This is a genomic window from Psychrobium sp. 1_MG-2023, from assembly GCF_030689115.1.
GTDB lineage: Bacteria > Pseudomonadota > Gammaproteobacteria > Enterobacterales > Psychrobiaceae > Psychrobium.
Map to the genome: position 1 here is coordinate 1 of NZ_JAUYVJ010000016.1, position 57671 is coordinate 57671.

The window sequence follows — 57671 nt, forward strand, 5'->3', positions numbered from 1 at the left end:
GTTGGTGGAGGTCCTGAATAAAAGCGCTTCAGGACGACGATTATTTGTCTTCCCGGCAGGCTTTTAGCCGGGATCTCGGTTTGTTGTTGGTTTTGGTGGAAGCTAGAAGCGAGCTCCTGAATAACCTACTTTCAGCATGACGATGGTGGAGGTTCTGAATAAAAGCGCTTCAGGACGACGTTCACTTAGACTTCCCTGTAGGCTGTGTACATTAAGGCGCGAGAAGTTTTGATAATTTCTTTTGTACACTCCGGTCGCTATAGTCACGGCTGACAAGCGCTAATCCTTGTTGCCCGATGTGGCTATTTAGTTTGTGGTCTTTCATTAAAGAGATACAGCCCGCAGCAAACTGCTGTGGTGTATCTGCAATGACAATATCATGATTATGATTTACATCGATGCCTTCTGCGCCAATGGTGGTTGATACCACTGGACAGGCAAAGCTCATGGCTTCGAGGATTTTTATTCGCGTGCCGCCACCGAACTGAATTGGGCAAATGGCTAAGCTTGCTTGGTGGTAATAGTCACTGACACTATCAACACCTCCTTTGACTGATACATTGGCTAACTTATCAAGCTGTTGGACTTCAGGTGGGGGGGAGTAACCGACAATATCAACAGTAAAACTGCCATCGTATTGTTGTTCAATAAATGGCAGTACGTGTTGGCAAAAGTAAATAATTGCTAATTGATTTGGCTGAAAGCTCATGGTGCCAACAAATAAGATGTGTTGCATTGTTTCAGTTGTGGCGTTTGTGTTTTGTGTTGGTTTTTTATTTTTATCGGTAATGGCTACTGCATTTGGGATATAGTCGACTTGAGCGTAAGGCTGTCGTTGTTTTAGTTTTTGCTGATCAAGTTCTGAGCATACTAGTACTAAGTCTGCTTGCTTGAGTAGGGTGTTTTCGAATTCGCGCTGTTGTCTAATCGCTAATTTAGCTATTAAATTGGCTTCAATGCCTAGTTGCTTGCGATTAAGCTTTTGTTGGCGTGCCATGACGATGGACTCAATGTCATCGAAGTCGACCGTATGAAATGGCTGGCTGTTGTTTGTTCGATATTGTTGCCACAATAAACCGGATTGGAACTTAAAACTAAAAACCTGCTGCGGTGCTTGTTCGTTAATGAGCGCGATAAAGGCAAGATGAGAGTGCCCCGTGAGCTGGATAAAGGGCTTGTTGGCATGAAAAAGTTGCTGCCATAGTCTCCCTATGAGTTGCGCTCCCGGTAACGACGACGTGCTAGATAATGACGCTTGGCATTTGAGTATGTGAGTTGTTGCCAATGACGTGGGGATGTTAGCTACTTTGTCTTTTTCTAAACGTTGCCCCCAGTCTAAAATAATTAAATGAATATTAGATGATAATGTTTGTAAGCTTTGTAGGTGCTGCCAAGCGCGCTGCTCAGAGCCACGGCCAGAGGCTAATGGTATATGGGGGGTAATAAAAAAGACGGTTTGTTGAACTGGCTTATTTTTCTTTTTTGTTGTCTTTTCCATTGGCTATCCCTGCTGATTGGCGCTTTTTTTTAATGTGAATGAGAGCTTTTCGATTGCTTTCTCTAATAGTATTAAAATGAAACGTTCGACGGAATTGGGCTTGTTACACAGCTGCCAACAACCGAAATGGCAGATACAGTAAGCACTGGCACCAATAAGTACTTTGAGTAATAACAATAGTATGCTGCTTGGTTGGTTAAATAGCTCGATACCAGTGAGTGGTAGGGCGGTTAATACGACGACCATAACAAATGTAGAGATAATAGAGCGCCAGGCTAGGGTAAAGTGAGAAAACATACTCATAGCAAAGATTTTTGCTGACAGATGGAGGTTGATTGCGACCATCAAGAATGAAATCAATAATCTGCCGCAAAGGAGGCCGAGTAAGCCTCCATAAATGACTCCAGCAATTAATGCGACGGGTTGAATGACTGCAGCAATAAGTTGTCTTAAAAATAACGCCTTGGTTTTTGCGATAGATAATAATGCGCCTTCCAAACCGATGGTAAATATATGGGCAATGGATGATAGGGATACGATAGACAGTACAATACTAGCTAACGCCCACTCAGCCCCTAACACGACGTCAGTAAAATCACGACTCAGAATTGATAACCCGACACCAAGCGGCAAGCCTAAAGCAATTAAGACTTCTCGATTTTGAATATAAAGTGCTTTATGTCGTGCGGCATCGTCTTTAATTTTGGAAAGGGCGGGAAACAGGGTTTTATTTAGTGGCCAGATAATTTGCGTTACGATCATGCTGCCAATATCTTGACCGATATGATAAGCCCCCGTTGTGGCGGTGCCAAGCCAGCGGTTAATAATAAAGATATCAATACGTGAGGTTAGCTGGCTTAGTAAGTTAGAGCACATTAGCCAGATAGAAAAACTAAATAACTCTTGCCAGCGATGAGTGGAAATAAAGGGTCTAAATGGGTGGAGCTTATAACTTAAGATCAGCCCCACTATGGAACTTGTTAACATACCTATAATCAGTGCCCAATAAGATTGTAGATAAAAGGCCGCAGCGACAGTGGCCATGAAACTACAAAATTTCATGCTAATGGTAAAGGTAAATAAACGGTTGTACTCAAAGTCTTTGATAAAGTACATGATCCCGATATTATTAAATCCTTCGATGAGCGGGATCAGAGCTAAGACATAGATTATAGTCTGAACATCGGGGGAATCGAAAAAGAGTTCCGAGTGGTAAGCAAGTATGGCAAGCAGGCAAGCGATAATAACTCCCCTGATTGCATTGAGAGTCCACGCGGTACTTAATAGGGTTTTGTCGGGCTCTTTCTTTTGGATAAGAGCGTTATCGAAATGTAAATCTAACCCTTGGCTTAACACGCCATAGGCAGCTGCTGCTACGGCTACAATACCAAAATCATTCGGTGTTAGTAGTCGAGCAAGGATCGCAATATTAATAATGCCTAACGATCGCTCAATCGCTTTTATTAGCAGCATCCAAATACTGCCTTTTACCATCTTTTTTTTCAGCGTATCCACTAGGTAGGTTGCCTGTCAGCAATGCGCCAGTAAGCTTTTTTAAAGGCAATGATAAAGCGCTTGATCCGATAAGTGAGTTTAGGTGTGCCATTAATTGTTCGAACTACGTCACTATAATTATGATGGCCCCTTTGCTCTAACAGATCGGCTAAGCGTTCATTATAATATTCTACAGATAGGATATCTTTCATATTAACCAAGCGTAACTTATCAATGTCGATAGTGCTGTCAGGGAAACAGGTTGCGTGCTCTAGTTTTCCATAGGCGAGTAAGGCGAGCTTAGTTCTAACGCATTTTTCACAATAGCCACAATTGATATGTTCATTATCAATATGGTCTGTGTTGTAGCAGACCCTGATGGATGCCAAGGCTGTTTCATTTTGTGCAACTAAACCGACTTTTTGAGTTCGGTCTAGATGGTGACACTCGGTAAGAAAATCTTGATAAGAGCTACGGTAAAAACAATTAAGGCTAGGGTGTCCCCCCCATGAAGTGAGATATTCAGCGGCTAGATCTGAGGCTATTGCGCTGCTATTAATGCGATTGCCAAGCGCGTGTGCTAAACCTGATAGCAATGCAGCAAAATGCATTGTCTCGTAAAACTTACCATCAGGTTCTATGTCTCGAATGTTGGTATAGATGGGAATTAAGGTTAAATCGAGCTCTTGTGCTAGTTTGTCTTGCTCTGCGAGCGCGCGTTCAAATAGTCCTGAAGGGATCTCTCGATTGGGATCGCCAATGTCTAAACCAAATGCCAATAATGCATATTTATAGCGCATAGGGTGATCGGTACTAAAGGTTTGTGCATTGGTTAGTAGAGCCGAGATTGAGTCGATACCGCCTGAAAAGAAGCACGCAGGGGCTCGGTCATTATGTGTTAAGTCAGTGGGGAAGTAGCTAACGGCGGTGATAGTTGGCAGTCTATGGTCTTTAGTAAACCACCAGTGCTTTTGTAAACGCATCGCTGCTTCAAGGTTACTTTTCAAGTAAGGGCATAGGTTACCTTCAATATGAATACGATGTTCTGAATGTAATAATGCCGCAGGAAATGCCCCAAGTAGAAATGGCTCAAAACTGCACTGAAGCATATTCTCTCGCGATCGTGGTAGCGAGATATTCAACGTTAATGGGGGTTTATCATTGTTTTCAAAACACACCTCAGCGAGTAAGGTTGCATAGTCAGCGTTCTTTTCAATTCTACAGTCAGAAATGATCATTTATGTGCTCCTTCACGAGTGTGTTATTTAAATGGCTTTATATTTTCTGCTGATAACGCAACCACATGAGATTGGTTTTCTATGACACTCTCTTTGTGGTTGATAATTTGTTTTAGGGTCTGGGTTATATGTTGAGATAAAGCTCCGTGTTTGAGCAGCTTTGCAGGGTCAAATAGTAAGTTTTCAAGATTAAAATAATTAAATAACCCTTCAAACTTGCCTTGATAAGTAATTCCAATAGCTGGAACACCCTGTGCCAATGCGGCGATAGTTAAATGCATTCGACCTGAAATAACCAAATCAGTTTGGCTAGTGAGCGCTTTTAAGTCCCAAGCATGAAATGGTGGCGGTAATAATGTAGTTCGCTGGATGATCTCTTCGGGTAAATGATTAATGAGCTGCTTTAGAAAATCATAATCGCTTTGTTGCGGTCGCAAATCGTGGGGTAAAAAAACACAAGCGATTTCACTATTTTGTTTCATTAATTGCATCAACTCATCAGCATAAAGCTTGGCGATATCTTCAGGAACGTCTTGGGTGATGAGCTTATTAATGTTAAAAGCTATAACTTGTTTTCCACTGGATTTTTGTTTAGTTATCCAGTCTTGGCACGTAGCAGCGTTGGGCGTTTTTATTTGAGGTTGCATATTAAAGGCTAAATCTGCAACGAGCTGAGCGGGATGGTGAGTAAATAGTTTGAATCGTTCTAAAGATTTTTTATCTCGACATTTACAGCACACATCATTCGACAGCCGCTTTAGACTATTAATGGCTACGGGTGATGGGGACTGTGAAAAGCTAAAGCCTAAAATAGTGCATGGGACACTGGTTTCTGCGGCGATATTACAAAACTGAGTAATTTGAGCGACCAAATCGGTGGAGTACTTCCCATCCATGACGTCAGCGCCTAATACATAAAAATGCTCACATTGACGAAGCTTCCAGATAAACGCTAACGTAGACTGAGTATCCGCAGATGAAATCGTGATGGTGTTTAGTGGGGTGTCTGGTGTATCAAGGGGGTCCCAATGGGGCAGTATGGCTTGATACACATGTTGATCTCTTCCTTGTTTCTTTAATAAAGAAAGTAGTCCTGCTAATAACGCCTCATCTCCTAAGCTGCCAGCACTAGCTGGTGGCAGAATGAAAACTTTATTAGCTGTGGGGAAAAAATAACGGTAAGTTTTGATTAAATAAATGAAAAAGGTGATGCAAATTAATTTAATGCTTTCCATGTCACTGCTCTAACTCGAAAGGATATGTTAAGCATAGACGAAAAAGAATAGTTCGCAGGTTGGATTCAAGATAAGAGAGCAATTTGAGCATTGCTCTCTTAATAGTCTTGGGTTTATCGTAGGCGTTTTAGGCCTTGATCTAAGTCAGCAATAAGATCATCGACGTCTTCTAGACCTATATGAACACGAATAACCGCTCCCTGCTTAGGCCATGGCTTAGCTGTACGAAGGTAATCTAATCCATTAACTTTTAGGATTAAACTTTCGTAACCCCCCCAGCTAAAGCCCATCTTGAAATGAGTCATGCTATCTAAAAACTCGGTAATCGATTGGTTATCGCCTTCATTTAATACAAAAGAAAATAAACCATTTGAGCCGTTAAAGTCACGTTTGAAAAATTCATGTCCCGGGCACTCTTCAAATGCTGGGTGCAACACACGTTCAACACTTGGGTGCTCTTTCAGCCAGTGAGCGACTTTTAACGCATTTTGTTCGTGCTGTTTCATCCGTACGCCTAAGGTACGCAAACCGCGCAATGCTAGGTAGCAATCGTCAGCTGAAACACATTGACCTAGCAAATAGCTAGATTCACGAAGTGTCGGCCAATGAGCCTCATTAGCCGTAGCGGTACCAATCATCACATCAGAGTGACCGACGATGTATTTAGTTGCGGCTTGAATTGAAATGTCGACGCCATAATCAAAAGGTTTAAAGTTGATACCGCTACCCCAAGTGTTATCTAACATGACGGTAATGTCATGTTGATGAGCAATAGTCGATAACGTTGGTACATCCTGAACCTCCATGGTGTTAGACCCAGGTGACTCTAAAAACAGTACTTTTGTATTTGGCTTAATTAGCTCATTGATTCCCGCACCAATCATTGGATCGTAATAGGTCGTTTCAATGCCTAGTTTAGTCAGCATTTTATTACAGAAGTCACGCGTAGGCTCATAGGCCGTATCGACCATTAATAAGTGATCGCCTGCTTCTAAGAATGATAACAAAGCACTGGTTATTGCAGCCGTTCCACATGGGTATAGAGCACAGCCAACACCACCTTCGATCTCACACATTGCTTCACTTAGTGCAAAACTCGTCGAAGTACCACGGCGACCGTAAAATAATGTTTTATTTGCCCGGTTAGCGGTGGCGTGTTTCATTTCTTTGACTGTGTCAAAAACGATGGTAGAGGCACGTTGAACAGGAGGGTTCACAGAGCCCTGAGTCCATTCTTTTTTACGCCCTGCACTGACTATTTTGGTATCTTGCTTCATTACATTTTCCTATGAGACGTCTAGACTGCTATTAAACGCCATTATGTTAATTTTTGCACGAACTTCCTGTAATTATTTTTTGTTTTGAGATTAAGGCTTGTAATTCAGTTTAACTAGGACTAAGTTCGAGAAAGGTGCTCTTTTATTGAATAAAGTTATGTTAAAATCACCTGTTTTTTATTAACTCTTGGTAGTCACGTGACAACAGAAACTTTATTAGAACCGATTTTAAACTTTTTACAGTGTGAAACTCCTGATGAATGGATAACTGAAGCTAAAAAAGCTGAAAACCTACCTGTTTTACTGGTGGACCATTTAATGTGTGAGTTAAAAGCTGGTCAAACGGCAATGCTTTTAATTAGAAAGTACGCGGTTGATAAAGAAAGTGGTCAAGCGTTAATGAAGTGGTTTGAACCTTACGAAAAGTATGTTTATAAAAAACAAGGGACAATGGCGCAATTGACAAGTAATAGTCACTTGGCTAAAGAGATAAAACCAAGAGATGATTCACCATACGGACAAGAGTTAGTTGATAAAATGGTGTTGTTAATCAAAGAGGAGTTACACCACTTCTATCAAGTGTTAGAGATCATGGAAAACCGGGATATCCCTTACCAGAACATTCGAGCAGGACGCTATGCTAAAGGATTAATGAAGCATGTTAGAACATATGAACCATGTACATTAGTCGATAAGTTAATTATTGGAGCCTATATTGAAGCCCGATCTTGTGAGCGATTTGCGAAGTTGGCGCCTCATCTGGAACCAGATTTAAATAAGTTTTATATATCATTGTTGCGATCAGAAGCTAGGCATTACCAAGATTATTTAAAGTTAGCCCAGATGATTAGCGATGAAGATATTACCGAGCGTATTAAGCACTTCGGTTTAGTGGAGGCTGAGTTAATTAGCAGTAATGATGATGACTTTAAATTTCACAGTGGAAAACCGATACTAATATCATAATCTTAAATTTGGTTTACACACTATAATTAAGACTATGTATATCAAAGCACGTACTAATAAAGAGGCGGCTGTTTATGAATAGTTTTTTCGGGGATATATCAGTAAAGAGTAAATTAAACCTACTGTCAGGTGTTTTACTGGTTTTAATTGTAGTTATTTCTTTGTTTTCACTGATGCAACTAAAGTCAGTGAAATCCCACTTTATGCAATATAGCAAGTCAGCTGTACCGACCGAAGTTGGTACTTTAAAAATCAGCCGTGATACAAATTATGTCTCAAGGTTAACCCGCAGTATCATGCTGGGTGATGATTTTGATGCCAACATGACTAAGCTGACTCAGCGCAAGAATGCGATTGAAGGGCACTTCACTGCATTATCTAAAGATGCTCAGAGTATTAATGATGCTCAAGGCCGTTCGAGACTACTTAGCCTTACTGAAAAGTCGAAAACTTCAACATTAAAGTTCATTAATGAAAGTATTGTATTAATGCAATGGATAGGTGCTGATGCTGACGCCTCTAAGTTACAGCAAGCTTGGCAAAAGTATAAAAGTGAATTTTCACCATTAGCGGCTGCAGCGCGTAAAGATTTTTCTGCATTAAATGAACTTATCAACAGTGAAAAGAAGAGAATTTATAAAAGTTCGGCTGACACAGTTGAGTCATCTATTTCTGTTAGTATTAGCATATTAGTTGTTTCTGTGATCATTGGTGTTGTACTGAGTCAGTTGTTTTCAAAAAGTATTATTACACCGCTAACTGTTTTAAGAACGAGTATAGAGCGCATTGCTGCCAATTCTGATTTAACGGTGCGTACTGATATTTCAAATAAAGATGAGTTGGGTACAGTAAGCCAAGCATTTGACTCGCTAGTCGCACAGTTTCATCAAACATTAGAGCAAGTGGTTATTGCTGCGAATAACTTGAGTGAATCCTCAAGTGCATTGGCTGAGTCGAGTGCTAATACCAGTGATTATGTTAATAGCCAGCGCGCTGAAACAGAAATGGTGGCAACTGCGATGAATCAAATGGCGGTGACCGCAACTGATGTGGCTAAGAATGCGGCAGATACCGCTCAAGGTGCATTAAGTGCAAATGAACAAGCACAGCAAGGTCAGCAAGTAGTTCAAGCAACTGTGCAAAGTATTAATGAATTAGCAAAACAGATTGATGATGCGAGTGACTCAATCGATAAAGTATCATCAGACACCCAAGAAATTGGTCGCGTGTTAGATGTTATTGGTGGTATCGCTGAACAAACTAACTTATTGGCATTAAATGCCGCTATCGAGGCAGCTCGTGCTGGTGAACAAGGGCGAGGTTTTGCGGTCGTTGCTGATGAAGTTCGTTCGTTAGCGTCGAGAACGGAAAGCTCGATTCAAGAAATTCAACAAATGATCGAACGTTTACAAACTGGGGCAAATGAAGCGGTTAATGTTATGAACCTCAGCAAGAAGCAAGCGGAGCGAAGTGTATCCAATGCGAGTGAAGCGGGAGGAGCGTTGGATGGAATAACGTCTTCTGTCGCATCAATTAATGATATGGCTGCTCAAATTGCATGCGCTGCTGAAGAGCAAACCAGTGTAAATGAGGAGATTAATCGTAATATCACTAATATATCGACAATATCAGACTCAACGGCCGTTGAAGCTGATAATACGCATCAAGCGAGCCATAATCTAGCGTCGCTAGCAGTAGAGTTAGATCAACAAGTCTCTAAATTTAGAGTTTAAAAGCTCGTAATTTGACGTAAAGTCAGTTATAAATGCCGCCTAAATAGAGTAGTGGGTCTACTCTATTTTTATTTCTTCTGTGAACAACAATAAATTGAGTTTAAACGTGCCTAATGGATTCTAGTCATTTAGTAAATGAGATAAAGTCGCTCCCTTCATTGCCTCAAGCTTATCATAAATGTTCTCACCTTCTGGAGCAGGAGAGTACTGATTCAGCAGCCTTGGCTGAAGTGGTGAGTGCCGATCCGGCTATGACTCTGAGTGTATTAAAGCTAGTGAATAGCGCTTACTTTAATTTACCGCGTCGAATCGAACGTTTAGAGCATGCTATTTCCATTATCGGACGCGATAAATTTAAAGAACTGGTTTTAACGGCTGCACTTGTTGAGGCGGTGAGTAAGTTAGCTGGTGGGGAGGTCAAAATGGAAGTGTTTTGGCGTCACAGTATTTATACTGGCCTTATTGCTAAACGATTAGCGTTGCATTGTTACCTACCGAACAGTGAACGGTTATTCATATCGGGTTTGTTACATGATATAGGGCAATTGTTGTACTTTACAATTCAACCTACCAAGGCGCTAAAAGTTTCTGCTCTAGTGTTAAAGTATGGAATTGAAACCAATTTAGCTGAAAGTAAGGTGCTTGGTTATAACCATCAACAATTGGGGGCTAAGTTATGCCAAAGCTGGGAGCTTCCTGACTGGTTAACTCATACTGTTAGTCATCACCATCAACCTCAACAAAAGCAGCGCCATCAGCTAGAGTCGCAAATTATTTATTTAGCGAATATTATTGCAAGCTCTGTTTACCCGAGTTTGGTGACTTTAGGGCATGAAAAAAAAATTAAGCCAGCCTGTGTGATTGAGGATCCTGTCTGGCAGGCTTTAAATATCAAGCCTGAAGTTGCTAAGACGCTTGAACTTGAAGCAGAAGGGCAATTGAATGATATCTTAAAGTCTCTCATTCCCGACTTGCGTACCGTTGCCTGATTACTGTTATAATAGCCGCGTTATCAATTATAGGATGATTTCTTTGAATCAATTTTATCAAAAGTTACTTAAATGCTCGTTGGTCGCTATGACACTTTTTGTTTCTAGCGCATTTGCAAAAACAGAATTTTGTCCTTTACCTCAACCTCTGCCGTCTGAAAAAGAACAAGATGAGTTATTTGTTGAAGCGATGTTTGAGGCTGATTATATTTTTAAAGGTCGTTTGTTTACTTTCTATCATGAGCAGTGTGATGGAGAGATTTGTGCGTTTGATGGTTTGGTATTTAAAGTACTAGAAGAAGTTTATGGCCACTTGAATCTGTATGTTGAAACTGGTTGGAGTGAAGATTGTGAGCGCGTTTGGCTTCACCCACAGCAGTGGCGTCAAGATAAAGACGTGATGTTTTTTGAAATAGATAAAGAGTATTTACTGTTAGCGAATGATACACCGAAAGGAATTATGATTATTGGTTCCCGTGGCGGCGCAAAAGTGAAAGAATTGAAGATGCGCTATGAACTAGAGCGCATCGGTCGCAAATAATAAGGAAGGCTGGGCGGTTGATTCCCCAGCCTTTTTTATACTAGCCAACAACGCCTCGGTCAGCTAGTTCATTATATTCGTCTTGCAAGGCACGTTCTTCAGGACTTTCAGGAAGGGTTTGATTGCCTGAGTGCGCTTTATCTAAGCTTTTGCTTTTGTGCTTACGCATTTGGTTTTCTAATTTACTTAATAGCCCGTCAACCGCATGTTTTATATGGCGGTCTGCTGATGAGGTAGCGACAATGTCATTACCTGGAATATGAATTTGTGCTTCAGCAATAATTTTATGAGTGTCGTGCTTTTCTGTTGTAAAATTTACATTAACGCTTGTGATTTGATCACTGAATCGTTCTAGAGTGCGAATTGAGTCTTCAACGTAGGCTTGAATATCATCAGAAACTGTAACATGTTGACCACTAATATTTACTTTATACATAGAATTGTATTCCTTGTGTGATGAAAAAAATAAAGGTTTAAACTCCTGTTCCTTGATGTGACCATGACTATATATTTGCCAGTTTATTGCGGTGCTGTCAATAACTTTTTTATTTATATTCTGTAACGACTTTGAAATAAATATTCGTTTTATTTTTATATCATAGTATCAGCGTGTTGATGTATTATGGTGGCCATATTATGTGTGGTAATGACCTGGGGGCAAGGAAAAGCTGTGTTAATCATGAAGCAAATTGCTTGCGAGCATTGCGACCTGTTATTACAAGCGCCCAAGCTTAAGCAAGGAGAGTGTGCGATATGCCCTCGTTGCCATCATAAACTATCTCGGCTACGCCCAAGTGCCATTAATTGGCTATTCTCCTATATCATCACGGGTTTAATCCTGTTGGTGCTCTCGAACCTATTTAGTCTGATGACATTTAATTTGGCTGGCAACATCAGTGAAGTGACGTTATGGCAAAGTGCCAGCAAACTCTATTTTGAACAATATAAAGTGTTGTCATTGCTTGTTTATGTTTTTACTGTTGTTTTTCCAGGTGTGATTCTGTTGATGATATTATTATTTATCACGACGATTAAACTAGGAAAACAGCAATGGTATTTAGCGAGCTTACTGCGATTGATCTTTGCGTTAATTCCATGGGCAATGGCGGAAGTATTTTTAGTGGGAGCACTGGTTAGTTTAGTGAAGTTAGTGACTATCGCAAAAATTGAACTAGGTTATTCGTTTTGGGCTTATTGTTTATTTTGTATTTGCTATGTCAAAGTATTAAGTTTGGTCGATAAATATCAGTTTTGGTATTGGGTTGAGCGGTGTCATGATGACTAAATATAGCGAAGGCTCAGCAGCAAGCCAAGGGTTAGCAAACTGTCCAAGTTGTAATCTATTGTCCGATGCTTGCTTGGAACATTGTCCGCGGTGTCAGGCGCCATTGTCCTTACGCAAGCCATACAGCTTACAAGTTACTCTCTCCTTATTGATAACGGCATTGTTACTTTATATTCCTGCTAACTTTTTACCGATAATGGTGACTGAGAAGCTAGGCCAGATTGAGTATAATACCATTCTTGGTGGTATTATTGTGTTATGGAAAGAAGGGTCTCAGCCTATTGCTATTGTAGTATTTATTGCTAGTGTCCTTGTACCTATAATCAAGTTTATTATTCTATTTTCATTATGTTTTTCTATTTATTTTCCTCAGATGTTATCTGAGAATAGGCGAGTTAAATTGTATCGTTTGACTGAGTTTATTGGACGATGGTCAATGGTCGATATATTTGTAGTGGCTATTTTGGTGGCGCTAATTCAACTTGACCATTTATTGAATGTTCAGCCGGGCTTAGGTGCGGTTGCTTTTGCGGCCGTGGTTATTGTAACAATATTTGCTGCAAATGCATTTGACCCAAGAATCCTGTGGGATAATTTTAATCAACAAAAAGCGAAAAGACAGAACAAACCATGACATCAACAGAGTTAGATTCAGATTTACCTCAAGCGGAGATTAAAAGCCATTATCGTATTTCAAAGGTGTGGTTAATCCCTTTTGTTGCTTTTTCGATTGGTATTTGGATGGTCGTAGATAATTACTATAACCGTGGACCTGAAATTGTTATTACATTTGATAATGCCGAGGGTTTAGAGGCGGGAAAAACTCGAGTTAAAACATTGAATGTTGATATTGGGTTTGTTGATAAGGTTTTATTAAATAAAGATCGCCGTGGTGTATTAGTCCATGTCAGATTAGCACAGCAAGCCAAAAGCTTATTACATCAAAACTCTCAGTTTTGGGTCGTTAAACCCCGAATCGGCAAAGGGGGGATCTCTGGATTAAGCACCCTTACTTCGGGCTCTTATATTGAGTTTGTTCCAGGTGATAGTAGTGAAATGGGCGAAGAGTTTGTCGGGCTTGATCAAGCGCCTGTGACTGCGCAAGGTATCCCTGGAACGCGTATCAATTTAGTGAGCCAACAAGGTGACTCATTAAGTATTGGGGAGCCTGTGCTATACCGAGGATTTGAGGTAGGGCGAATTGAGCAATCTCAGTTTAATATTGCCGAGCGTTTGGTGCACTATCAGGTGTTTATTAAAGCGCCATATAATGAATTGTTAACTGAAAATACCTATTTTTGGAATGCTAGCGGTATCAACCTTAATGCCACTGCTGATGGTGTGAAGGTAAATGTCGGCTCTATTGAGACGATTATCAGTGGCGGTGTAGCGTTCGATGTGCCAACCGATTTACCTTTGGGTAATGCAATCGATCAAGCTAAAGATCATATCCTTTACCCGGATCAAAATAGTGTTTATGAGCGTAGACAGTATCAGGCTAAAGAATACGTTATTTTGTTTGAGGATTCGGTGCGTGGTTTAGAGGTGGGCGCACCACTTGAATATCGTGGTATTCGCGTGGGCACTGTCGCTGAAATCGTATCCTATTTAACTCCAGGTAATAGCTTTGGTAGTAATGAACGAAGAATACCTGTGGTAGTCAAGTTTGAACCGGCCCGTATTGGTATGCCAAATAGCAGTGATTCCGTTGATAAAATTAGTCAGTATGTAGAAATGTGGGCTAAACAAGGGCTAAAGGCGAGCCTTAAATCGGGAAGTTTATTAACGGGAAATTTATTCGTTGACCTTGATTATTACGAAGTCGATAAAAATTCTGATCTTGCTGATGAGTTTAATCAGTATCAAGTTATTCCTAGTATCTCGGGTTCACTGGCTCAAATTGAACAGAAAGTCTTTGGCATTTTAGAAAAGTTTGAAGCTATGCCGATTAATGTCACCATTGACAGTATTAACCAGATGCTCAGTAAAGCGACTGTGACGATGCAGGATTTGAATCAAGTGGTAGCCCAAGTGGAACTACTGCTTGCAAATCAGCAAACGCAGCAGATTCCACAACATATTAATCAAACCTTAGATGAGCTCAGCGACACCCTGAAAAGCTATAATGAACAAGCCCCCGTATATAGTGAAGTTGAAAAGAGCCTTCAGCAGTTCCAACAATTAATGCGCGAGATGCAGCCATTGATTAAAGAATTGAATAATAAACCCAATTCGTTAATTTTCGAAAATAGAGCACAAAGTGACCGTGAGCCTAAGGGGCAAAAGAATGATTAAACCATTGATTATATTAAGCCTAGGTATCTTGCTTTTAGGTTGCCAAACCCCACGAATGACGGTCAGTTATTATCAACTTGCACCGATGCTTAAGGAAGGGCAGCAGGTTGCACTTGATAAACCGCAATTATTGGTTGAGCCAGTACGCTTGGTCGATTACTTACAGCGACCAAACTTGTTGCTGAAACTGGAAAGCAATGAGTTGTTTGTAACGAAATATCAGGTCTGGGCTGAGCCATTAGCCGATGGTATTTCACGAACGATTGTTAATACCATCAATACCAACCAACAAAGCATTAGAGCTGATAGCAGTGTGTTTACCCGCTGTCGTAAAAAAGATCAGTGTGTATCTCTGGAACTGTTGGTCGAAAGTTTTTATCCGACTGAGCAAGCGACTGTTGAGTTTTCTGGTAAGTATCGTTTGATTAGAAACCGTCAGGTGATTCATCAGGAAGACTTTATGCTCAGTCGTACACTTGAGTTAGATGGCTATGTGCATTCCGTTGACCTATTAAGGGGCTTAGTGACCGAGCTGAGTACGAAAATTAGTCAACAAGTGTCACACCTCGAATAATGCCATGGTGAGTTAGTGTTGGTTTTGTGCTAGTATCGCGCCAAATTAGTAAAGTGGAAATATAAAGATTATGGCTATTGTCCGTTGGATCCTGGGTAGGATTATTTTATTGCTTGATTTCATCTTCTCCCCACGTGGTGTGAAGCGAGCGAATGAAGCTCAAGCTGTGGTAGATACACAAGCGCAAAAACTAGCATTATATCAATTTGCAGCCTGTCCTTTTTGTGTCAAAGTTCGTCGTCAAATGAAACGTTTATCGGTAAACGTTGAGCTTCGTGATGCTAAAAATGATCAAACTATTGCCGAAGAGTTATTAGCTTCGGGTGGCAAGAAAAAAGTACCTTGCTTACGAATTGAACATGATTCAGGTGAAGTTGAGTGGATGTATGAATCGTCAGACATTAATGCGTACCTGACAAAACGCTTTAGCCCGGAGTCTGTGTAATGCCGAGACTTAGAGGAGTAGTTCAGCTAGGTAAAGTCAATCAACTAGAAGTGGTTAAACAAGTTGATTTTGGTTATTACTTAGATGGCCAAGAGCTTGGTGAGATTTTATTACCGCACAGCTCTAGTGAGACGATTTTACAAGAAGGCGATATTGTGGATGCTTTCTTGTATAAAGATTCTGAAGATCGCTTGATTGCAACAACACGCACGCCATTAGCCCAAGTGGGTGAGGTGACAACATTAAAAGTCAGTGCTGTGACATCGATAGGTGCCTTCTTAGATTGGGGTCTTGAAAAAGAGCTGCTAGTTCCTTTTGCCGAGCAAGGCGAGCGCATGGTTGAAGGTCAGCAATACCTTGTCGTTGTTTATGTTGATGTGAGTAATCGCATCGTTGCATCATCGAAACTTGATAAACGTTTAGACCGTGAACCAGCGTTTTATAAGCCGCACCAAGCAGTAGATATCGTGATTTGTGACCATACAGATATTGGTTATAAAGCCGCGATCAATGGGGCTCATTGGGGCGTTTTATACCGTAACGAAGTATTTAAAGAGTTACGTGTTGGTTATAAAACCAAAGCATATATAAACCGTGTTCGTGATGATGGCAAAATTGATTTACTATTAGAAAAACCAGGTTATTCAAATAATGATGAACTGGCTAATAAAATTATTAAATTCTTGAAACAAAATCAAGGTTTTAGCCACATTAACGATAAGAGTTCGCCAGAAATTATTACCCGTATATTTGGTGTGAGTAAGAAGAAATTTAAGCAATCGTTAGGTAACTTGTTAAAACAAGGGCAAATTTCGATTGAGTCTGATGGTATTCGTTTAAAATAATCCCAGCAGCGTTCATTGCTTATTAGAAAAATAAAAGCGCTTACTTCTAGTGGAGTAAGCGCTTTTTTATTATTGCTGATCTTTGGTGTCAACAACTTCGGTGATGACTTTATCCACCAATTTGACTCGACCGCTTTTTACCAACGCTTGGCGAAGCACATACTCTATTTGTGCATTAGCACTTCGTAATTCATCGTCAGCCCAGCGTTGCATCGCAGCAAGAATATCTTCGTTGATCCTCAGCGGATATGCTTTACGTTTAGCCATTATTGCCTTCTTAGTCTATCATCTGCTTAATTATACAGTGATCCAGTATTTACAACAGGTTGTGTATTCTTATCTGAACATAATACGACTAATAGGTTACTGACCATGGCGGCTTTACGTTCTTCATCTAGCTCAACTAACTCTTTTTCACTTAAGCGATTTAGGGCTAGTTCAACCATGCCAACAGCGCCTTCTACAATACGTTCTCGTGCGGAAATTATTGCAGCTGCTTGCTGTCTTTGTAACATTGCACTCGCAATTTCAGGTGCATATGCTAAGTGGCTGATACGCGCTTCTATCACGTTAACACCGGCTTTTTCTAAGCGAGATTGAACTTCTCGTTGAAGTGCGTCCGCAACAACATTTGCGTGAGAGCGTAAAGAAATCTGATCATCGCCATCGTGTTGATCATAAGGGTAACTGGTGGCTAAGTTACGAAGAGCTGCTTCAGATTGGATGCTAACGAAGCTTTCATAATCATCGACTTCAAACAATGCTTCTGCACTATCAACCACTTCCCAAACGACTACCGATGCGATTTCAATTGGGTTACCTAAGTGATCATTCACTTTTAACTTATCACTTTCAAAGTTACGTACTCGAAGCGAAATTTTGCTCTTAATGTATAACGGGTTAGACCAACGCAAACCCGTTGTTTTATCTGTACCGCTATATTTACCAAACAATGTTTGAATACGTGCTTGTTTTGGCTGCACCATATAAAAACCGACACCAATAAAGATGCTAATTGGGATTAGTGCGATAGCAAATAATTTACTATCGCCATCAACGTTAATCATTATTGCTAAAAAGCTAATGAGATTAAGCAGTAGTAAAGCCACAATTGGGTAACCACTAATGCTCCAGCCTTTCTTTTCTGTTGTGTGTGTTGTCATAGAAACCTCATTGAGTTATTTACATAAAGTGATATCAAAGTGATATCACTTTATGTGTGCAATGAACTTTTTGCAAGTTTTATTCAACTTATTTTGCATTAAAGAAAAATGGCCTTTAGGAAATATTGTCTAGTTAAAGATAATAAGGTGGGTAGAGTTAGCCCGGCGATGAGCTAGTTAAAACTGGGAATAATTATCTAAGCTGATAGGGTAGAGCAATTAAGTTGCTAAAGACCATTGGCGATGCCAAGGCAGCACTTCTTTTGCTAGCATTGGTCTAGCTATAAAGTAGCCTTGACCATAATCACAACCAATTTCAGAAGCAAGTTGTAGTGCGCTGGAAGTTTCTAACCCCTCAGCAATTGTTCGTATTTTTAATTTTTCTGCCATCGATAGGCTAGTATTGAGTAACGATAATTGGCCAACTTGATCTTTATTATCAATAAAGCAACTTTTATCTAGCTTCAAGTAAGATAATGGTAATTTTTGCAGTCTATCAATGGTTGCGTGTAGCTCGCCAAAATCATCAAGGGCGATTTCAACGCCCCTAATGCTTAGGCGGTTAAGGTTCATTAGCTCTTGAGTTTGATCATCTGCTAACACGGTTTCGGTAACTTCTAAACACAACATATTAGCAGGCATATCATATTGTTCGATTAAATTGAGAATGAGGTCGGCAAACTCAGGCTGATCCAGTAGATTAGGTGATATATTCACAGCTAGCTTAATGTCTAGGCCGTACTGATGCCATTTTTTCCAATCAGAGAGAGACTTTTTTAATACACACATCGTGATATGTGAGATTAGTTCACTCTCTTCCGCAAGACCGATAAAGCGATCGGGCGAGATAATCCCAAGACTTGGGTGATTTAATCGGCACAGCGCTTCAAGGCCAATAAAAGTTTTTGAGGAAAGCTCAACTTGTGGTTGATAAAAAACTTCGATGTCATCATTTTTAAGTGCCCTAACAATTTCATAAGTTTTAAGACTTGAACCGGCAGGACGTTTTTTCCGTGATTGACCAATTTTCTTTATTATCTTTTTAAAGTCAGTCTCATGCATCGGCTTAACTAGTGTGCCAATATGATTAAGGTTGTATTTTTTAGTTAGAGCTTCTACTGACGAAATAATACGAGTAGAAATACCACTCATAATAACGATATAGCCGTTGTAGTTTAATTGGCTAATTTTTTCCAACAGCTGGATACCGTCAGTATTTGGCATATTGAGATCGAGAAAGATTAGATTGATTTGTTTAGTTTGACGTAGAATGTGCAGCGCTTCAGACGCACAGCTAGCTTCTTGTGTTTGAGAAATACCGTAGACTTCTTCGAGTACGGTGGATACGTATTTTAAGATCGCGTGACTATCATCTACGATTAATACATTTATCCAACTGACATCCTGTTTTGTCATTAGATCTTCCGTGGCCATCAATATATTTAATGTTGAGAGTAAGTAATGTATTAAGTGTAGTCTATAAAAAATATTGTTTAGTTTGTTATTCCATATTCTTTTTGTTTTACATCAAGGTTTACTTGGGAAGGGAAACGGTAGCTAAGCCCTGATTTAGCCCTAGCTACCGCCTAAAGTTATTTCATTGTGATGGTCGTATTGACCTCGCCAGCCACTTCATCTGGAGCAAACCAACGGCTCGATACCGTTTTAGTTTGAGTCCAGAATGCGATGGCTTGTTTACCGTTTGGACCTAAATCACCAAGCTTAGAGCCGCGTGAGCCAGTGAAACTAAAGTAAGCAACAGGTACAGGAATTGGAATATTAATACCTAATTGGCCTGCATCGGCTTCATTTTGAAAGCGCTGTGCGTAAAAACCTGAGTTGGTAAAAATTGATGCACCGTTACCATTTGGATTGTTATTAATAATTTCAACAGCTTGCTCGAAAGTATCTGCTTCTAAGATTAATAAAGCTGGACCAAAGATTTCCTGGCGATAAATATCCATGTCAGTGGTTACACCACTAAACATGGTTGGACCAACAAAGTTGCCTTGCTCATAACCGTCAACCACGCATTCTCGGCCATCAACCATTAAATTGGCCCCTTGCTTAACACCAGAGTCGATTAATTTTATAATTCGAGCTTTAGCCGCAGGAGTAATGACCGGGCCAAGGTCTGCACTTCGGTCAGTACCTGGTCCTACTTTCATTTCATGACTACGTGCTGCAATTTCATCAAGCCATTGTCTAGTCTTACCGACTAAAATAACTACGGAGTTGGCCATGCATCGTTGACCGGCCGCACCGTAGGCAGCACCAAGAATGTTATTGATAGCCTGCTCTTTGTCACAATCTGGCATGACGATACAGTGATTCTTTGCACCCATCATACATTGCGCTCGCTTATTGTGCTCACTGGCACGTTGATAAACTTGTGTCCCTACATGGGTTGAACCGATGAAAGAAACCGCTTTAATTAAAGGGTGTTCACATAAACGATTGGCGACATCTGGACCACCATGAACAACATTAAGTACTCCCGGGGGTACACCTGCTTCAAGAGCGAGTTCTGCAAGAAATAGTGAAGAGGTAGGATCTTGCTCTGATGGTTTTAAGACAAAGGTATTGCCTGTTGCGAGCGCCAGTGGAAACATAAAACATGGTAGCATCACCGGGAAGTTGAATGCGGTGATCCCTGCGCCGACACCGAGTGGCTTTTGCAGTGTATAAACATCAACATTACCTGCGACGTTATTTGCCATTTCGCCAAGTTGTAATGAGGTGATAGAGCAAGCATGCTCAACAACTTCTAGACCACGACCTACTTCACCTTCAGCGTCTGGTAACGTTTTACCATGCTCTAGAGTGATTAGTTCAGCAAGTGTTGCGGTATTTTCACGAATTAAGTGCTGTAGTTTTAGCATAATGCGCATACGCTGGCCCAAAGGAACTTTTTTCCATGTCTGAAAAGCTTGATGTGCATTCTCAATCGCATGGTCGACTTCATCGAGCGTTGCCATAGGGACTTGTGCAACAACTTCTTGTGTTGCTGGGTTTAATACATCAATCCAGTTTGAGCTGGTTGATTCCACTTTCTCACCATTGATAATCATTGGAACGCGGCGAATGGTCATAAAGAATCCTTTGCATGTTTATTGAGTGTTACTTGAGAATAATAGGAAGTGAATTTATTGACAAGCGACCTATATGCAAGCCATCCTTGCAAATATGCAAGGTTAATGTCAAGTTGAGATAAAATGAATTGGGATGACTTAAAAATTTTTTTAGAGGTGGCACGTACAGAAACGCTACAGAGTGCCTCTGGACGTCTTAAAATAGACTCTTCAACAGTTTCTAGGCGTATACATAAACTAGAGAAAGACTTAAAGACACAGCTATTCTCACGCGGAGCCGCGGGGCATAGTTTAACACCTCACGGTGAGAAATTATTTAACGCAGCCCTTGAAATAGAGCAAAAGACCGAGAGTGCCATGGAAATTTTGCAAGGGAAGAACCTGCAGCAAACTGGCGATGTTCGAGTCGGAACAACAGACGCTTTCGGCAATTTCTTTATTGCGGGTCAGCTAGCGAGTTTTTTTAAACAGTATCCCAATATTAACGTCGATTTATTACCTTTGCAGCGCTTTGTGAAGTTAACGCAGCATGAAGCTGATATTGCGATAACTATTGAAAAGCCAACGAACCCAGCATTAGTTGTTTCTAAACTGTGTGATTACCGGCTAAAGATGTATGCAAGTCGCGAATATTTAATCAAGCACCCTGCGATTAAGACGTTAGATGATTTAGATAATCACCCTCTCATTGGGTATGTCGATGATTTAATATTCAGTGATCAACTTTGTTATTTAGACCGCTTTTTAGCACATAAAAAACAGGGGCACAGACGGGCAACATTACGAAGTACCAGTGTTATTGCTCAAGCTAGTGCAGTGAAAAGTGGTGCAGGCTTGGCTATTTTGCCATGCTTTTTGGCTGATAGTTATGATAACTTAATTCCGATTTTAAATGATGAAATTGATATTGTTAGGCACTTTTGGATTGCGGCTTCCTCAGAACGGATGGCTCTATTAAGAGTTCAAACATTATGGCGTCATTTACAAGACATTACTGATGCCGCTCAGGCGCAATTATTGGGCAAGTCTTAATATTTACGGCATAATGAATATAGCGAGATAAATTAATGACGTTAATATTTTCTTTGGGTGTTAACGATAGGATTCCTCATGGATAAAGAACTCTTCGTAAAGTCAGCGGCGAATTTAAAAAAGGCCGTTCCGTTAATGCTTAAATATCAAGTGCCCACAACGCCGACTAATTATGCTTTGTGGTATACCTATGTTTCAAATGAGATCCCGGAACTTAATAGTGAACTTGACTTGATCATTGAAGGTCACAGCGTATGTCCACCCATTCAAGCTGAAACACTTTATCGTACATTTGTGGCTGATAAAGTAGAGTCTTCAACGTGGCAAATGCGTGAAAACATTGAAAAGATGATGTTGGCACTTAATCAATCTGTCAAAGATACTCATAAAGACACCGATAAGTTTCAAGACTCATTAGACAAAACTTTTTCTAACTTACATCGAGTCGAAGATGAGGGATGGTCAATCGAAGAAGTGATGGTCTTGATTCGTGAGTTAGAGGGAGACTCAAAAGCTATACGCCAGGCTACACAATTTTTTAGTGCAAGCTTGACGAAAGCTAACCAAGAAATTGATAAACTTAAACAAGAGTTGGAACAGAGTCAGAAACAAGCGCTCTATGATTCACTAACAGGTTTATTAAATCGTTTTTCGTTTGATACTGAATTGAGTTATTTATTAAATAAAAACAATGAAGGTTTGTGTTTGATCCTTGCTGATATTGATCATTTCAAGAAGTTTAATGATGATTATGGCCACCTACTGGGCGATCAAGTCTTAAAATCAGTTGGTCGACGTCTCTTAGATGCACAACGTGATGGTGCGTTAGCTTACCGCTTTGGTGGAGAAGAGTTTGCGATTTTAATCCCGAAATCAAGTTTACGAAAAGCACGGCAATATGCGGAAACATTACGTAAGTTGGTCGATAAATTGTCATTGCGTGATAAACGCAGCAATAAGCAAATCGATCATATTAATGCGTCTTTTGGTGTTGCTGAGTTCCAAAAGGGCGACACGTTGACAAGCTTTATTGCTAGAGCAGATGAGCACCTATACAAAGCTAAAGAGCTTGGGCGCAATCGAGTGATGCCAATGTAAAAGGCTGAGAAAACACAGCCTTTTATTCAGTTCAATCTCACGTGCTACGCTTTGATATTGATATTATTACCTAGGTTGGCGGTTGGTGCTGGCAAGTTACTAGCTGCGGGGCTTGCGGCAACGGCTGCATCGATTAACGCCAGCGCCATCTTACCTTCTTGTTCTTGATTGCCTTTCGCTAGCGCTGCTGTCAGTAGTTGTTCACCGCTGTTATTGTGTGCTGCTGTTACACTAGACATATCATTCTCCAAATTTCTTTCTATTATTGGTTAGCGGCCGTCTTTGATAAACCTTTAACCATTTTTATTAAATTGATACCAATTCCACTAATTACCTGATCATTTTTAGGGGGCTAAAAGAGTAATCGCTGCGTTATTTATTGCCGACATGGATGTCGGTACTTAGGTTCTGCTTGGAACGTAGAACCTGTGCTCTAATTCGTTTATCTTCGTTGCAAAGTTGTTCACTTAATTATCCCAGCTGTTATGATTTTTTATCTTTGCGTTGCCAGCGGTGAAACTTTTCGAGCCAAGGGTATAACTTGACTGGGCTGTTATTCTTTTTCCAATTTCCCGCAACATATTTATTAGCTTCGCTCATGGTGGGGTAAATATGGATAGTGCCTAACAGCTTGTTTAAGCCAATATTGTGCTTCATTGCACTGACATACTCAGCAATTATTTCACCTGCGTGTGTTGCAACTATCGTTACCCCTAAAATTTTATCGCTTTTAGGTGGAGTGAGTACTTCAATCCACCCTTTGGCGTTGTTATCGGTGATTGCCCGGTCGAGTTCACTAATCTCATAACGTGTTGCTTCAATAGCAATCCCTTGAGCATTCGCTTCTAGCTTATTGATGCCGACACGCGCGATTTCGGGATCGGTAAAGGTCGCCCATGGGATCACACGGTAATCCACTTTAAACGACTTAATGCTGCCAAATAAGGAATTAACAGCGCTATACCACGCCTGATGAGCTGCAACATGCGTGAACTGATATGGCCCAGTCACATCACCAACAGCGTATATATTGGGATAATTTGTTTGCAGATAATCATTAACGGCAATGGTTCTATTAGAACGTAACTCAACTCCTAATTGTTCTAAACCAAAACCAGTTGTGTTTGCGCTGCGCCCTAAAGCGATAAGTAACGAGTCGAAAGGTACAGTGACGTCTCCTGTTGGCGTCGTACAGTGCATTAGGTAACCCTGAGCTGTTTTAGTTATTTTATAACTTTGGTGCTCATTTAATACTGTAATTCCTTCATTGATAAATTGTTGCTTGATATATTCACTGACTTCTTTATCTTCTTTTGGCATTAAAAACAGGTTGCGCTGGATTAATGTTACTTGGCTTCCTAATCGAGCAAAGGCCTGACTTAGTTCACAGCCAATTGGCCCACCCCCTAAGACTAATAAACGCTTCGGACATTGTGTTAATTGCCATAAATTCTCTGAAGTCAGGTAGTTGACAAGGTCGAGCCCTTCAATCGAAGGAATAGCTGGTCGAGCGCCTGTCGCGATAATTACATTGTTGGCCGTTAAACGTTGGTTGTTAATTTCAACGGTCCACGGGTCGATGAGCTTTGCTTCTCCTTGAAGAACTTCAACACCGAGTTTAGTGTAGCGATCCACTGAATCATGAGGCTCGATAGCTTTAATTGCTTGATGGACCTTTGTCATTACTTTAGCGAAGTTAACCGTTGCTACTGAATCTTCAAAGCCTAAATTGCTAGATTCTTTTACGTCATGGGCAAATTTTGCTGCGCGAATAAGCGCTTTGGATGGCACACAACCAGTATTTAAACAGTCGCCACCCATGGCATGTTTTTCAATTAAGGTCACTTTTGCTTTAACAGCACTCGCTATATAAGCACTCACTAAACCGCCTGCACCTGCACCGATAACGATTAAATTACGGTCGAAAGTCTCAGGCTTTTTAAATTGTCGATAGCGTTTACGCTGCTCAACACGATTTAAAATTGATTTAACAATTAATGGAAAGAGACCTATCAAGGTCAATGTCAATAATATCGATGGTGATATTAGCCCTGATAAGCTTTCAAGTTGCGCTAGTTGGGTTCCTGCAAATACATATAAAACGGTCCCAGGTAACATACCTAACTGGCTAATGATAAAGTAACGCTTAATTGATAGCTGAGTTAGCCCCATAGTTAAGTTAACAATAAAAAATGGAAATAACGGGATAAGCCGCAGGCTTAATAGGTAATAACTTCCTTGCTTTTTCATGCCTTGGTTAATGACAGCAAGTTGTCGCATAAATTTACGTTCTAGGTAGTCTCTAAATATAAATCGTGAACCTAAAAAAGCGATTGTTGCACCGATCGTGCTGGCGAATGAGACGAAAAAAACACCCCAATAAATGCCAAATAATGAACCTGCCAATAATGTAAGCAAAGCGGCGCCGGGAAGGGATAACCCCGTGATGACAATATAGCTGATGAAGAATATCACGCTAAACAATATTGGCTGGTTCTGTAACTGTTGACCAAGCCATTGATAGTTTGATTGGACAAAGTTGAGAGAAATATATTGCGGACCATTAAAAGTAAAAAATAGCACCACAAGGAGGCTAAAAGTGGCAATTAATCCGATTTTCGATTTGTTCATATTTTACTCGGTCTAAGTGTGTTGACTATAAGACAGTGATAATAGGTAATAAATTTCAAAGGATATAATAACAAATTGAATTAAAAAGTAATTCTGTTATTTATCTCTCTTCGCTATAAACACGCCATTCATCTTGAGAATATTTTTCCTAATGACTTTCACAGTAACATCAAGCTGTTGAAAAACTATTCTCAAATAGTCGTGAAAGCACCTTGACGATAGTTGACCTAAACCCTAGAATTACTTTTTGTGGCAGAAAGTGTCACAAAGTGGATCTTAAGGATTAACTAGGGAACTTTATATCGTATGTTACGTGGCACGGCTGCTATCAACCTCGACGCAAAAGGTCGCTTTACGATGCCTACGGGCTATCGTGATTTAGTGACGGTGGAAGGTGAAAGTAAGTTAGTGGTTACAATCGATATAAGTCGCAGTTGTTTAATGCTTTATCCACTCGAACAGTGGCAAGTTATTGAACGCAAGCTGATGGGGCTTTCCGACTTTGATGCCGGAGAAGCTGCAATTAAACGCCTTATTTTAGGTAACGCGAATGATTGTGATATGGATAAAAACGGCCGAGTGTTATTACCGGCACCATTACGTCAACATGCGGGATTAGAAAAAAAATTAATGTTAATTGGTCACGTAAACAAATTTGAATTGTGGGATGAATCGCAGTGGCTCGCGCAACGAGAAGCTGACTTAGCGTTAGCTCGAGCAACGGATTTCAGTTCATCAACTCGCTTAAAGGAATTGGCTCTTTAAATTATGACTCAACAATTTTCTCATATCACAGTGCTATTAGATGAAGCACTTGAAGGGTTATCTTTGCAACCTGATGGCGTGTATATCGATGCTACTTTTGGCCGTGGTGGTCATTCTCGCAAGTTATTATCGCAACTGGGTGAAAATGGTCGTTTGTACGCTATCGACCGTGACCCAACAGCCATTGCTGTAGCAAAAGAATTAGAACAAGAAGATACTCGCTTTAAAATTATCCCTGGGCCATTTTCTGGTTTAGCTAATTATGTCGAGGAACTGGGGCTAACAGGACAAATCGACGGTGTGTTGATGGATCTCGGGGTGTCTTCACCGCAACTGGATGATGCTGAACGTGGTTTTAGCTTCATGCGAGAAGGGCCGTTAGACATGCGAATGGACCCTACGTCGGGTCGTAGTGCTGCCGAGTGGATTGCTCAAGCAGAAGTTGACGAATTAAGTTGGGTATTTAAAAATTTTGGTGAAGAAAACTGGGCGGTTCACATCGCCCGCGCCATTGTTAAAGACCGTGCTGAGACGCCTTTTGAAACAACTAAGCAGTTAGCTGATTTTATTGCACGTGTTGTACCTGTTAAAGATAAAAATAAGCATCCAGCTACTCGTGTATTTCAGGCGATTAGAATTTATATCAACAGTGAGCTTGAAGAAGTTGAGCAGGCATTATTGGCCTCTATTGATGTACTGAAATCAGGTGGTCGATTATCGGTTATTAGTTTCCATTCACTTGAGGATCGCATTGTTAAGCGTTTTATTCGTAAACAATCTAAAGGTGAAGAGGTGCCATTTGGCTTACCGGTTACCGAAGAGGAATTGAATAAGTCACGCACTTATAAAGCTATAGGTAAAGCGATTAAGCCCTCTAAAGCTGAAATAGAACAAAATCCACGTTCCCGAAGTTCGGTGTTAAGAATCGCTCAGCGATTATAGAGGATGCGATGAGCGAACCACGGCAAATAAATTTAAGCAAGGTGATATGGAGTGACTTAATGTCCCACTTCTGGCTAGTACTATTAGTACTAGCCGTCTTGTTTTCAGCCCTAGCCGTTGTTTATAGCGCTCATCAAAACAGAATGTTGATTGGCCACTGGGAAGAGCTTCATCAACAACGAGATCAATTAAAGCTTGAAGCTAGGCATCTATTGCTTGAAGAGATGGCGTTAGCTGAACATAGCAGGATTGAGCAACTAGCCATGGATAAGCTGGGTATGAATCGACCTAAAACTGAAAAAGAAATAGCGGTGCACTCACAATGAGTAAACAAGCGAAAGTAAATAAAAAACCAAAGGTTATAACCTGGCGACTTTACCTTGTCGTTGTGGTGATCATTGCTGTTTTTGTTGCTATTGCCTCTCGCGCTGCTTTCTTACAAGTGATTGAATCTGAAAATCTTAAAAATCAGGGTGACAGGCGCTCCGAGCGTACTATTGTGTCACAGTCGCATCGAGGCAACATTGTTGACCGACACGGTACGGCTTTGGCTGTGAGTGTGCCGGTTCAGATTGTATGGAGTGACCCTAAGATTGTTCATGAGAAAAATGGTTTGGTTGATAAAAGGCGTTGGCAGGCATTAGCTGATGTACTTGATCGTCCGGTGGAAAAGTTGTTATCTGCTGTTAAAAATCCTAACCGTCGTTTTGTTTACCTTAAAAGACAAGTGTCTCCTGCTCAGGCTGATTATATTAAACAATTGAAGATTCCCGGTATTTTTCTCAAGCCGTCATCGCGTCGCTACTATCCGACAGGTGAAATTACAGCTCATGTGGTCGGATACACAAATATCGACGATGAAGGAAAAAACGGCATCGAACGTAGCTTTGATGAGTGGCTCACAGGGGAGCCAACCAAGCGGAAAGTTCGTAAATCACGTGATGGAATGGTCGTTGAACGCCTTAGTACAGTGGAAGAGGGCGAGCATGCTAATGATGTGGTGATCAGTATCGATCAACGTATTCAAGCAATTGCTTATAAAGAGTTAAAAACGGCAACAGAATATCATCGCGCCACTTCGGGTTCAGTGGTGGTGCTGGATGTTAAAACGGGTGAAATACTGGCGATGGTTAACACTCCATCGTATAACCCAAATAATCGCCGCACCATGAACGCGTATAAATTACGTAATCGAGCCATCACTGATACCTTTGAACCGGGTTCGACGATCAAGCCGTTGGCGGCAATGACAGCGCTAGATTTTGGTGAATACAAAGTGGATTCTATGATCAATACTAGCCCTGGCTGGTATCGTCTTGGAGCAAATCGTATTCGTGACCCAAGAAATCTCGGTAAAGTCGATATAGCGACAATTATTGCAAAATCGTCTAACGTGGGTATCAGTAAACTTGCCTTGTCGGTCCCTAAAGAACAATTCTTAACTAGCTTCTATGCAATGGGTTTTGGCTCACATACAAACGTGACTTTGCCAGTGGAAAGTCCGGGAGTATTACGTGAGCGTCGCCGTTGGTCTGATTTTGAGCTAGCAACCTTATCTTTTGGCTATGGTATGGCAGTTACACCATTACAATTAGCGCGAGCTTATTCCGTGATTGCCAATGACGGGAAATTAAACCCTATTTCAATCTTAAAGCTTGATAAAGCGCCGCAAGGCGAGCAAGTGGTTTCGCCTGAAATCGCTCAAGCAATGTTACAAATGATGGAAGGGGTAACCAAAGCAGGTGGGACAGCGCTTAAGGCGCGTATTGGTGGTTATCGCGTCGCAGGTAAAACGGGCACCGCGCGTAAAGCCGTTGCTGGTGGTTATGGTGATGATTATGTTGTGTCTTTTGCCGGTATTGCACCGATAGATAATCCACGCTTAGTAACTATTGTGATTATTAATGAGCCCAAAGGTGATAAATATTATGGTGGTGATGTGGCAGCGCCTGTGTTCGCCAAGGTCACTACGGGTGCATTGCAGTTGCTTAATGTCGCACCAAGTAAAACCGTTACAGTACCAATGAAATTAGCAAGGTTAAGTAGCCCTGAACACAGAAGTATTGAAGGGAGACTTTATGAACAATAAATCATTAATTAATTTATTAGCGCTCGACACCGTAACAAACTATGCCGCAGAGCTTAATGGTATCAGTGTTAATGCGATTACTTTAGATTCGCGCCAAGTATCCGCTGGAAGCTTATTTGTCGCCCTTAATGGTGCACAAACTGACGGCCGCTTATATATTGATAAAGCAATAGATTTAGGAGCTAGTGCTGTCTTAAGTGAAGCTCAAAGTGATGATAACAAAGACGCTGAAATCATTAATATTAGCTACCGCGAGGGGATTGCGATAATTCATGTGACGCACTTAAGTCATCTATTATCAGAGATTGCTAGTCGCTTTTATGATCACCCTCAGCGTCAATTAAAGCTAATTGGGGTTACTGGAACCAATGGTAAAACGACTGTCACGCAATTGATTAGCCAGTGGTTAGAGTTATTGGGTCATAAACCTTATAGCATGGGCACATTAGGGAATGGCTTTAATGGCCACTTAGCTGATAGCCCGAATACGACACTAAACCCTATCGACTTAATCGCTCATTTGGCTAGCGCTCGAGATGGTGGTGCCGATTATGTGGTCATGGAAGTCTCTTCACATGGTTTAGAGCTTGGCCGTGTCAGTGCGCTACATTTTGATGCCACAGCATTTACCAATTTAACACAAGACCACCTAGATTTTCATGGTGACATGGCCAGTTATGCCAAAGCTAAGCAACAATTATTCTCGGCGAACTATACCGATAAAGCAGCGCTTAATGCCAATGAAACCATTGTAACTGAGTGGCTGGCACAGTGGGATAATGCGGTTGAACTGAGCTTGTTTAATCAAGGACAAACAGATCAAAGTAGTTACTTAGAAGCGACAAACGTGGTTTATTCTAATCACGGTATTAAAGCTGACATTCAATCGAGTTTTGGTCAAGGGCAATTAAATAGTCAATTATTAGGGGCGTTTAACCTTGATAATTTATTAACTGCGTTGAATGTTTTATGTTTGTTAGAGTTTTCGTTAGATAAGCTTTTAGTGATTGCTCCTAAGCTGTCGGCAGTTGCTGGGAGAATGGAGGTATTCCATCAAGCGAAATCACCAAGTGTCGTGGTTGATTATGCACACACACCAGACGCCTTAGAAAAAGCATTACTAGCTTTGCGCGTTCATTGCCAAGGTCAACTTGTTGTCGTGTTTGGTTGTGGAGGTGATCGCGATCAAACTAAGCGACCTTTGATGGCCAGGGCGGCAGAGCAGTATGCCGACAAGGTTTATATTACTCAAGATAACTCTCGCTCTGAATCCCCTGAAATTATTTTTTCTCATGTGTTGGCTGGCATTCAGCAACGCGATGCTATTGTCGTTGAATACGACCGAGTTAGGGCGGTATCACAAGCGGTTCATGCTGCTGGTAGTGAAGATATCGTACTACTTGCGGGTAAAGGGCATGAAGATTATCAGTTAATAAATGGCCAGCGCATCAGCTATGATGAGCGAGCGTTAGCTAATGAATTAGTAAAGGCATATATATGATCCCGGTTAAGCTATCGTACATAGCAGAAACATTAGGATGGCAACACTTTGGCGAGGATGTTGAGATCACGCAGGTGACTACCGACTCGCGCCAAGTTAAATCAGGCGATTGTTTTATTGCATTATATGGTGACAACTTTGATGCTCACCAGTTTATCGACCAAGTGGTCACTCAAGGCGCTGGTGCGCTCATTGTCAGTCAGCAACAACAGGTTGATGTGCCGCAATTAGTGGTTGAGGATACCCGTGTTGCACTGGGCCAATTAGCAAAACTTGTTTGTCAGCTAAGCAGTGCTAAGAAAATCGCAATTACTGGCAGTTGCGGTAAAACTACGGTTAAAGAGATGTTGTTTTCCATTTTAAGTTGCCGTGGCAAAGTGTTAGCGACTGCGGGAAACTTTAATAATGACATTGGTGCGCCTTTGACATTATTAAGACTTACAGGTGATGAACAATATGCAGTGATTGAATTAGGCGCTAATCACATCGGGGAAATAGATTACACCAGTAGTTTAGTTGAACCTGATGTCGCAATGATAACAAACATTGGTGCTGCCCACTTAGAAGGCTTTGGGGGTATTGAAGGCGTCGTGATTGCGAAGAGTGAAATTTATAATCATCTAGCGAGCGATGGCACGGCAATTTTTGATTTTTCTAGTGATTACGCCAAGGGCTGGCTATTAGCTAATCAACAGCGTAAAATCTCGCGCTTTTTAGGGGAAGAACCAGATGCGTCTCTTGAAGACGATGTGTTCTACCCAAGTGATGTTTTATTAGATACACAAGGAAAGGCTAGTTTTACTTTACATGCACTGGGGCAACAGCAACGGATTTCTTTAGCGTTACCTGGCATTCATAATGTGTCAAATGCACTGGCCTCGGCCGCTGCTGCGATAGCTGTAGGTGCTAGCTTAGCTGATATTGCTCTTGGGTTGGCTAATATGAGGGAAGTCGGTGGTCGATTAAATGTATTGAAGGTTAATCCATTATTGACCGTTATTGATGATACTTATAATGCTAATGCAACATCAATAACTGCTGCGATACAATTACTTGGTAGTTATCAAGGCTATCGCATCTTAGTGTTAGGTGAAATGGGAGAGTTAGGTGAGTATGCGGTTGCTTCTCATCAGTCATTAGGCCCAGTTATAGAGCAACATAATATCGATCTGTTGCTAACGTTTGGTGAGTTAAGCCAACACTACGGCACAGATTATAGTGGTGAACATCATCATTTTACAGATAAACAAGCGTTAGATAGCGCTGTTGCCGAAAAAATAAAACAACATAATAACGATAATATTACGCTTCTGGCTAAAGGGTCGAGAAGTACAAAAATGGAAAGTGTAGTGCAATTTATTTCAAGTCAATTTTCAGAAGGTGAGTGCTAATGTTAGTGTGGTTAGCTGAGTTTCTCACTCAATACATTTCTGGGTTTAATATATTCTCATATTTAACTTTTCGCAGCATTTTGGCAGCCTTAACCGCGTTAATGTTCTCGCTATGGGCAGGCCCTAAGCTTATTCGATATCTACAAAACATGCAGATTGGTCAAACAGTTCGCGATGATGGCCCTCAATCACACTTGAGTAAATCAGGTACCCCAACTATGGGCGGTATCCTTATTTTAGGTGCCATCGCATTAAGTACGCTACTGTGGGCAGATTTAAGTAACCATTACGTATTAATAGTGCTTTTTGTTTTGCTTGGTTTTGGTGCCGTTGGCTTTGTTGACGATTACCGTAAGGTGATCCGTAAAGATTCTGACGGCCTAATTGCGCGTTGGAAGTATTTCTGGCAATCAGCAATCGCTTTATTTGTGGCTTTCTTTTTGTATTTTAATACCTCACAACCCGAAGAAACCATGCTGGTTGTGCCGTTTTTTAAAGATGTGTTACCGCAATTAGGCTTGATGTATATCGCTTTAGTTTACTTCACCTTAGTGGGGGCGAGTAACGCGGTCAATCTCACCGATGGCTTAGATGGTTTAGCAATTGTACCAACAATTATGGTTGCTGGTGCACTAGGGTTAATTGCTTATATTACGGGTAATGTTAATTTCTCAGCTTACTTAAACCTACCTCATTTACCTCTAGCGAGTGAATTAACCGTATTTTGTTTAGCGATTTTCGGTGCAGGCTTAGGCTTTTTATGGTTTAACACGTACCCAGCACAAGTATTCATGGGCGATGTTGGTTCGTTAGCTTTAGGTGCTTGTTTAGGTATTGTGGCTGTATTAGTACGCCAGGAAATTTTATTAGTGATCATGGGTGGCGTCTTTGTAATGGAGACGTTATCAGTGATCTTGCAAGTGGGTAGTTATAAATTACGTGGTCAACGTATTTTCAGAATGGCCCCAATTCATCACCACTATGAGCTAAAAGGCTGGCCTGAACCACGTGTGATTGTACGCTTTTGGATTATCTCGTTAGTATTAGTGCTTGTCGGCTTAGCAACGCTGAAAATTAGGTAATTAAATGGAACTTAACGGACGTCAAATTAATAAAGTTGCAGTGATAGGTTTAGGCTTAACTGGGCGTTCGTGCGTAAATTTTTTACTTGGACAAGGTGTGTCGCCAACGTTAATTGATACCAGAGAGCAGCTTGATACCATTGAGCTTCAGCAGCAGTTCCCTGATCTTGACATTAAACTTGGGGCGTTGGAGCAGTGCGAGTTAACAAGTTTTGACTTACTATTAGTCAGTCCTGGCATCACCGTGCAGCAGGCTGTGTTTGAACACGCAATGGCGGCAGGTGTCTTAGTGTGGGGGGATGTCGAGCTATTTGCACACTTTGTTAAGGCTCCAGTAATTGGCATTACTGGTTCTAATGGTAAAACGACGGTAACGAGTCTACTGACTGAAATGGCAAATAATGCCGGAGTGAAGGCCGTTGCTATTGGTAATATTGGTGTGCCTGTACTTGATGTTGTTAATGATTCGTCAATTGAATTATTTGTTTTAGAATTATCAAGTTTTCAGTTAGAAACGACATACCAATTAGAACTTGCTGGTGCGACAGTACTTAACATCAGTGACGATCATATGGATAGATATGATGGCCTTGATGATTACGCTCAGGCAAAACAGCGTATTTATCATCATTGCGCTTGCGCTGTGGTTAACCGTGACGATCAACTAACTAAGACATCGCACCTGAACATAGTGTCATTTGGTGTGACTAAGCCTGCTTTGGATAATGAATATGGCATCGATGATAATGCTTTGTATCAAGGTGAAACTCGTCTGATTGGCTGCGATGAGCTGGCGATGATTGGTTTGCATAATCAGTTGAATGCACTGGCTGCGTTGGCACTTGGACAACAAGTTGGCTTAAACCGTTCTGCAATGCTTGATACCTTACGTCAATTTACTGGATTAGCCCATCGCTGTGAATTAGTGTCAAACAAGTTTGATGTACGCTGGCTCAACGACTCAAAAGCAACTAATGTCGGTGCGACACTTGCAGCATTAACGGGGTTAACCCAGTTAGATGGTCAGCTTATTGTTATCGCAGGTGGTGATACTAAAGGTGGTGATTTAACCCCATTAGTTGCCCCTTTTAATACTCAGGTTGATCATTTAATTGTCATTGGTCGTGATCGTCAGTTGTTTGTTGATTTATTCCCTAATGCATTAATTAGTGACAGTTTAGAACACGCTGTCGCTACAGCTAATGAATTAGCTAAGGCTGGAGATGTAGTGTTACTTTCTCCTGCAAGTGCCAGTATCGATATGTTTAAAAATTACATGGAGCGTGGGCAGCACTTTATTGATGCAGTGGAGGGGTTAGATGTCAGCTAAATCAATGAATTTATTCCCTGCCTCTTTTAGCGCAATTTGGACAGAGTTTAGAGCGAATAAAAAGCCTAAGCATACTGTGTTATATGATCGCTTTTTGTTTGTTTTGGCTATCACATTATTATTTATTGGCTTTATTATTGTTGCGTCAGCATCAATGCCTGAAGGCCAGCGCCTCACTGAAAACCCATTTCACTTTGTGCAACGCCATGTTGTCTACTTATTGGGTTGTACACTGATTATGATTTTTGGTCTGCAAATCCCAATCGAAAAGTGGCAACAATACAATGCACACATCTTAATTATCTCAATATTGGCATTAGTAGCGGTGTTAGTTGTGGGTAAAACCGTTAATGGTAGTACGCGCTGGTTATCAGCGGGCCCGATTAATATTCAAGTGTCTGAAATTGCTAAGCTGACATTCTTTTGTTACTTATCAAGTTATATTGTTCGTCGTCATACTGAAGTTACTGAGCGATCTAAGGGGTTTGTAAAACCATTAATCGTGTTTGGTATTCTTGCTGTATTGATCCTGTTACAGCCTGATTTAGGGACCATTGTTGTGATGTTTATAACGACAGTAGGCTTATTGTTTTTAGCAGGTGCGAAAATACGCGACTTTATTGGTTTGTTGATAACGGGCTCCCTTGCTGCTGTGGCTTTAGTTATTTACGAGCCGTATCGGATGGCTCGTGTCACTTCATTTTTAGACCCTTGGCAAGACCCTTTTGGTGATGGTTACCAGTTAACGCAATCTCTGATGGCGTTTGGTCGTGGTGATTGGTTTGGTCAAGGCTTGGGAAATTCAATTCAAAAATTAGAATACTTACCTGAAGCCCATACCGACTTTATTTTTGCGATTTGGGCTGAAGAGTTAGGATTATTTGGTGTAATTGCCCTTTTATTATTACAACTAACACTTGCTCTGAGGGCGTTGCATATTGGCGCACAAGCATTAAAGACGGAACATTTTTTCTCGGGTTATTTAGCTTTAGCTATTGGTATTTGGCTGAGCTTTCAAGCCGCCGTTAATACTGGTGCGGCGAGTGGTGTACTGCCAACCAAAGGACTTACGTTACCATTAGTTAGTTATGGTGGCAGTAGTTTGTGGGTCATGACCTTGGCCGTTGTTATTTTATTAAGAGTTGATCATGAACGGCGTTTAGCTTGTGTCCAAGCGACTCAGCGAGGGGTGAGCTAATGAGTAAACGATTGTTAGTGATGGCTGGTGGAACGGGTGGACATGTATTCCCTGGACTTGCTGTGGTGAACTTATTACGTGAACAAGGCTGGGAAATACACTGGCTTGGCTGTGCAACACGGATGGAAGCGCAACTGGTACCGCAACACAATATCGACATTTCGTTTATCGATGTTGAGGGGGTGCGAGGTAATGGTATTGTCCGCTTAATTAAAGCACCATTTAAGTTATTACGTTCGGTCTGGCAAGCTCGAGCGGTGATAAAGGAATATCAACCTGATGTAGTTTTAGGTATGGGTGGTTTTGCAAGTGGCCCGGGTGGAATAGCGGCTAAATTATGTCAATTACCGTTAGTGTTACATGAACAAAATGCCATTGCTGGTATGACAAACCGCTATTTAGCCAAAATGGCTGATGCGGTCATGGTTGCATTTGATGGCGCACTGGCTGAAGCGAGTCCGCATGTGGTTGGTAATCCTGTCCGCGCAGACATTATCAGTCTTGGTGCTCAGAGCAAGCAAGTTGATGTAGCTAAGTCACAATTTAATGTTTTAGTGGTGGGTGGCAGTCTAGGCGCGAAAGTGCTTAATGAAACAATGCCACAGGCATGCCAACATTTAAGCGAGTTGAACATTCATATTCGCCATCAAGCGGGTAAAGGAAATAGTCAAGTACTTAAAGATGCATATCAAGGTATTGAACATATTCAAGTAAGTGATTTCATCGATGACATGGCAGACGCATATCAATGGGCTGACCTTGTTGTGTGTCGGGCCGGTGCTCTTACCGTATCTGAAATTGCTGTGTTGGGATTGCCTGCGATCTTTGTACCCCTGCCATACGCTGTCGATGATCATCAAACTAAGAACGCCCAAGCATTAACACAAGTTGGGGCCGCTAAACTATTGCCCCAAAGCGAAATGACTGCTGAGTCATTGGCCCAGCAAATACAACAGATTTTATCACCTGAGCAGTTAATTTTGATGTCTCGGGCGAGCAAGGGCGTTGCTAAGCTCGATGCGACCGAACAGGTGGCTTTAATGTGTGCCAAGTTAGCGGGTGATGATTACCACGCATTGGCACAACGCTTAGAGAAGAATTTTAGATTAACCGAAGTTGAAAGAGTAGAGCAGTAATTAATGACTAAGATAACCAGTGAAAAGCTAACACAATTAAGAATGCGAGTGCCTGAAATGCGTCGTGTTAACCGTATCCACTTTATAGGTATTGGTGGCGCGGGTATGGGTGGCATTGCTGAAGTATTGGCTAATGAAGGCTATGTCATCACTGGTTCAGACCAATCGGTTAATCGAGTGACCGAGCGTTTAACTACGCTTGGCGCAACGGTATATTTAGGGCACAAAGGCGAGCAAGTTGAAGGCGCTAGCGTAGTTGTGGTTTCCACTGCAATTGATGAGTCAAACCCTGAAATCATTGCTGCAAAAGCGTTGCGAATTCCTATTGTGCAGCGTGCGCAAATGCTGGCTGAGTTGATGCGTTTTAGACATGGTGTTGCCGTTGCTGGTACACATGGAAAAACGACAACAACCAGTTTAATTGCGAGTATTTTTGCCCAAGCGGACCTTGACCCAACATATGTGATCGGTGGTTTATTAAATAGCTCTGGGACTAATGCCAAGTTGGGTTCAAGTAATTACTTAATCGCTGAAGCTGACGAAAGTGATGCCTCTTTCTTACACTTACAGCCGATGGTTTCTGTGGTTACTAACATTGAAGCGGATCATATGGACACCTATCAAGGTGATTTTAGTAAGCTTGAAGATACCTTTATCGAGTTTTTACATAATTTACCTTTTTACGGTTTAGCGGTAGTTTGTGTTGATGATCCTGTAGTTAGAGCGTTAATTCCGCGTATTGGGCGTCAAGTGATTACTTACGGCTTTAGTGATGATGCAGACATTCGTGCCTCGAATTTCTCGCAGCATGCCAATAGCTGTCAATTTACTTTACATTGTAAAGATGAAGCTCCGGTTGAAGTTAAGCTCAACCTACCGGGACGTCATAACGTTCTAAATTCATTAGCAGCGATCGCTGTGGCTCATGAAGACGGAATTAGCTTTGATGTTATCATTAATGCCCTAACACAATTTGAAGGCATAGGTCGTCGATTCGAACAGTTAGGCACGTTTGATAGTGGTAATGGTGAGGTGATGCTAGTTGATGATTATGGTCATCACCCAAGTGAAGTGCTAGCGACGATTAAAGCGGCACGTCAAGGGTGGCCAGATAAACGTTTAGTGATGATCTATCAACCACACCGCTACACGCGTACTCGCGATCTTTACGAGGACTTTGTTGAAGTACTATCACAAGTTGATGAGCTGCTTTTACTTGAAGTTTATAGTGCTGGTGAAGAACCGATTGTCGGTGCTGACAGCCGCGCATTATGTCGTAGTATTCGAGCGCAAAGTAATCTTGAGCCAATTTATGTCCCGGGTATTGATGTATTACCAGCTCGTTTAGCCCAATTGATGGCCAATGGAGACCTTGTAATGACTCAAGGGGCAGGCAACGTTGGTGTGTTGGCTAAAGAATTAGCTGGATTTGAATTAAATATTGAAAAAATGAATCAAGCAGGAATGAAGTAATGAGTGATTTTGGCAAAGTTGCAGTAATGTTTGGCGGCACCAGTGCTGAGCGTGATGTGTCGTTAATGTCAGGGCAAGCTGTATTAAAGAGCTTATTAGCTCAGGGCATAGATGCGCATGCTTTTGACCCTAAAGAACAGCAGTTGTCACAATTACAATGCCAAGGTTTTGATCGTGTCTTTAATGTTTTGCACGGCCGAGGTGGTGAAGATGGCACCATTCAAGGGGCGCTAGAACTTTTAAATATGCCTTACACAGGCTCTGGCGTATTAGGCGCTGCACTAGCAATGGATAAAATTAAGACTAAGCAAGTGTGGACAGCGTTAGGAATGCCAACGGCAAAGTTTGTGGTGGTAGATGCTGAACATCCTGTCACAGATTATCAAACCGTTCTAGATTCATTAGGCGGGACAGTGATGGTAAAGCCATCAAACGAAGGCTCAAGCATTGGTATGGCTAAGGTTTCTAGTGCGAAAGATTTAGAGCAAGCGATAACAGATGCTATTGAATTTGATAGTGAAGTATTGTTAGAACAGTGGATTGAAGGTGGTGAATACACGGTCGCTATTTTAGGTGAAAAAGCCTTACCTGCCATTCACATGACGACACCACATGACTTTTATGACTATCAAGCAAAATATCAATCTAATGACACGCAGTATCATTGCCCATGTGGTTTAGCACAGAGCGATGAACAGGAGTTGTTAAATATTGCACTTAAAGCCTTTAAAGCCGTTAATGCTCGAGGATGGGGGCGTGTCGACTTTATGCGTGATGAGCAAGGTCAATGGTATTTATTAGAGGTCAATACTGTGCCGGGAATGACTGAAACAAGTTTAGTACCAAAAGCAGCGAAGCAAGCAGGTTTGAATTTTGAGCAACTCGTTGTTGCGGTTTTGAGTCAAACTTTGGAAAAGTAATCAAGCGATGAAGTTAATGCTCAGTAATCTATATCAACGTGTCAAAAAAGCAGATCATGCTTTTTGGGCGGGTGTTATATTTTTCTGTTTAGTAATAGTACTAATTGGTTATATAAGCAGCCAAATGTACCAAAAGTTGATGAATGCGCAAGACATGCCGCTATCAACACTACAAATTACTGGCACTAGGCCGTATAGTAGCGACCTAGATGTACAGCAGGCATTAATGCCACTGAGTGAAAAGGAAAGCTTTTTCTCTGTAGAAATGACGGATGTTAAAGAAACAGTAGAATTAGTACCTTGGATAAAAGAAGCAACGGTTAGACGCCAGTGGCCTAATGGTTTGATCATTCATGTGACTGATCAGATGCCGGTAGCACATTGGAATGAACAGCATTTATTAAATATCGATGGGGATGTATTTTTAGCCCCTAAAGATAAAATTGAGCAAGTTTTGCCTCAGTTTTATGGCCCAGATAATGTGCCAAAAGATGTGTTGGTTGGTTACCGAGCATTATTGCCACTATTTTTGGCAGAAGGCTTAAAACTAAAAGAAATTCATTTAAGTGAGCGTGAGTCATGGTCGGTGATTTTAGCTGATGGCACCAAGTTAATCCTTGGCCGCGCAAATAAAGTCATAAGAAACGCGAGAGTTGAGCGTTTTTTAAAAGTATATAAACATGTGATTCCGCCAAGTAAAGCAATTAACTATGTTGATTTACGTTATGACACAGGATTTGCAGTAAATTGGAAAGATTTGCCAGGAGATAGGGCACAGAATGAGCAAAGCTAACGAAAGAGATTTAATAGTCGGCCTTGATATTGGCACGTCAAAAGTGGCGGTGATTATCGGCGAAATCTTAGCTGATGGAGAGTTAAGTATTGTTGGTCTTGGCACGCAACAATCAAAAGGCATGGAAAAAGCCGGAGTTAATGATCTCGATTCTGTGGTCAAAGCAGTGAAGCGCGCTTTAGGCGAGGCGGAGTTGATGGCTGATTGTCAGGTTACATCGGTTAATTTGAGTATTTCAGGTAAGCACATCGCTTGCCAGAATGAAAAAGGCATGGTGTCAATTAATGATGAAGAAGTAACTCAGTATGATGTAGATAATGTTATTCATACCGCTCGCTCAGTGAAAATTTCTGACGATCGTCGAATTCTTCATGTTATGCCAACAGAGTATGCAATTGATGTTCAAGAAGGGATTAAATCACCTATCGGGATGTCAGGTATGCGTATGGAAGCACAAGTTCATATGGTGACTTGTGCCAGCGACATGGCAAAGAACATTGAGAAGTGTGTTCAGCGTTGTGGTTTAACGGTCGATGAGTTAGTTTTTTCAGCTATAGCGTCGAGCTATTCAGTGCTGACCGACGATGAAAAAGCCTTAGGTGTCTGTTTGGTTGATATGGGTGGCGGCACCATGGATATTGCTGTTTATACCAATGGTTCACTGCGTCATAGTGCAGTGATTCCAGTCGCTGGATCACAAGTTACTTCCGATATTGCCAAAATATTTAGAACCCCATTGTCTCATGCTGAAGACATTAAAGTGCAACATGCTTGTGCCTTAAGTCAAATGGTTAGTCAAGAAGATAATATTGAAGTGCCGTCTGTAGGTGGACGCCCGACAAGAACAATGTCTCGTCACACCTTAGCGGAAGTTGTAGAGCCAAGGTATCAAGAATTATTTGAGTTAATTTTAGCTGAGTTAAAGAAGGCTGGATTTGATGAGCAAATTGCTGCAGGTATCGTCTTAACTGGCGGTACTGCAAAAATAGAAGGTGCTGTTGAGTTTGCTGAAGCGTGTTTTGGCATGCCAGTAAGACTTGCGACACCACGACCGGTCAAAGGGTTAAATGATTACGTGCAAGACCCAAGTTATGCCGCAGCGGTAGGTTTGCTGCAGTTTGGTAGCTTGATGCGACAGAATGCACGAAATGAACATGTAGAAAAAGGCGGTGTGAGTATTTTCCACCGAGTAAAAAACTGGATTAAAGGCGAACTCTAACTCAAGAAGTAGGGTTAGGTTTGCTCAAAAGCGTAGCGGAGAGAAATTATGTTTGAATTAATGTCAGAACATGCAGAAGAAGCGGTAATCAAGGTTATTGGTGTTGGCGGCGGTGGCGGTAACGCTATCGAACACATGGTGAGTAAAACAATTGAGGGTGTAGAGTTTATTGTGGCTAACACAGATGCTCAAGCACTTAGAAACTCATCAGCAGAAAGTACAATCCAAATTGGTAAAGGCACAACTAAAGGCCTTGGCGCTGGTGCTAACCCACAAGTGGGTCGTGAAGCGGCGATTGAAGATCGTGAAGCTATTATGGGCGCACTTGATGGTGCTGACATGGTATTTATTGCTGCCGGTATGGGTGGTGGTACAGGGACTGGTGCTGCACCAATCGTTGCTGAAGTAGCGAAAGAGATGGGCATCTTAACAGTTGCTGTAGTAACTAAACCATTTAACTTCGAAGGTAAGAAACGCCTAAACTATGCTGAGCAAGGAATTACTATGCTTAGCGAAAGTGTTGACTCTTTAATTACTATTCCAAACGATAAGTTATTAAAAGTGTTAGGTAAAGGTACTGGTTTATTACAAGCATTCGAAGAAGCTAACGATGTCTTATTCGGTGCGGTACAAGGTATTGCTGAACTAATTACTCGTACTGGTTTAATGAACGTGGATTTCGCTGATGTTCGAACGGTGATGGCTGAAATGGGTACCGCGATGATGGGTACTGGTATTGCGAAAGGTGAAGACCGTGCTGATGAAGCGGCTGAGCTGGCAATCTCTAGCCCACTACTTGAAGATATCGATCTTGCGGGCGCTCGCGGCATTCTTGTTAACATTACAGCCGGTATGGATATCAGTATCGATGAGTTTGAGACAGTAGGTAATGCTGTTAAAGGTTTCGCTTCTGAAAATGCTACTGTTGTTGTTGGTGCGGTAATCGACCCTGAAATGACCGATGAGTTACGTGTTACTGTTGTTGCCACGGGTATAGGATCTGAAGCTCAACCAGATATTAAATTAGTTAAGCCAGATGAAGTTGTGGTTAAGGCACAGCCTGTTCAACCTGAGATACCAGCTGAAGATGATTCAATGGCTGCCGCTGTAAACAGTCAGCCACAAGGTGCAAATAATGGATTAGAATATCTCGATATTCCAGCATTTTTGCGTAAACAGGCGGACTAGTTCTGGCAAATTAAGGTAGGATTCAGTTTACTCCTGCCATTTTTAAGATTGTTGTCGGCAAGATCACAATTGAGAGTTTAATACTTTTGCTCAATTGTGAGGTTAGACCATTTGTGCTAACATTCTTGCCGTTAGTGATATAAATGTTGAATGAGGTTGCTGATTTATGATTAAGCAAAGAACATTATGTAAAGAAATCAATGCTGTTGGCGTTGGTCTTCATTCGGGTAATAAAGTTAATCTAGTGATTAAGCCTGCGCCAGTAAATAGTGGAATAATTTACCGTCGTACCGACTTAACCCCTGCGGTTGATATCCCCGGTGATGGCATGCTAGTGCGTGAAACAACATTATGTACTTGTTTGATTGATGATGAAGGCAATAAAATCTCAACGGTAGAGCATATTTCAGCAGCGTTAGCGGCCTTTGGTATTGATAATGCTGTTATTGAAGTGGATGCTCCTGAAATTCCAATTATGGATGGCAGTGCTAGCCCGTTTGTATTTTTATTGCAATCTGCTGGTGTGCAAGAGCAAAACTCTCCTAAACGCTTTATTCGAATCAAGAAAAAGATTCGCATAGAAGATGGCGATAAATGGGCTGAGTTTATTCCGCATAACGGATTTAAAGTTGACTACGCTATCGACTTTGCCCACCCTGAAATTAGTAATACTAAGCAGCATTTGACCATGGATTTCTCTCAAGCATCATTTGTCCATGAAATATCACGTGCCAGAACATTTGGTTTCATGAGTGATATTGAGTTACTTCGTGCAAACAACCTAGCATTAGGTGGTAGCATGGAAAACGCTGTTGTTCTTGATGAATACCGTATTTTAAACCCTGATGGTTTACGAATTGATGACGAATTTGTGAAACATAAAGTACTCGATGCATTAGGTGATTTATACCTCGCAGGTAACAGCATTATCGGTGAATTCAGAGCGTTTAAAGCAGGGCATGCTATTAACAACATGCTAGTGCGTGAGATGTTAGCGCAACAGGATGCTTTTGAAATCGTCACTTATGAAGACGAAGCAGAGTCTCCAATCTGTTACGGTGAGACAGCCTTTGCATAGAGGTTGTTTATTGTTCTAACAATCAACTATTTATGACGCCTGGCCAACTTCGCCAGGCGTTGTAGTTTTTCGGCCAGCTCAGCGGGGGCATGTTCAGCGAGTGTGTTTAAGTGTTCGGCTGTTTGCGCTGAAATCTCACGGCTATTCGGTTTAGGGGCTGGTTTAGTAACAAACAGCTGCGGATTAACCTTGATTTCGATATTAGCTAAATTTGGAATCAACTGTTGGCGGATCTGTAATAAGAAGTGTTCTTTAAGTTGTAATAGCCGCGTAGACCATACGCCGGATGCGACTTCAATCACGAGAACACCTTGACGCAAATTGGCTACTCGACAGTAATTTTCACTGTCCGGTAATAAATGAGTTGTTAAAAACAAGTTAATTACTTGTAATTGGGATGCTTTCTGTTGTATTTTTGCTAACTTTCCTGACTTCGAAGTCATTAAATGGTGAATGGAATCTGGAGTATGGCGTTGATTCATAATGCACCAATATAGTGTGAACGAAAGAGAATAGATATGAGTGTAACAGGCAACAAACAAACAGAACAAGTAAAAGAGGCTAAAGCGTTAGCTCACGTTAATATTACGCGCTCGGGCCTTGCAGGCTTTGTATTATTACAATCGCTGCTATTAGCTGCATGCGGTTATTTTACGTATCATTTCTATGTGGGTCCATCGCTCCTTGCCAACAAAATTACAGAAAAATCTGTAGGTATTGCTGCTCAGCAGCAACAAGTGACCCAGTTAAAGCAAGATACTCAAGCACAACTAGCCGTATTAGCTCAGCGAATGGGTACATTAACCGCTCGAATGAATCGAATGGATGCACTTGGTGAACGGCTTGCCAAAACGGCAGACTACAGTGAGTTTGATTTTTCGCAACTGCCAGCCGTTGGTGGCCCTGAGCAATTTCATAAAATCAGTGAAGACTCTGAGCTTGCGGCGTTATTTAGCCAAATGGACGCCTTTTTAGATCACCTTGATACACAACAAGAGCAATTAGACTTGCTTGAGGTTGTGATGCTTAACCATGAAATCGATGATGACAGCCGTATTCAGGGTAAGCCAATTAAACGTGGTTGGATGTCGTCAATGTATGGGATGCGTAATGACCCTTTCAATGGCCGCCTAACAATGCACAAAGGCGTGGATTATGCGGGTAAAGATGGCGATGCTATTTTTGCGACGGGTGCTGGTGTTGTAAGTTGGGCTGGTGAACGTTCAGGCTACGGTTTACTCGTTGAAATCGACCATGGTGCTGGTTTGAAGACTCGCTATGGGCACGCTAAGTCAGTGGCAGTTAATATTGGGGATGTGGTTGCCAAAGGAGAGATTGTGGCTGAAATGGGGAACACAGGTCGTTCGACGGGTGCTCACGTTCATTATGAAGTGTTAAATCGCGATAAACAGGTCAATCCGCGTAAGTATATCTACCGATAAGCAAAAAAATTCACTTAATATTCTTAATAAGATAGCTTTAGGGCTATCTTATCTTTATCAAATCTATAATAATAAGCTCCGATTTTAGTCAATAATTTATATTTGCACACTGGTGCAATCACAAGAAATGGCCAATTAGATGTTAACAAAGATTTTTACTTCGATATTTGGCAGCAAAAATGATCGTACGTTAAAGAAACTACGTAAAGTTGTTGCCTTAGTTAATGAGTTAGAGAAAGAAATAGAAGCCCTTTCTGATGACGAACTTAAACAGAAAACTGCCTACTTTAGAGAGCAGCTTGAAGCGGGTCGTTCAATCGACGATATTCTTCCAGAAGCTTTTGCCGTTGTTCGCGAAGCGAGTAAGCGTGTATTTGAAATGCGTCACTTTGACGCTCAGCTTATCGGTGGCATGGTATTACAATCAGGCCGTATTGCTGAGATGCGTACTGGTGAAGGTAAAACCTTAACGGCGACATTGCCTGCCTACCTAAACGCTCTATCAGGTAAAGGTGTTCACGTGATTACCGTGAATGATTACCTAGCAACACGTGATGCCGATTGGAACCGTCCATTATTTGAATTCTTAGGAATGACTGTAGGTAATGCTATCTCCGGTCTATCTCATGAGCAGAAACAACACGCTTATGGTTGTGATATCACGTACGGTACTAACAATGAGTTTGGTTTCGATTACCTACGTGACAACATGGCGTTCTCGCCAAGTGAACGTGTGCAACGTCCATTACACTTTGCGATTATTGATGAGGTTGACTCGATTCTAATCGATGAAGCGCGTACACCATTAATTATTTCTGGTGCGGCAGAAGATAGTTCTGAGCTTTACCGTCAAATCGATGCGATTATCCCACAATTGCAAAAACAAGACGAAGAAGACACTGAAGAATACACTGGCGATGGCCACTACACGGTCGATGAAAAAGCCAAGCAAGTCCATTTAACTGAGACAGGTCAGATTTTTGTTGAGGAGTTATTACAACAAAATAATTTAATGGATGAGCATGACTCATTATTCTCAGCGGGTAATATTAGCTTATTACACCATGTGAATGCAGCGCTACGTGCTCATGTGTTGTTTGAGCGCGATGTTGATTACATTGTTAAAGATGGTGAGATCATTATCGTTGATGAGCATACAGGTCGTACGATGCCAGGTCGTCGTTGGTCTGAAGGTTTACATCAAGCAATTGAAGCACGCGAAAAAGTTGACATTCAAAACGAAAACCAGACACTTGCATCTATTACATTCCAAAATTACTTCCGTATTTATGAGAAGTTATCGGGAATGACGGGAACCGCGGACACTGAAGCATTTGAGTTCCAGCACATTTACGGTCTTGATACGGTGGTAATCCCAACAAACCGTCCAATGGTCCGTAATGACATGGCTGACTTGATTTACATGTCTACGCAAGAAAAGTATGAAGCGATTATTGCCGATATTAAAGAGTGTCAAGAACGAGGCCAACCGGCCCTTGTTGGTACTATTTCAATTGAGTCGTCTGAATATTTAGCACAGCTGCTAAAGAAAGAAAAAATTAAGCACAATGTACTTAATGCTAAGTTCCACCAAAAAGAAGCTGAGATTATTGCTTCTGCAGGTGAGATTGGCAGTGTCACTATCGCCACTAATATGGCCGGTCGTGGTACCGATATCATGTTAGGTGGTAACTGGCAAACTAAGGTTGATAAGCTAACCAACCCAACCCAAGAGCAAATCGATAATATTAAAGCCGATTGGCAGGTTCAACACGACAAAGTGTTAGCCGCAGGTGGTTTATATATTCTTGGTACTGAGCGTCATGAGTCACGTCGTATCGACAACCAGCTACGTGGTCGTGCGGGTCGTCAGGGTGACGCGGGTGCATCTCGCTTCTATCTATCGATGGAAGACAGCCTCATGCGTATCTTTGCTTCTGAGCGTATGACCGTGATGATGAAAAAGCTAGGTATGGAACATGGCGAAGCCATTGAACATCCATGGGTAAACCGCGCAATTGAAAATGCACAACGTAAAGTTGAAGGTCGTAACTTTGATATGCGTAAGCAATTGCTTGAGTATGATGATGTTGCCAATGATCAACGTAAAGTGATTTACGAGCAGCGTAATGAGCTAATGGATGAAGCTGATATTTCTGAAACAATCAACAACATCCGTAAAGATGTTGTTGATAATACAGTGACTCAATATATTCCGTTCCAATCATTGGAAGAGCAGTGGGATGTTGAAGGCCTGGAAGAGCGTTTACGCAACGACTTCCTAATCGATATGCCAATCGCAACGATGTTAAAAGAAGACGAAAGTCTGCATGAAGAAAACCTTCGTGAAAAGATCATCGAAACTGTTGAGCAATCGTACAAAGAAAAAGAAGAGGTTGTTGGTGCTGACGCATTACGTCAATTCGAAAAAGCAGTTATGCTGCAAACACTTGATGGTTTATGGAAAGAACACTTAGCAGCGATGGATCACCTTCGTCAAGGTATTCACTTACGTGGCTATGCGCAAAAGAATCCTAAGCAGGAATTTAAGCGTGAGTCGTTTGAGTTATTCCAAGACCTATTAGAGTCGCTAAAAACTGACGTGGTTGTATTGTTAAGTAAGATCCAAATTCAAGCACCTGAAGATGTGCAAGAAATGGAAGAGCAACGCCGACAAAGTGAAAATGTTGAGATGAATTATCAACATGATGATGCAAGTGCTCAGTCTGAACAAGAAGCTAAACCACAAGGCGCTGTAATGCGCGAGCATGACAAAGTGGGTCGTAACGAACCTTGTCCATGTGGCTCAGGTAAGAAATACAAACAGTGTCATGGCAAGCTAGTCTAAACTAACTTAGCTAATGACCGTAAAAGCCGTTAAAGTAATTTAACGGCTTTTTTATTACCCAATGGTTATGATGATGGAAAAAATATTAATAAGTGCGTGTTTATTAGGGCGCAAAGTACGTTATGACGGGCAAGTCATTACTGAGCCGGAACAGCTCATTATGCAATGGAAAACACAAGGGCGCGTTATTGCTGTATGTCCTGAGGTTGATGCTGGAATGGCTATTCCACGGCTCCCTGCTGAAATTATTGCAGGTGATAGTCAAGGCGTTATTGAGCAACGTAATCGTGTCATGGATAAACAAGGTGACGATGTTACCGATTATTTTATTAAAGGCGCGCATATCGCCTTATCATTGTGTCAACAATACGATATAAAAGTGGCAATTTTAACCGAGCGAAGCCCTTCTTGTGGCAGTAGTGAGGTTTATGATGGAGAATTTACCAATAAACTCATTGTTGGTCAGGGGGTTACAACAACATTATTACGCGCACATGGCGTTAAAGTGTTTAATCAACATCAGCTAAGACAAGCACACCAATATTTACTCTCTTTATAATCATTTAAGCAGAATACTTTGCTCCTTTTCTCATGAGCTCTTTTGGCGCAATTATTAATTTACTTGCGCACAATTGGTGCACGTTTACATTCCTATCGCTGAAACAAAAACAACTTTCACCATACAAACAGCGACTTATATTTTTGGTACGTCATTTGTAACTCTCTTCTTATCAACGGCATTCATCGGGTGCTGAATATTACTGAGAGGAACGTTTCAATGAAAATGATCAATGCCATTATCAAACCATTCAAACTAGATGATGTACGTATGGCGATTTCTGATATCGGGGTCGATGGTTTAACCGTATCTGAAATTAGAGGCTTTGGCCGTCAAAAAGGCCATACCGAACTTTATCGCGGCGCAGAGTATCAAGTGGACTTTTTACCGAAAGTAAAAATTGAGATTGCATGTCGTCAAGAGCAGGTAGAGCTAATTATTGAAGCCATAACGAATGCGGCTCATACGGGAAAGATTGGAGATGGAAAAATATTTGTCACCGATTTAGAGCAAACAGTACGTATTCGTACGGGTGAAACAGATTTAGAAGCACTTTAACTGTCGTTAAAGTTGAATTATCAAGGTTAAGGGGAACACTAATGGAAGAATTAGCGAAACTAGGTACTACGGTATCAGAGTTACGGTTTGCACTAGATACATTTTATTTTTTAATCTCGGGTGCATTGGTTATGTGGATGGCTGCAGGATTTGCCATGTTAGAAGCGGGTTTAGTTCGTTCTAAAAATACGACTGAAATACTTACCAAGAATATTTGTTTGTATGCAATCTCTTGTACTATGTTTTTATTGGTCGGCTATAACATTATGTACGTTGATAATGTTGAAGGTGGCTTAATCCCGAGCATTGCAGGGTTTATTGGTACACAGGCGGCAGATGCTGATCATGCGTTAGAATCTGACTTCTTTTTCCAAGTGGTCTTTGTTGCAACTGCAATGTCGATTGTGTCAGGGGCTGTTGCTGAGCGGATGAAGCTCTGGTCATTCTTATTATTTTCAGTGGTACTAACAGGCTTTATTTACCCAATGGAAGGTTACTGGACTTGGGGTGGTGGTTTCGTTTCAGAGCTAGGCTTCGTTGACTTTGCTGGTTCGGGTATTGTGCATATGGCTGGCGCAGCCGCGGCGGTTGCTGGTGTGTTATTACTGGGGGCGCGTAAAGGTAAATACGGTAAAAACGGTGAAGTAAACCCAATTCCAGGGTCAAACTTACCAATGGCAACCTTAGGTACATTTATCTTATGGATGGGGTGGTTTGGCTTTAACGGTGGTTCTCAGCTGATGGTATCAGATGCTGAAAATGCGAGTTCAGTGGCTAAAATCTTTGTAAACACTAACTCGGCGGCGGCCGTTGGCGCAATCAGTGCGTTATTAGTTTGTCGCTTCCTATGGGGTAAGGCTGATTTAACGATGATTTTAAATGGTGCGTTAGCCGGGTTAGTTGCTATCACCGCTGATCCGCTATCACCTTCGTTACCTGTTGCAGCATTAATTGGCTTATTAGCAGGTGGTTTAGTGGTGTTCTCTATTGTTGCATTAGATAAACTGAAATTTGATGACCCAGTGGGTGCGGTTTCAGTACATGGCATCGCTGGCTTATTTGGTCTATTACTCGTACCGTTTAGTAACGCTGATGCGACTTTTGTAGGGCAACTATCGGGTGCTGCGATAATCTTCGCATGGGTATTTTCAACGAGTTTTGTGGTGTGGTTTGCTCTTAAGAAAACTATTGGTATTCGCGTTACTGAAGAAGAAGAGTATTTAGGTATGGACATCGCAGATTGTGGTGTGGATGCTTACCCTGAGTTTGTGTCTCTTAAAGCTAATTAAGCTGTTTTTCGCTGCTCACTAGTAGAAGCTAGTTAAGGTGATTGCCACTTACAGGTTGTAAGTGGCTTTTTTTGTTCATGATAGAGTCATGTATTTCAATTAAAATCTCGCAGGGTGTTCAAAGTAACAAGTCGAGCACTCAGAGAAAAATGCATCATGCGGCTTTAGTTGGTATGATGCGATTATAAAAACGATCAGCGCAGAGCAGTTTAGATGAAACATATTCATATTTTGGGAATTTGCGGCACCTTTATGGGTGGTATTGCTATTCTAGCCCGAGAGTTGGGCTTTAAAGTGACGGGCAGTGATGCCAATGTCTATCCGCCAATGAGTACTCAACTCGAAGAGAGTGGTATTGGGCTAATTGAAGGGTATGACCCGAGCCAATTAGACCCTGTTCCTGATTTAGTGGTTATCGGTAATGCGATGAGCCGTGGTAATCCCTGTGTCGAGCATGTCCTTGACCGTAATATTCCTTATACATCTGGACCGCAGTGGTTGCTTGAAAACCTATTAAAAGATCGCTGGGTTATTGCTTTATCTGGAACCCATGGCAAAACGACCACCGCCAGCATGGTGGCGTGGATTTTAGATCAGACAGGACAAGCGCCGGGCTTCTTAATTGGCGGTGTTCCGCAATGTCTCGGAGTCTCTGCGCGATTAGGTGATGCGCCATTTTTTGTGGTCGAAGCTGATGAATACGATAGCGCGTTTTTCGATAAGCGCTCTAAATTTGTGCACTACCGACCAAGAACATTAGTGGTGAATAACCTTGAGTATGATCATGCGGATATTTTCCCTGACTTAGCCGCTATTCAGCGTCAATTTCATCACTTATTACGTATGGTGCCAAGTAACGGTTTAGTGGTTACCCCACAAAACGATAAGGTCATTGACGAAGTACTTGAAATGGGGTGTTGGAGTGAACAGCAACAACTTGGCCCTAAAGCGGATTGGTCATTTAACTTATTAACCAGCGATGGTTCAAGTTTTGAAGTGTTATTTGAAGGGCAATCACAAGGTATCGTTAATTGGTCTGAGATCGGCAAACATAATGTTCACAATGGCTTAATGGCGATTGCAGCCGCCCGTCATATTGGCGTTAAGCCGCAAGCAGCGATAGCTGCATTAGCGACCTTTGTAAATGCTAAACGCCGCCTTGAGTATAAAGGGCAGGTTAATAATATTAGTGTTTATGATGACTTTGCTCATCACCCAACTGCGATACATACAACGCTTGAAGGCTTGCGTGCACGCGTGGGTCAAGAGCGTATCTTCGCCATTCTCGAACCACGTTCTAATACAATGAAACAAGGGGTTCATCAGAATACTTTGTTTAATTCAATGAGTGAGGCTGATGCAATTTTTATGTACCAACCTGATGATATTCATTGGGATATGCGGGCAATGGTTAATGGTACGTCGCCAGCGACGGTGATTGAAAACAACTTAGACATATTAATTGAACAAATTATTGCAAAAAGCCAGCCCGGAGATCACCTTTTAGTGATGAGTAACGGCGGTTTTGGTGGTATTCACCAAAAATTACTTGATGGCTTAGCAGTAACAGAGGAAACGGCGTGAACCAATTTAACCGACGTATAACTTTAGCGTTAACCGGTGCATCAGGTGCGCCTTATGGTTTACGATTATTACAACAATTGATTGCCGCAGATTCTCAAGTTTATCTATTACTATCAGATGCGGCAAAAATAGTATTGGCTACAGAAGCTGACTTTAGTTTGCCTGATTCATTAGAACAGGCACAACAAATGTTGACAGAGCACTTTTCAGCGGCTGACGAACAAATTAAATTGCTCGATCGTAGTGATTGGTTTTCGGCTCCTGCTTCTGGCTCTTCGTCGCCTAAGCAGATGATTATTTGTCCGTGTTCGATGGGGACGTTGTCTGCTATTCGTCATGGTGCGAGTAATAACTTAATTGAGCGTGCGGCTGATGTTATTTTAAAAGAGCGCGGTCAGTTGATTATCGCCTGGCGCGAAAGCCCATTATCGACCATTCACCTTGAAAATATGCACGCGTTGTCACAGATGGGCGTAACCATGATGCCCTTGGCACCGGGTTTTTATCACAAACCACAGAGTTTAGAAGAAATTATTGATTTCATGGTAGCTCGAATCCTTGACCACCTTGATATAGAGCAATCTTTGGTTTTACCATGGATGAATGGGCAGTGATCTAACTCACAGCTTACTGTTTCCTTAGTCGCCTTTTATCGTTGAACTCGCTAGGATGCGCACTTCATATTCCCAAAATAATGATGTGCGCCTTAAGGCCGTAGGAACAACTATGATGAAACATACGACAGAGGTAATGATCTCTGAGCAACAAATCACAGATAAAGTTGCCGAGATTGGTCAACGGATTGAACAACATTATCAAGACAGTGACAATTTACTATTAGTTGCTCTTCTACGTGGTTCAGTCGTATTTCTTGCAGACCTTTGCCGCCAAATCGATTTACCTTTGTCGCTCGACTTTATGACGGTTTCTAGTTATGGCTCTAGTATGGAAAGCACTAGAGACGTAAAAATCCTAAAAGACCTAACTGAAAATATTAAAGGTCGTGATGTGATTATCGTTGAAGATATTATTGATACAGGTAATACCTTGGCTAAGATCGTTGAGATCTTAAGTCTGCGCCAACCAAAATCATTAAAACTGTGTACTTTGCTTGATAAGCCTTCTCGTCGTGAAGTTGATGTGGACGTTGACTGGATTGGCTATAGTATCCCCGATGAGTTCGTCGTAGGTTATGGCATCGATTATGCGGAAAAATACCGTAACTTGCCGTATATCGCTAAAGTGATTCCTTTACAACCTTAAACTTTAGTTGTTTTACAAGCACGCTAGAAGCTCGAATTAGGCTGACGTAAAAAACTGATCTCCTCAGGTGTTGAGCGTCGGCCTAAGATACTATTGCGATGAGGGTAGCGACCAAACGCTTTGATAATCGCATAGTGCTGCATTTCAAACTCATAATTTTGCTCTAATCCGGGCTGGTTAAATAACTGGCAAGCTGTTTTGTGTATCGCTAATGACTCACTGTGCATAAAAGGTAGGTATAAAAAACAACGCTTGCTTATTGGCAGTTTAATATCCATGCCAAGATTAATTGCTTCTTGCGCTAAAGTCAGTGCCTGAGCGTCATAGGCAAATGATTGAGGTTGATCACGAAACATATTGCGAGAAAACTGATCTAAAATAATGATTTCAGCTAACCGCCCCTCAGGTTTGCGACGCCACTCACTAAGCTCACATTGAGCTGCTCTGTGATGAATGGTTTTAAATTGCTGGCTAATCAGTTGGTCTAATTTTGGATCTTTCACCCAATGTTGCTGCGGTTTGAGTTGATTGAACCAAAAATCAATGATGTCGTTATATTTCATTCAATCATTTCCTTATCTCGTCTTTTAAGGTTAGCAAAGGTCGTTTAATCTAGCCACTGAGCTTTGACAAAATTTAGTTTACAGTTGTTGCTACTTGGGCGCAGGTATATAATTTGGCTCTTGGCTGCTGTGCGGTGTTGAACAGCTCAAGTCTGAATAAACGGAGCAATATGAAAGCACTTACTATAAACGGCTTAACAAAGACTTACGCTGATGGGTTTGAAGCACTTAAAGGAATAAACCTTGAAGTGGCGCAAGGGGATTTCTACGCTCTGTTAGGGCCCAATGGTGCGGGTAAGTCCACCACCATTGGTATTATCTCTTCGCTAGTTAATAAGACCTCAGGCCATGTTGAAGTGTTTGGTTATGACATTGATAAAAACCTTACATTAGCCAAACAACACATTGGTTTAGTACCACAAGAGTTTAACTTTAACCAGTTTGAAACCGTCCTTCAGGTGGTGATGAATCAGGCTGGTTATTATGGTGTGGCAAAAGCCGAAGCCTTACTTAGAGCTGAAAAGTATTTAACCCAGCTAGAGCTGTGGGGAAAAAAAGATGTTAAATCACGAGAGCTTTCTGGTGGTATGAAGCGTCGTTTAATGATTGCCCGTGCTTTAATGCATCAACCGCAGCTACTTATTTTAGATGAGCCAACGGCAGGTGTTGATATTGAGCTACGTCGCTCGATGTGGGAATTTCTACAACAGCTTAACGAAAGTGAAGGGGTCACTATTATTCTGACCACTCATTACTTAGAAGAAGCCGAAATGCTGTGTCGTAATATCGGTATTATCGACCACGGGGTAATAGTGCAAGATACGACAATGAAGGCACTACTTAGCCAGCTTAATGTCGAAACTTTTATTTTAGATGTTACGGGTGATCTCCAGTCTCTCACACTCGATGAGGTTGAGTATCGCGTTATTGATGATCACACGCTTGAGGTGGATGTTGAGCGTGATAACGCGCTTAATACATTGTTTAGTCAATTAACCTCACAGCAAGTGCAGGTCATGAGTATGAGAAATAAAGCGAATCGCTTAGAAGAGTTATTTATTAACTTAGTTAACCAAAGCCGTTAAATGGCAACAACTAGGATTGACCGTGTCAGCAAATAATTTTATTGCCTTAAAAAGTTTAATCACTAAAGAAGTCAACCGTTTTACGCGGATATGGCTGCAAACGTTAGTGCCGCCGGCTATTACCATGAGTCTCTATTTTGTGATTTTTGGTAATCTGATTGGCTCACGCATTGGGGAAATGTCTGGGTTTAGTTATATGGAGTTTATCGTTCCCGGCTTGATTATGATGTCGGTGATCACCAACTCCTATTCCAATGTTGCATCATCGTTTTTTAGCTCCAAGTTTCAACGCAATGTCGAAGAGTTATTAGTTGCGCCAGTGCCGACATGGGTGATAATTGCAGGTTATGTTGGCGGCGGTGTCGCTCGCGGATTATCTGTAGGTATTATCGTCACCATTTTGTCATTATTTTTTGTTGATTTGCAGGTGTTTAACTTATTTGTTTTAGCGATTAGTGTGTTGCTAACCTCAATATTATTCGCGTTAGGCGGCTTGATTAATGCTATCTTGGCGAAAAGCTTTGATGATATAAGCATTATTCCCAACTTTGTCTTAACTCCGCTAACCTATCTGGGTGGCGTGTTCTATTCACTGACTCTGTTACCTGACTTTTGGCAAACTGTGTCAAAAGCGAACCCAATCGTATATATGATTAACACCTTCCGTTATGGTTTCTTAGGCGTTAGTGATATTCCATTAATTTATTCTTTCTCGATGATTTTCGTCTTTGTTGCTGCGCTATTTAGTGTCGCGTACTGGATGATCGATCGAGGCATTGGTTTACGTTCATAGAGCCCCATTATGTCATTCGCTAATTCACATCAAATTATTACCAATCAACAAGGGATTCACGAGCATCTTGTTGATGTGGTTGAAAAGCACCTGAAACATCCTTTTCAAAAGCCCTATCAAAGCCATTCACTAGAAGGCTTTAAACTGGTGGCAGCGGAAGTTGAAAAACAAGGTAAGCCAATTATTTTTGACTCATGCTGCGGAGTCGGTGACAGTACGGTTAATTTAGCTAAGCTGTATCCAGAACACTTTGTTATTGGCATGGATAAATCAGGTCATCGCCTCAATAAAAATGAAGCTTATGAGCAGCATGGTGTGGATAATTTTATGCTGCTGCGCACGGACTTAAACGATTTCTGGCGCTTGGCGCTTGAGGCTGAAATGTTGCCTGAAAAGCATTTCATTCTCTACCCTAACCCTTGGCCTAAATCCAAACACCTACAACGTCGTTGGCATGGTGCCGCAGTGTTTCCGGCATTGGTGGCATTAGGTGGTGAGTTAGAAATGCGTAGTAATTGGCGTTTATACCTTGATGAATTTGCGGCTGCTTTAGCCGTGGTTAATAAGCAGGCATCGGTGCATGAGTTTAATCCACAACCGACTATCACGCCGTTTGAGCGTAAATATCAGGCTAGCGGTCAGGCACTTTATCAACTGAAAGCCGCGTTGTAGTTTATAGAAACATGATGTCCTGAAGGGTGCGCCTTCAGGGCGATGTCTATTGGCCTGTTAAGCAGGTTTTTGATTAGGCTCTCATCTTACCTAAAAGAGAAGTAGAGAGTAAACTCTGCTAGCGAGATTATTCTTCCTCTCGTAGCTTCACTCATCTAACTACTTGCTTTATAAGTTTAAAATTTAGACTTACTATGCTACTTTGTGTTTCCTATTTTAACTTAAGATCGATAAGAGCAAAGGAATAATGAAAGGACTAATAAGAGGGATTTTGTGTGTCTGTGGTCTGGCTTTAAGCACTCCACCTATCGCCACCGCTGCTCAGGCTGAAAAGTCTCCAGCTCCTATTCAGGTAGTTAACTGTTTAGGTAACGATACCGCCTGTAACAGTGATGAAATAAAGCGAGACTATGCATTTAACGTAGCTAATGCTTATCTCAGGCAAGCGATGGTTGCTGAGCGCTTTGATTTATTCTTCTATTCTGAAGAGACTAAACAAGTTATTCATTATCTCTTTGAGGTGAGCAATTTTAAGCTGAGCGGAAACCATTTCCGAAGCAGAAGAACTTTCGAGTTAAGTTTACTATCAAATGATGCAGTAACAGGCGATTTAGCCCAAGCCGTTACTGAGCAAGTGATGGCATTTAACGCAAGAAACGAGCCTTATGCTGGTTACCCTGAAGGGGGGCTACGGGGGACGTTTGATTTGGATATTTTATGTGGGGCGAAGGCATCCATTCGTAGCCCTGAATTGGTGTTGATTCAATGCCAAAATGCGTTAAGAGAACGTGGTTTGTGGAACGCAATCACAGTGCAGCAACAAAGTGCTCAAGTAATAAGGAAACACCTAGATACCCAAAGCAGAGTTGAGGTTCATTCTCTACAGATTGAGCAGACAAAAAATGTTTCTGTGAAGAGAAAAGCGCTTGAAGTGAAAGCTTTTGCATTGAAAGGAGAGCTCAAACAGTCTAATACCGAAACAGAGACAAATTATCGGGTCACCAAGGTAGGATGGGGCGCCCCTTTGTTTCTTTCTGCGTCTGACGGTTATCGCTATACTGTTATTCCTGATGCTAATGGTGCATTAGAAATGGTACAGTTTATAGCTCCATCAAGGATAGATGTGCCTGTTGATAAGCAAGGGAACATTAATAGCGAAAAGTTTTTAGAGGGAATAGAACAAGGTCATCATAAGATTTCAATTGAAAGTAAAGAATTTATTGAAATTATGGCTGCTCGAACTGGGGTGGCGAAATGGTGGCAGTTAGCACAAATGATCGATGATAATTTTGTCTGCGACTATTGCTGGTTAAAAATAACAGATTAATCCTAAGGTTGTTTAAAGCCTCAGAGAAGCAGCTATTAACATAATAAAAAGCGCGATTAGATGAGTTCTAATCGCGCTTTTCATTTAGTGATTCATCGCTTTAGCTATTACTCTTGCAATAAAATTTGCGCAATAGTTTCGATACCTACACC

55 protein-coding genes (1 of these 55 running past the window's edge) are annotated in these 57671 nt (G+C 41.4%); 40 read left to right on the forward strand and 15 right to left on the reverse strand.

Annotation, left to right across the window (positions count from 1 at the left end; all coding sequences use genetic code 11):
* Positions 1-211 precede the first annotated feature (211 nt).
* From Q8W26_RS09745 to Q8W26_RS09765, 5 genes are all read right to left on the reverse strand, one after another.
* Positions 212-1498, reverse strand: coding sequence for a glycosyltransferase family 4 protein (locus tag Q8W26_RS09745; protein ID WP_101213694.1), 1287 nt, complete (start codon positions 1496-1498; stop codon positions 212-214).
* 3 nt (positions 1499-1501) lie between these two features.
* Positions 1502-3013, reverse strand: coding sequence for an oligosaccharide flippase family protein (locus Q8W26_RS09750; RefSeq protein WP_101213695.1), 1512 nt, complete (start codon positions 3011-3013; stop codon positions 1502-1504).
* A complete protein-coding gene (locus Q8W26_RS09755) occupies positions 3013-4230 on the reverse strand; it encodes a hypothetical protein (RefSeq protein WP_101213696.1) in 1218 nt (405 codons plus the stop codon). Before Q8W26_RS09755 ends, Q8W26_RS09750 begins: the two co-directional genes overlap by 1 nt.
* 23 nt (positions 4231-4253) lie before the next feature.
* On the reverse strand, positions 4254-5465 hold the full coding sequence (locus tag Q8W26_RS09760; RefSeq protein WP_101213697.1) for a polysaccharide pyruvyl transferase family protein: 1212 nt from the start codon (positions 5463-5465) through the stop codon (positions 4254-4256).
* A 113-nt stretch (positions 5466-5578) separates the two neighbouring features.
* Positions 5579-6742, reverse strand: a complete 1164-nt coding sequence (locus Q8W26_RS09765) for a cystathionine beta-lyase (protein ID WP_101213698.1) — start codon at positions 6740-6742, stop codon at positions 5579-5581.
* A gap of 198 nt (positions 6743-6940) precedes the next feature.
* Here Q8W26_RS09765 and Q8W26_RS09770 point away from each other — a divergent pair, with 198 nt between their 5' ends.
* The 4 genes from Q8W26_RS09770 to Q8W26_RS09785 all read left to right on the forward strand — a co-directional run bounded on the left by Q8W26_RS09770 (position 6941) and on the right by Q8W26_RS09785 (position 10971).
* Positions 6941-7708, forward strand: a complete 768-nt coding sequence (locus tag Q8W26_RS09770) for a tRNA isopentenyl-2-thiomethyl-A-37 hydroxylase MiaE (RefSeq protein ID WP_305473227.1) — start codon at positions 6941-6943, stop codon at positions 7706-7708.
* Between the two features lie 74 nt (positions 7709-7782).
* Positions 7783-9441 (forward strand): methyl-accepting chemotaxis protein, encoded by a 1659-nt coding sequence (locus Q8W26_RS09775; protein WP_101213700.1) that lies wholly within the window; start codon positions 7783-7785, stop codon positions 9439-9441.
* Positions 9442-9554: 113 nt separating this feature from the next.
* Positions 9555-10430 carry an HDOD domain-containing protein gene (locus Q8W26_RS09780; RefSeq protein WP_101213701.1) on the forward strand — a complete coding sequence of 292 codons (876 nt, stop codon included), beginning with the start codon at positions 9555-9557 and terminating at the stop codon, positions 10428-10430.
* Between the two features lie 43 nt (positions 10431-10473).
* The gene (locus Q8W26_RS09785; protein WP_101213702.1) at positions 10474-10971 is read left to right on the forward strand and encodes a hypothetical protein; all 498 of its coding nucleotides are present in this window, start codon (positions 10474-10476) and stop codon (positions 10969-10971) included.
* Positions 10972-11011: 40 nt separating this feature from the next.
* On the opposite strand, the gene hpf is transcribed toward Q8W26_RS09785, so the two are convergent.
* Entirely contained in the window at positions 11012-11407 is a 396-nt protein-coding gene (gene hpf, locus Q8W26_RS09790; protein ID WP_101213703.1) for a ribosome hibernation-promoting factor, HPF/YfiA family, read from the reverse strand.
* 210 nt (positions 11408-11617) lie between these two features.
* Here hpf and Q8W26_RS09795 point away from each other — a divergent pair, with 210 nt between their 5' ends.
* From Q8W26_RS09795 to Q8W26_RS09820, 6 genes are all read left to right on the forward strand, one after another.
* Positions 11618-12256, forward strand: a complete 639-nt coding sequence (locus tag Q8W26_RS09795; protein ID WP_305473231.1) for a paraquat-inducible protein A — start codon at positions 11618-11620, stop codon at positions 12254-12256.
* The gene (locus Q8W26_RS09800) at positions 12246-12890 is read left to right on the forward strand and encodes a paraquat-inducible protein A (RefSeq protein WP_101213705.1); all 645 of its coding nucleotides are present in this window, start codon (positions 12246-12248) and stop codon (positions 12888-12890) included. The genes Q8W26_RS09795 and Q8W26_RS09800 overlap by 11 nt, the downstream gene beginning before the upstream one ends.
* Positions 12887-14551 carry an intermembrane transport protein PqiB gene (gene pqiB / locus Q8W26_RS09805; RefSeq protein ID WP_101213706.1) on the forward strand — a complete coding sequence of 555 codons (1665 nt, stop codon included), beginning with the start codon at positions 12887-12889 and terminating at the stop codon, positions 14549-14551. Before Q8W26_RS09800 ends, pqiB begins: the two co-directional genes overlap by 4 nt.
* Positions 14544-15125 carry a membrane integrity-associated transporter subunit PqiC gene (locus Q8W26_RS09810; protein WP_101213707.1) on the forward strand — a complete coding sequence of 194 codons (582 nt, stop codon included), beginning with the start codon at positions 14544-14546 and terminating at the stop codon, positions 15123-15125. The genes pqiB and Q8W26_RS09810 overlap by 8 nt, the downstream gene beginning before the upstream one ends.
* A gap of 70 nt (positions 15126-15195) precedes the next feature.
* Positions 15196-15570, forward strand: a complete 375-nt coding sequence (locus Q8W26_RS09815; RefSeq protein ID WP_101213708.1) for a glutaredoxin domain-containing protein — start codon at positions 15196-15198, stop codon at positions 15568-15570.
* Entirely contained in the window at positions 15570-16415 is an 846-nt protein-coding gene (locus tag Q8W26_RS09820; RefSeq protein WP_101213709.1) for a S1 RNA-binding domain-containing protein, read from the forward strand. The genes Q8W26_RS09815 and Q8W26_RS09820 overlap by 1 nt, the downstream gene beginning before the upstream one ends.
* 69 nt (positions 16416-16484) lie before the next feature.
* Here Q8W26_RS09820 and Q8W26_RS09825 read toward each other — a convergent pair whose 3' ends face one another.
* From Q8W26_RS09825 to Q8W26_RS09840, 4 genes are all read right to left on the reverse strand, one after another.
* Positions 16485-16682 (reverse strand): hypothetical protein, encoded by a 198-nt coding sequence (locus Q8W26_RS09825; RefSeq protein WP_101213710.1) that lies wholly within the window; start codon positions 16680-16682, stop codon positions 16485-16487.
* Between the two features lie 26 nt (positions 16683-16708).
* Positions 16709-17578: an SPFH domain-containing protein gene (locus Q8W26_RS09830; RefSeq protein ID WP_101213711.1), complete on the reverse strand. Its 870-nt coding sequence runs from the start codon at positions 17576-17578 to the stop codon at positions 16709-16711.
* A 219-nt stretch (positions 17579-17797) separates the two neighbouring features.
* Positions 17798-18994, reverse strand: a complete 1197-nt coding sequence (locus tag Q8W26_RS09835; protein ID WP_305473234.1) for an EAL domain-containing protein — start codon at positions 18992-18994, stop codon at positions 17798-17800.
* Between the two features lie 176 nt (positions 18995-19170).
* Positions 19171-20664 carry a CoA-acylating methylmalonate-semialdehyde dehydrogenase gene (locus Q8W26_RS09840; protein ID WP_305473268.1) on the reverse strand — a complete coding sequence of 498 codons (1494 nt, stop codon included), beginning with the start codon at positions 20662-20664 and terminating at the stop codon, positions 19171-19173.
* A gap of 129 nt (positions 20665-20793) precedes the next feature.
* Between Q8W26_RS09840 and Q8W26_RS09845 the strand changes: the two genes are divergently transcribed.
* The gene (locus Q8W26_RS09845) at positions 20794-21702 is read left to right on the forward strand and encodes a LysR family transcriptional regulator (RefSeq protein WP_101213714.1); all 909 of its coding nucleotides are present in this window, start codon (positions 20794-20796) and stop codon (positions 21700-21702) included.
* Between the two features lie 78 nt (positions 21703-21780).
* A complete protein-coding gene (locus Q8W26_RS09850; RefSeq protein WP_101213715.1) occupies positions 21781-22800 on the forward strand; it encodes a GGDEF domain-containing protein in 1020 nt (339 codons plus the stop codon).
* A 44-nt stretch (positions 22801-22844) separates the two neighbouring features.
* On the opposite strand, the gene Q8W26_RS09855 is transcribed toward Q8W26_RS09850, so the two are convergent.
* Together Q8W26_RS09855 and Q8W26_RS09860 are read right to left on the reverse strand one after the other, a co-directional pair.
* On the reverse strand, positions 22845-23039 hold the full coding sequence (locus Q8W26_RS09855) for a hypothetical protein (protein WP_101213716.1): 195 nt from the start codon (positions 23037-23039) through the stop codon (positions 22845-22847).
* Between the two features lie 244 nt (positions 23040-23283).
* Entirely contained in the window at positions 23284-25431 is a 2148-nt protein-coding gene (locus tag Q8W26_RS09860; protein WP_101213717.1) for an FAD-dependent oxidoreductase, read from the reverse strand.
* Positions 25432-25737: 306 nt separating this feature from the next.
* On the opposite strand from Q8W26_RS09860, the gene mraZ reads away from it, so the two are divergent.
* The 16 genes from mraZ to lpxC all read left to right on the forward strand — a co-directional run bounded on the left by mraZ (position 25738) and on the right by lpxC (position 43536).
* Positions 25738-26196 carry a division/cell wall cluster transcriptional repressor MraZ gene (mraZ, locus tag Q8W26_RS09865; protein WP_101213718.1) on the forward strand — a complete coding sequence of 153 codons (459 nt, stop codon included), beginning with the start codon at positions 25738-25740 and terminating at the stop codon, positions 26194-26196.
* Between the two features lie 3 nt (positions 26197-26199).
* Positions 26200-27138 (forward strand): 16S rRNA (cytosine(1402)-N(4))-methyltransferase RsmH, encoded by a 939-nt coding sequence (gene rsmH, locus Q8W26_RS09870; RefSeq protein WP_101213719.1) that lies wholly within the window; start codon positions 26200-26202, stop codon positions 27136-27138.
* 8 nt (positions 27139-27146) lie between these two features.
* Positions 27147-27464 carry a cell division protein FtsL gene (gene ftsL, locus Q8W26_RS09875; protein WP_101213720.1) on the forward strand — a complete coding sequence of 106 codons (318 nt, stop codon included), beginning with the start codon at positions 27147-27149 and terminating at the stop codon, positions 27462-27464.
* Positions 27461-29227: a penicillin-binding protein 2 gene (locus Q8W26_RS09880; RefSeq protein ID WP_101213721.1), complete on the forward strand. Its 1767-nt coding sequence runs from the start codon at positions 27461-27463 to the stop codon at positions 29225-29227. The genes ftsL and Q8W26_RS09880 overlap by 4 nt, the downstream gene beginning before the upstream one ends.
* Complete coding sequence (gene murE, locus Q8W26_RS09885; protein WP_101213722.1) at positions 29217-30728, forward strand: UDP-N-acetylmuramoyl-L-alanyl-D-glutamate--2,6-diaminopimelate ligase; 1512 nt, start codon at positions 29217-29219, stop codon at positions 30726-30728. The genes Q8W26_RS09880 and murE overlap by 11 nt, the downstream gene beginning before the upstream one ends.
* On the forward strand, positions 30725-32119 hold the full coding sequence (murF, locus tag Q8W26_RS09890; protein ID WP_101213723.1) for a UDP-N-acetylmuramoyl-tripeptide--D-alanyl-D-alanine ligase: 1395 nt from the start codon (positions 30725-30727) through the stop codon (positions 32117-32119). The genes murE and murF overlap by 4 nt, the downstream gene beginning before the upstream one ends.
* Positions 32119-33201 carry a phospho-N-acetylmuramoyl-pentapeptide-transferase gene (gene mraY / locus Q8W26_RS09895; RefSeq protein ID WP_101213724.1) on the forward strand — a complete coding sequence of 361 codons (1083 nt, stop codon included), beginning with the start codon at positions 32119-32121 and terminating at the stop codon, positions 33199-33201. Before murF ends, mraY begins: the two co-directional genes overlap by 1 nt.
* A gap of 4 nt (positions 33202-33205) precedes the next feature.
* Positions 33206-34531, forward strand: a complete 1326-nt coding sequence (gene murD / locus Q8W26_RS09900) for a UDP-N-acetylmuramoyl-L-alanine--D-glutamate ligase (protein WP_101213725.1) — start codon at positions 33206-33208, stop codon at positions 34529-34531.
* Entirely contained in the window at positions 34521-35729 is a 1209-nt protein-coding gene (gene ftsW, locus Q8W26_RS09905; RefSeq protein ID WP_101213726.1) for a cell division protein FtsW, read from the forward strand. Before murD ends, ftsW begins: the two co-directional genes overlap by 11 nt.
* A complete protein-coding gene (gene murG / locus Q8W26_RS09910; protein WP_101213727.1) occupies positions 35729-36865 on the forward strand; it encodes an undecaprenyldiphospho-muramoylpentapeptide beta-N-acetylglucosaminyltransferase in 1137 nt (378 codons plus the stop codon). Before ftsW ends, murG begins: the two co-directional genes overlap by 1 nt.
* 3 nt (positions 36866-36868) lie before the next feature.
* Complete coding sequence (gene murC / locus Q8W26_RS09915) at positions 36869-38338, forward strand: UDP-N-acetylmuramate--L-alanine ligase (RefSeq protein WP_101213728.1); 1470 nt, start codon at positions 36869-36871, stop codon at positions 38336-38338.
* Complete coding sequence (locus tag Q8W26_RS09920) at positions 38338-39258, forward strand: D-alanine--D-alanine ligase (protein WP_101213729.1); 921 nt, start codon at positions 38338-38340, stop codon at positions 39256-39258. The genes murC and Q8W26_RS09920 overlap by 1 nt, the downstream gene beginning before the upstream one ends.
* A gap of 124 nt (positions 39259-39382) precedes the next feature.
* Positions 39383-40051, forward strand: a complete 669-nt coding sequence (locus Q8W26_RS09925; RefSeq protein ID WP_305473243.1) for a cell division protein FtsQ/DivIB — start codon at positions 39383-39385, stop codon at positions 40049-40051.
* Positions 40038-41270: a cell division protein FtsA gene (gene ftsA / locus Q8W26_RS09930; RefSeq protein ID WP_101213731.1), complete on the forward strand. Its 1233-nt coding sequence runs from the start codon at positions 40038-40040 to the stop codon at positions 41268-41270. Before Q8W26_RS09925 ends, ftsA begins: the two co-directional genes overlap by 14 nt.
* A gap of 48 nt (positions 41271-41318) precedes the next feature.
* Positions 41319-42458, forward strand: a complete 1140-nt coding sequence (gene ftsZ / locus Q8W26_RS09935; RefSeq protein WP_101213732.1) for a cell division protein FtsZ — start codon at positions 41319-41321, stop codon at positions 42456-42458.
* A 166-nt stretch (positions 42459-42624) separates the two neighbouring features.
* Positions 42625-43536 (forward strand): UDP-3-O-acyl-N-acetylglucosamine deacetylase, encoded by a 912-nt coding sequence (gene lpxC, locus Q8W26_RS09940; RefSeq protein WP_101213733.1) that lies wholly within the window; start codon positions 42625-42627, stop codon positions 43534-43536.
* A gap of 26 nt (positions 43537-43562) precedes the next feature.
* Here lpxC and Q8W26_RS09945 read toward each other — a convergent pair whose 3' ends face one another.
* A complete protein-coding gene (locus Q8W26_RS09945; protein WP_101213734.1) occupies positions 43563-44018 on the reverse strand; it encodes a DUF721 domain-containing protein in 456 nt (151 codons plus the stop codon).
* A gap of 36 nt (positions 44019-44054) precedes the next feature.
* Between Q8W26_RS09945 and Q8W26_RS09950 the strand changes: the two genes are divergently transcribed.
* From Q8W26_RS09950 to hpt, 8 genes are all read left to right on the forward strand, one after another.
* Positions 44055-44978 (forward strand): M23 family metallopeptidase, encoded by a 924-nt coding sequence (locus Q8W26_RS09950; protein WP_101213735.1) that lies wholly within the window; start codon positions 44055-44057, stop codon positions 44976-44978.
* 139 nt (positions 44979-45117) lie between these two features.
* Positions 45118-47826, forward strand: a complete 2709-nt coding sequence (secA, locus tag Q8W26_RS09955; RefSeq protein ID WP_101213736.1) for a preprotein translocase subunit SecA — start codon at positions 45118-45120, stop codon at positions 47824-47826.
* A gap of 73 nt (positions 47827-47899) precedes the next feature.
* Positions 47900-48385 carry a DUF523 domain-containing protein gene (locus tag Q8W26_RS09960; protein ID WP_101213737.1) on the forward strand — a complete coding sequence of 162 codons (486 nt, stop codon included), beginning with the start codon at positions 47900-47902 and terminating at the stop codon, positions 48383-48385.
* Between the two features lie 219 nt (positions 48386-48604).
* Positions 48605-48943 carry a P-II family nitrogen regulator gene (locus Q8W26_RS09965; RefSeq protein ID WP_101213738.1) on the forward strand — a complete coding sequence of 113 codons (339 nt, stop codon included), beginning with the start codon at positions 48605-48607 and terminating at the stop codon, positions 48941-48943.
* Positions 48944-48984: 41 nt separating this feature from the next.
* Positions 48985-50232: an ammonium transporter gene (locus Q8W26_RS09970; protein WP_101213739.1), complete on the forward strand. Its 1248-nt coding sequence runs from the start codon at positions 48985-48987 to the stop codon at positions 50230-50232.
* 213 nt (positions 50233-50445) lie between these two features.
* Positions 50446-51816, forward strand: a complete 1371-nt coding sequence (gene mpl, locus Q8W26_RS09975; protein ID WP_101213740.1) for a UDP-N-acetylmuramate:L-alanyl-gamma-D-glutamyl-meso-diaminopimelate ligase — start codon at positions 50446-50448, stop codon at positions 51814-51816.
* Complete coding sequence (locus Q8W26_RS09980; RefSeq protein ID WP_101213741.1) at positions 51813-52430, forward strand: flavin prenyltransferase UbiX; 618 nt, start codon at positions 51813-51815, stop codon at positions 52428-52430. Before mpl ends, Q8W26_RS09980 begins: the two co-directional genes overlap by 4 nt.
* A 55-nt stretch (positions 52431-52485) precedes the next feature.
* Entirely contained in the window at positions 52486-53079 is a 594-nt protein-coding gene (gene hpt / locus Q8W26_RS09985; protein WP_153071471.1) for a hypoxanthine phosphoribosyltransferase, read from the forward strand.
* 23 nt (positions 53080-53102) lie between these two features.
* Here the strand turns inward: hpt and Q8W26_RS09990 are convergent, their stop codons facing one another.
* Positions 53103-53642, reverse strand: coding sequence for a DUF924 family protein (locus Q8W26_RS09990; protein ID WP_101213742.1), 540 nt, complete (start codon positions 53640-53642; stop codon positions 53103-53105).
* Positions 53643-53812: 170 nt separating this feature from the next.
* Between Q8W26_RS09990 and Q8W26_RS09995 the strand changes: the two genes are divergently transcribed.
* The 4 genes from Q8W26_RS09995 to Q8W26_RS10010 all read left to right on the forward strand — a co-directional run bounded on the left by Q8W26_RS09995 (position 53813) and on the right by Q8W26_RS10010 (position 57519).
* Entirely contained in the window at positions 53813-54727 is a 915-nt protein-coding gene (locus tag Q8W26_RS09995) for an ABC transporter ATP-binding protein (RefSeq protein ID WP_101213743.1), read from the forward strand.
* 22 nt (positions 54728-54749) lie between these two features.
* On the forward strand, positions 54750-55520 hold the full coding sequence (locus Q8W26_RS10000) for an ABC transporter permease (RefSeq protein WP_101213744.1): 771 nt from the start codon (positions 54750-54752) through the stop codon (positions 55518-55520).
* A 9-nt stretch (positions 55521-55529) separates the two neighbouring features.
* On the forward strand, positions 55530-56192 hold the full coding sequence (locus Q8W26_RS10005) for a tRNA (guanosine(46)-N(7))-methyltransferase TrmB (RefSeq protein WP_101213745.1): 663 nt from the start codon (positions 55530-55532) through the stop codon (positions 56190-56192).
* A gap of 247 nt (positions 56193-56439) precedes the next feature.
* Positions 56440-57519, forward strand: coding sequence for a hypothetical protein (locus Q8W26_RS10010; protein ID WP_153071472.1), 1080 nt, complete (start codon positions 56440-56442; stop codon positions 57517-57519).
* 107 nt (positions 57520-57626) lie between these two features.
* Here Q8W26_RS10010 and pepB read toward each other — a convergent pair whose 3' ends face one another.
* Positions 57627-57671, reverse strand: the final stretch of a protein-coding gene (gene pepB, locus Q8W26_RS10015; RefSeq protein ID WP_101213747.1) for an aminopeptidase PepB. 1251 nt of this gene lie beyond the right edge of the window; only the last 45 of its 1296 coding nucleotides appear in the window; its start codon lies beyond the right edge, outside the window — the gene reads right to left on this strand; it ends in the stop codon at positions 57627-57629.

Bases quoted from the DNA above. Each gene is read 5' to 3' on its own strand.
- murG (WP_101213727.1), top strand. From the start codon at position 35,729: ATGAGTAAACGATTGTTAGTGATGGCTGGTGGAACGGGTGGACATGTA.
- Q8W26_RS09835 (WP_305473234.1), bottom strand. From the start codon at position 18,994: ATGACAAAACAGGATGTCAGTTGGATAAATGTATTAATCGTAGATGAT.
- murF (WP_101213723.1), top strand. From the start codon at position 30,725: ATGATCCCGGTTAAGCTATCGTACATAGCAGAAACATTAGGATGGCAA.
- Q8W26_RS09765 (WP_101213698.1), bottom strand. From the start codon at position 6,742: ATGAAGCAAGATACCAAAATAGTCAGTGCAGGGCGTAAAAAAGAATGG.
- ftsA (WP_101213731.1), top strand. From the start codon at position 40,038: ATGAGCAAAGCTAACGAAAGAGATTTAATAGTCGGCCTTGATATTGGC.
- hpt (WP_153071471.1), top strand. From the start codon at position 52,486: ATGCGCACTTCATATTCCCAAAATAATGATGTGCGCCTTAAGGCCGTA.
- Q8W26_RS09755 (WP_101213696.1), bottom strand. From the start codon at position 4,230: ATGATCATTTCTGACTGTAGAATTGAAAAGAACGCTGACTATGCAACC.
- murD (WP_101213725.1), top strand. From the start codon at position 33,206: ATGGAACTTAACGGACGTCAAATTAATAAAGTTGCAGTGATAGGTTTA.
- mraZ (WP_101213718.1), top strand. From the start codon at position 25,738: ATGTTACGTGGCACGGCTGCTATCAACCTCGACGCAAAAGGTCGCTTT.
- murC (WP_101213728.1), top strand. From the start codon at position 36,869: ATGACTAAGATAACCAGTGAAAAGCTAACACAATTAAGAATGCGAGTG.
- Q8W26_RS09860 (WP_101213717.1), bottom strand. From the start codon at position 25,431: ATGAACAAATCGAAAATCGGATTAATTGCCACTTTTAGCCTCCTTGTG.
- mpl (WP_101213740.1), top strand. From the start codon at position 50,446: ATGAAACATATTCATATTTTGGGAATTTGCGGCACCTTTATGGGTGGT.
- Q8W26_RS09775 (WP_101213700.1), top strand. From the start codon at position 7,783: ATGAATAGTTTTTTCGGGGATATATCAGTAAAGAGTAAATTAAACCTA.
- Q8W26_RS10010 (WP_153071472.1), top strand. From the start codon at position 56,440: ATGAAAGGACTAATAAGAGGGATTTTGTGTGTCTGTGGTCTGGCTTTA.
- rsmH (WP_101213719.1), top strand. From the start codon at position 26,200: ATGACTCAACAATTTTCTCATATCACAGTGCTATTAGATGAAGCACTT.
- Q8W26_RS09795 (WP_305473231.1), top strand. From the start codon at position 11,618: ATGACCTGGGGGCAAGGAAAAGCTGTGTTAATCATGAAGCAAATTGCT.
- Q8W26_RS09970 (WP_101213739.1), top strand. From the start codon at position 48,985: ATGGAAGAATTAGCGAAACTAGGTACTACGGTATCAGAGTTACGGTTT.
- hpf (WP_101213703.1), bottom strand. From the start codon at position 11,407: ATGTATAAAGTAAATATTAGTGGTCAACATGTTACAGTTTCTGATGAT.
- Q8W26_RS09815 (WP_101213708.1), top strand. From the start codon at position 15,196: ATGGCTATTGTCCGTTGGATCCTGGGTAGGATTATTTTATTGCTTGAT.
- ftsZ (WP_101213732.1), top strand. From the start codon at position 41,319: ATGTTTGAATTAATGTCAGAACATGCAGAAGAAGCGGTAATCAAGGTT.
- Q8W26_RS09950 (WP_101213735.1), top strand. From the start codon at position 44,055: ATGAGTGTAACAGGCAACAAACAAACAGAACAAGTAAAAGAGGCTAAA.
- Q8W26_RS09780 (WP_101213701.1), top strand. From the start codon at position 9,555: ATGGATTCTAGTCATTTAGTAAATGAGATAAAGTCGCTCCCTTCATTG.
- Q8W26_RS09800 (WP_101213705.1), top strand. From the start codon at position 12,246: ATGATGACTAAATATAGCGAAGGCTCAGCAGCAAGCCAAGGGTTAGCA.
- Q8W26_RS09965 (WP_101213738.1), top strand. From the start codon at position 48,605: ATGAAAATGATCAATGCCATTATCAAACCATTCAAACTAGATGATGTA.
- Q8W26_RS09960 (WP_101213737.1), top strand. From the start codon at position 47,900: ATGGAAAAAATATTAATAAGTGCGTGTTTATTAGGGCGCAAAGTACGT.
- Q8W26_RS09945 (WP_101213734.1), bottom strand. From the start codon at position 44,018: ATGAATCAACGCCATACTCCAGATTCCATTCACCATTTAATGACTTCG.
- Q8W26_RS09820 (WP_101213709.1), top strand. From the start codon at position 15,570: ATGCCGAGACTTAGAGGAGTAGTTCAGCTAGGTAAAGTCAATCAACTA.
- Q8W26_RS09925 (WP_305473243.1), top strand. From the start codon at position 39,383: ATGTACCAAAAGTTGATGAATGCGCAAGACATGCCGCTATCAACACTA.
- Q8W26_RS09920 (WP_101213729.1), top strand. From the start codon at position 38,338: ATGAGTGATTTTGGCAAAGTTGCAGTAATGTTTGGCGGCACCAGTGCT.
- lpxC (WP_101213733.1), top strand. From the start codon at position 42,625: ATGATTAAGCAAAGAACATTATGTAAAGAAATCAATGCTGTTGGCGTT.
- pqiB (WP_101213706.1), top strand. From the start codon at position 12,887: ATGACATCAACAGAGTTAGATTCAGATTTACCTCAAGCGGAGATTAAA.
- Q8W26_RS09995 (WP_101213743.1), top strand. From the start codon at position 53,813: ATGAAAGCACTTACTATAAACGGCTTAACAAAGACTTACGCTGATGGG.
- Q8W26_RS09880 (WP_101213721.1), top strand. From the start codon at position 27,461: ATGAGTAAACAAGCGAAAGTAAATAAAAAACCAAAGGTTATAACCTGG.
- Q8W26_RS09830 (WP_101213711.1), bottom strand. From the start codon at position 17,578: ATGACAACACACACAACAGAAAAGAAAGGCTGGAGCATTAGTGGTTAC.
- Q8W26_RS09845 (WP_101213714.1), top strand. From the start codon at position 20,794: ATGAATTGGGATGACTTAAAAATTTTTTTAGAGGTGGCACGTACAGAA.
- Q8W26_RS09990 (WP_101213742.1), bottom strand. From the start codon at position 53,642: ATGAAATATAACGACATCATTGATTTTTGGTTCAATCAACTCAAACCG.
- mraY (WP_101213724.1), top strand. From the start codon at position 32,119: ATGTTAGTGTGGTTAGCTGAGTTTCTCACTCAATACATTTCTGGGTTT.
- ftsL (WP_101213720.1), top strand. From the start codon at position 27,147: ATGAGCGAACCACGGCAAATAAATTTAAGCAAGGTGATATGGAGTGAC.
- secA (WP_101213736.1), top strand. From the start codon at position 45,118: ATGTTAACAAAGATTTTTACTTCGATATTTGGCAGCAAAAATGATCGT.
- Q8W26_RS09855 (WP_101213716.1), bottom strand. From the start codon at position 23,039: ATGTCTAGTGTAACAGCAGCACACAATAACAGCGGTGAACAACTACTG.
- ftsW (WP_101213726.1), top strand. From the start codon at position 34,521: ATGTCAGCTAAATCAATGAATTTATTCCCTGCCTCTTTTAGCGCAATT.
- Q8W26_RS09760 (WP_101213697.1), bottom strand. From the start codon at position 5,465: ATGGAAAGCATTAAATTAATTTGCATCACCTTTTTCATTTATTTAATC.
- Q8W26_RS09850 (WP_101213715.1), top strand. From the start codon at position 21,781: ATGGATAAAGAACTCTTCGTAAAGTCAGCGGCGAATTTAAAAAAGGCC.
- Q8W26_RS09825 (WP_101213710.1), bottom strand. From the start codon at position 16,682: ATGGCTAAACGTAAAGCATATCCGCTGAGGATCAACGAAGATATTCTT.
- Q8W26_RS09810 (WP_101213707.1), top strand. From the start codon at position 14,544: ATGATTAAACCATTGATTATATTAAGCCTAGGTATCTTGCTTTTAGGT.
- Q8W26_RS09745 (WP_101213694.1), bottom strand. From the start codon at position 1,498: ATGGAAAAGACAACAAAAAAGAAAAATAAGCCAGTTCAACAAACCGTC.
- Q8W26_RS10005 (WP_101213745.1), top strand. From the start codon at position 55,530: ATGTCATTCGCTAATTCACATCAAATTATTACCAATCAACAAGGGATT.
- murE (WP_101213722.1), top strand. From the start codon at position 29,217: ATGAACAATAAATCATTAATTAATTTATTAGCGCTCGACACCGTAACA.